The sequence below is a fragment of the Psychroserpens sp. genome (genome assembly GCF_047633235.1).
Lineage (GTDB): Bacteria > Bacteroidota > Bacteroidia > Flavobacteriales > Flavobacteriaceae > Psychroserpens.
In genome coordinates this window covers 1-57671 of sequence record NZ_JBLIET010000013.1, presented here as the reverse complement: position 1 = coordinate 57671, position 57671 = coordinate 1, and the positions used below count along the sequence as shown (strand labels likewise).

Genomic DNA, 57671 nt, shown 5'->3' with positions numbered 1-57671 from the left:
TTTGATTTATCTAAATACAGCGCAAATCAATTTAGCTTCGGAGCCTTTTATAAAGATATATTTACGAAGTTTCATATTTAGAAACTGGGCTTAAAAAGTATTGATTTAAAATATACCGAGTATGATAGAGATAATACTTTAAGTGCTAATATCATCACTGCAGGGTTTAAATTTGTGATGGATTAGTGCGTTCTCAAGATTTCTTCTTATTATTTTTATTTATTCTGGAATTCAACACTTCTATAAATAACGAAAAAGCAATAGCAAAATAGAGATAGCCCTTTGGTATGGAACCCACTTTATTGCCAAAGAACTCTGTGTTTGATAGATGAGCAGCTTCTGTAATTAGCATAAAACCTATTAAAATTAAGAACGCGAGCCCTAGCATTTGAATACTTGGATTGGTATCAATAAATTTTCTAATTGGATTAGCGAAACCTATCATTATTCCAATAGAAATCACAACCGCAATAATCATTAGCACCAATGTGTAATTATGATTAGGGTGCAAGCCATTGGTTAGTCCTACAGCTGTTAAGATAGAGTCTATTGAAAAAATAAAATCAATAATTAGTATTTGTACTATAGCGTTTGACAATGATTTTATCTTTTTACCTTTTATTTCGTCTTTATCGTGTTCTGGATAGGTTACTTTTTCTCTAATTTCAGACGTGCTTTTGTAGATTAAAAAAAGTCCACCAGCAAATAGAATAATGGCTTGCCAGCTTATGTGGAGTTCAAGCCAGCTTGTTTCTAAATTATAAAAAGGTGTTGATAGGCCTACTAGAAATGATACGAAAAACAATAAGATAATGCGTTGTACCATTGCTAAGAGTAAGCCAATGTTTGTCGCTTTATTTCGTTGGTGCTCGGGCAGCTTGTTTGCAGCAATAGAAATAAAAATAATATTATCGATACCTAAGATGATTTCTAAAAACGTCAATGTTAATAATGCCATTATAGCATCACTGGTGACTAGAAAATCTAACATATTATTTTATTTTTTTTGCGCTTCCTTTCTCAACACGCTTCTTTTTATAAGGATCTTTTACTGCTAATTGGTATTCAAATGTGTACGAGTCTTTAGCCGTAGTAAGGATTTTAATATGAATCGCTTTTTCTTCGTTTTTGTTTCTAGGATTTATTTTCTTCTGAATAAACTCACAATCATTAATCCATCGTATGGAAGCAGAATCTATTTTGTTTTCAAAAAAATCAATATTTAAAGTCTCTGTACGAACAAAACTTCCTGTTTTTTCAATACCATCAACAACGTATTCAAATTCAAAAGTGCCTGTTTTAAAGTCAGAGCAATTCCTTTCTGTTTGAAAACAACTTAAACATAAAAGGGATAAGAGAAGAAGTAGACTTTTTTGCATTTTTACAATTTTCAACAAAATTACAAAACAGATTGTGATTAATGTGAGTAACGTATTTGAAAATTTTTATAAATTTAATATGATTCCTCAAAATTTTTAAATGTACCATCTTTATAAAAAATAACAATACGTTCAATTGTTTTGTCTTCAGATATAAGAGTACTCGAAATTTGTGAGGTGGATTTTAGATTTGAAGTAGGACTATTTTTTTCTTCGGAAACTTTGAGTTTCTGATTCTGATTTGGTAGAGCTGGAAATTTTCCTTTACCGTTCATCAGCCAATACAATTCAACTTCAGGAAATGAAGAAAGCACCTTTAAAACAAAATCTAAACTTGGCTTGTTTCTGCCTGATAATATGTGCGAAATACTAGAGCGCTGAACACTTATTTTTTCGGCAAATGAAGATGCTGATTCGCCGTAGAAATCTATAACTTTTTGGAGTCGTTTTGTAAATTCTTCGTTGTTTATCATTGTAAACTATAAAGTTTAATATTGTAACGTTACAAATGTAAACATATTACTCTTGATTCTCTAATAGAACTAAGACTATTGTGTTTTTAATTAAATATAAGGTTTATATATGTATAGTTAATGTTCTGAATAAATGATATTTAAATTAAAAAAAATTATATCTTATGTTATTTAAAATTATTAATCGCATTTGGTGATGGTTTTGTGAATTTTTGATCTCTGTTAAGTGAAATATTTAGAACAATACGTGTTTACAATTGTAAAACATCAAATGTTTATATTTGTATTTGATATACCAAAAGAATGGAAAATAAAACACTGAAAACACTATTTGAAATACATAAAGAATTATCCCTTTTTGGGCGATATATTCATAGTCAAAACATAGCTCCTCTTCTTGATAAATTGAAAGATAAAATGCGCGTAATCGAAGTTGGTGCTTCTGTAAATGGACTGCCAATTCATAGTATTACTTTTGGCTCTGGCGAAAAAAAAATATTAATGTGGTCCCAAATGCACGGTAATGAAAGCACAACAACGAAGGCTGTTTTTGATATGCTTAATATTTTTTTAGAAGAAAATCATGAGATGGAGCATATTTTAGCGAGTTGTTCAATTTGCATAATTCCGATACTTAATCCAGATGGTGCTGAATTATATACACGGCTTAATGCAAATAAAATTGATTTAAATAGAGATGCTCAGGATTTGTCGCAACCAGAAAGTATTGTCTTGCGTAAGGTTTTTGAGGATTTTGCACCAGACTTTTGCTATAATCTACATGGTCAACGCACGATTTTTAGTGCTGGAAATACTAATAAATCTGCTACAGTGTCATTTTTATCGCCTTCCCAAAATCCTGAACGAACAATAACAACAACGAGAAAGAAGGCTATGGAGGTTATTTCTGTTATGAATGTAAATCTTCAGCAGCACATAGAAAATCAAGTTGGCATATATGACGATATCTTTAATGTCAATTGCGTAGGAGATGCGTTTCAGGCTTCTAATGTCCCTACGATGCTGTTTGAGGCAGGACATTACGCAAATGACTATTATAGGGAGCGCACTAGAGAGTTTATCTTTCAATCTCTAATAGTCTCTTTAGATTATATAGCTTCACATACAATTACGGGTGATTATTGTGGCGCTTATTTTAACATACCTCAAAACGAAAAACGATTCTATGATATTATAATTAGAAATGTAAAAGGTGGCGACGTAGCGCTACAATATTTTGAGTCTTTAGTAGATAGCGTCCTGGTTTTTGTGCCGAAAATTGAGAGAATTTCAGATTTGAGTGGTTTTTTTGGGCATAAAGAGATTGATGCTAATGGTTCTGGTGCTTTTGGAGAGAGTTATGCGACTTTAAAAGTGGGTGACGAAATCGATTTCGTAATGATAAATGATGAAAAATTCTCATTTAAAGTGTAAAATAATTGGTTTTATATGCGATATCATTAAAGAAAATGCATTATTTTTGCTTAAAATTTAACAAAAAGTAAAAATGGCAAAATTCAAATTAGATGAAGTAGATCATCAAATTTTAGACATGTTAATTGATAATACAAGAATTCCTTTTACTGATATTGCTAAAAAATTAGTGATTTCTGCAGGAACTGTTCATGTTAGAGTAAAGAAAATGGAAGAGGCAGGGATTATTCGTGGGTCCTCGCTGACTTTAGATTATTTGAAACTTGGCTATTCATTTATTGCTTATGTTGGTGTGTTTTTGAATAACACCTCTCAGACAAAATTTGTTTTAGAGCGTATTCAAGAGATTCCATATGTAACCGTTGCGCATATTACTACTGGTAAATTTAATATTTTCTGCAAAGTAAGAGCAAGAAACACATCTCATGCTAAAGATATTATTTTCATGTTAGATGATATTGATGGAATTTATAGAACAGAGACTATGATTAGTCTTGAGGAGAGTATTAATGATAAAAAGCGTTTAATGCATACCATTTTTAACGAATTATAATGCGTTAAGTATTTATAAAATCAGCTCTTCATTACCTTTGTATTGAAGGGTTTTTTATTACTTTTATTTTAAAGAGTTTAGCTATGACAAAAGAAGATTTATCTATAAATGAGTACAATCCTTATTACCAGCAGTATATTCAAAAAGCAGGAGATGTATCAATTTCAGTAGGCTTAAAAGATAATGGGGATGCAACTGTTCTTTTTTTGGAGTCAATTCCTGAAGAAAAATTAGAATCCCGCTATCAGGAAGGGAAGTGGACGATAAAAGAAATTATTCAACACCTTATTGATACAGAGCGCGTGTTTGCTTACAGGGCATTGTGTATTGCGAGAAAGGATAAAACATTGTTTCCTGGTTATGATCAAGACGCATACGTTGTATCATGTGAAGCCAATAAGAGATCTATGTCTAGTTTAATGAATGAATATAAGACTGTTAGATTAGCAAGTATTATTATGTTTGAGAGTTTTTCTTATGGTATGCTTACGCGAATTGGTGTTGCTAGTAATAGTCATTTGTCACCTCGTGCTGTCGCTTTTATTACTATTGGTCATGAAAATCATCATTGCGAAATAATTAAAGAACGTTATTTGTAAAAAAAAAAGCTACTTCAAACGAAGTGGCTTTTTTTTGATTTCTTTTTTAGCTATAAATTAGAATCGATATCTCACACCTAATGCGATATCAAAATCTAAATCATCTCTAAAATCACCAAATCCAAATTCTGGTCTAGCATCAAGAGATAACTGTAAAGGGAAATCGAAATTATATTCTATCCCAATATTACCTGCAGCAAATAAAAATGTTTCACTGTCATCATTGTTATCATTGAAAGGTCTGTCAAAGCTATAAGATCCTATTCCACCACCAACGCCGGCGTACCAATTAAAGTCGCCTTCAAGTACCCAAACCCATTGGTAAATCCCAGCAAGTTTAAAACCATCATATCCATTTCCGCTTCTAAGCCCAAGATCAATTTCTACCCGATTATTATCTCTAAGTCCTCTTTGGTAAGAAATCTCAGCGCCAAAACCATCACTATCGCCTAATCTTAAACCGATGGCATTTTCTGATATGTCTTGAGCATTTACTGTTGTAAAGCACGTTAAAGCTAATACGACTAAAAATAATTTTTTCATAAAATTTGAGTTTATATTGGTATTAATTACTAAAAAGACCTCTATATAGGTCAATTGTTACAGTTTCATATTAACTTAGCAAATATAACGCCAAAATAGCTGTTTTATTATGTTTATTTTTAGCTTTATAAGAACACTTATGTCTCTATGATTAGCACTTCAGAACTTCATGCTTTGGCCTCTCAAATAGAAGGCGAATTATATTTTGATGACTTAATGAAAACACTTTACGCTACAGACGCGTCTGTATATCGTATGTTGCCATTAGCGGTTGCTTTACCAAAAAACAGTAAGGATATTATAGCTCTTATTAATTTTGCTAAGCATTATAATACCTCGTTAATTCCGAGAACTGCTGGCACCTCGCTTGCGGGACAATGTGTGGGAGAAGGTATAGTTGTTGATGTCTCTAAGTATTTTAATAAGATTCTTAATATTAGCGAGAAGGAGCAGACTGTTACTGTGCAGCCAGGAGTTGTAAGGGATGAGTTAAACAGGTATTTGAGACCTTTTGGGTTGTTTTTTGGTCCTAACACATCAACGTCAAATAGATGTATGATTGGTGGTATGGTTGGAAATAATTCCTCTGGTTCAACATCTATTAAATATGGCGTAACACGAGATAAAGTTTTAGAGTTACAGACCATATTGAGTGATGGAAGTTGTGTTGTTTTTAAAGATTTAACTTCGGAAGAGTTTGATCAAAAACAAACATTAAACACTTTAGAAGGTGATATTTACCGAACGGTAAAATTTGAATTATCATCTAGAGAGGTTCAAAAACAAATAGAGTCCAACTTCCCTAAGCCTGAAATACATCGCAGAAACACAGGATATGCAATAGATGAATTGATTAAAACCGAAGTGTTTTCTGATTCGTATTTAGGTATAACAGAGAAAAAAAAACCATTTAATTTTTGTAAGCTTTTGTCAGGAAGCGAAGGCACGTTGGCATTCACAACACAAATCACATTAAAATTAGACGTCTTACCTCCAGTAAATAGTGTAATGGTTGCTGCGCATTTTGATGCGATTGATAAGTGCATGGATGCTGTAACTATTGTGATGAAGCATAATCTTTTTGCTTGTGAAATGATGGATAAAATCATTTTAGATCTTACAAAGCATAATAAAACACAGCAAGAGAATAGGAAATTTATTAAGGGAGATCCAAAAGCAGTTTTAATTTGTGAGCTTAGAGAGGATGCTCTTAAAACATTAGATGAGAAATCTCAGGAGTTAGTTAACGCTTTAGAAAATTCAGGATTGAGTTACGCAAACCCTCTGCTTAAGGGCGATGATGTAGATAAAGCAAATGAGTTACGGAAAGCAGGACTAGGTTTATTAGGTAATATGATTGGGGATGAAAAGGCTGCCGCATGTATTGAAGATACAGCAGTTGCACTTGATGATTTATCTAGTTATATCAAGGATTTTTCAAAATTAATGGAAACCTATAATCAGAAACCAGTGTATTATGCGCACGCTGGAGCTGGAGAGTTGCATTTGCGTCCGATTTTAAATTTAAAAAAGAAAAAGGATGTTGAATTATTTAGAAGTATTACAACAGATGTAGCGCATTTAGTGAAGCGTTATCAGGGCTCTATGAGCGGAGAGCATGGAGATGGTATTGTTCGTGCAGAGTTTATTCCTTTGATGATTGGAGATGAAAATTATAATATTTTAAAACGAATTAAATCTGTTTTTGATCCACAAAATATATTTAATCCAGGAAAGATTGTCAATGCCTATCCAATGGATAAGTCATTGCGTTATGAGATCAACAGGATAGAACCAGAAATAGAAACCTTTTTAGATTTTTCGTCGTCTAAGGGGATTCTTCGAGAAGCTGAGAAATGTAACGGTTCTGGGGACTGTAGAAAGTTACCTGAGTTTGGAGGAACAATGTGTCCTAGTTATCGGGCGACTCGAAACGAGAAAGACACAACTAGAGCAAGAGCAAATGCTTTGCGTGAGTTTTTGACACATTCTGAAAAACCAAATAAGTTTAATCAGAAAGAGTTAAAAGATGTTTTTGACTTGTGTTTGAGTTGTAAGGCGTGTGCTAGCGAATGTCCAAGTAGTGTAGATGTCGCAAGTTTAAAAGCAGAGTTTCAATACCAATATCAGAGAGCAAATGGCGTCAGTTTGCGCACAAAATTGTTTGCTTATAACAATCAACTCAATGGTCTCGGAAGTCTATTTCCTAGGGTGACGAATTTTGTGTTTTCAAACAAATGGACCTCTTTTTTATTAAAAAAAATGGCTGGAGTTGCTCTAGAAAGGTCACTTCCTTTAATTTCAAATAAAAGTTTAAGTAATGTTATTCAAGTATCTAAAAATAAAATAGATACTATAAAATATATTAAAGAAATTTATCTCTTTAATGATGAATTCACCAATCACTTAGATACATCAATAGGTATAGATGCCATAGACCTTTTAAAAGCCTTAAATTATAAAGTAACGCTTGTCGAACATTCCGAATCTGGACGTTCATTTTTATCAAAGGGGTTGTTAGAACAAGCTAAAGAATTTGCAAATAAAAACGTATCTATTTTTAAAGATTTAGTCTCAGAAAGCACACCATTAATAGGCATAGAGCCTTCGGCAATTTTAACTTTTAAAGATGAATACTTGAGGTTGGTAGATGATAAGACTTCCGCAGAAAAAATAGCAAAGCATACGTATTTGATAGAAGAATTTATTCAAAATGAAATAGAATTAGGTCATATCAATTCAGCACAATTCACTTCCGAAGAAAAAACAATAAAATTTCATGGACATTGTCATCAAAAGGCATTGTTAAATCAGTCGTCAAGTTTTACGGTATTAAATCTGCCAAAAAATTACAAAGTAACTATTATTCCCAGTGGTTGTTGTGGTATGGCTGGAAGTTTTGGTTATGAAAAAGAACATTATGATGTGAGTATGCGAATTGGCGAGCAGACCTTGTTTCCGGTAGTTCGAAAAGCTAATGATGATGTTCTAATTTCAGCAAATGGGACGAGTTGCAGGCATCAAATTAAAGATGGCACGCAACGTGAAGCTTTACATCCCATTACTATTCTTAGGCGATCACTTATTTAGAGGTTTAGTTGTCTTCTTTTTTTGTTCTATTATAGTAATAGCTGCAATTAAATCTTTAACTTCCATCTCTTTTACATCTTGATCTGCATAAAATGCTCTTAATTTATCAGTATTGTAAGTATAGAGTTTCCAGCGCTTAAACTGATATTCTAGGGCTGTAAAGTTTTCTACCCAATCACCAGAGTTTAGATACGTGGTTTTGCCATGTTTGTTTTCTATGGTGATCATTTTTGGTTGATGTATATGTCCGCAAATAACATAGTCATAACCCTTTTCGATAGCTAAATCTGTAACGACTTTTTCAAAATCATTTATATATTTTATGGCACCTTTGACACTGTTTTTTATTTTCTTGGATAGCGAGTATCTTTCTTTCCCCATTTTTTCTAAGCACCAATTAATGAATTGATTAAGAAGAATGAGCAAATCGTAGCCATAACCGCCTAATTTTGCTAACCATTTAGCATTTTGAATAGACACGTCAAAAATGTCACCATGAAAAACCCAAGCACTTTTTCCATCAAGTTTTAATATAGCTTTATCAACAATTGATATATTGCCTATAGAAGTATCACTAAATTTTCTTAGCATTTCATCATGATTACCAGTGACATAAATGATTTCAACTCCATCTGCAGCCATATCCATGATTTTTTTAATAACTCTTAAATGTGACTTGGGGAAATACCGTTTTTTAAATTGCCAGATATCAATAATGTCGCCATTTAAAATGAGTTGTTTTGGGGAGATGCTGCTGAGATACGTTAATAATTGTTTCGCATGACATCCATAAGTCCCTAGATGCACGTCAGAAATAACAACAACTTCTACTTTACGCTTCGTTTTCAAGATGTACTATTAATTTATAATACAAAGAAATTAATTTGATTTTTAATGAAAGAATTTCCGTAATTAACAAACAATCAGCAAATTGTTAACTAATTGTTACGTGATTTCACTTTGGAAATAGGACGCTTTATGGGATTCTGTTTTTGTTTCTCTATTTTTACAAGTACTTTAGCGTAAAATCTTAGTTTATGGCAGGAAATTCCTTCGGAAATATTTTTAAACTCACCACATTTGGTGAGTCTCATGGTGTAGCAATTGGTGGGATAATTGATGGCTGTCCTCCAGGAATACAACTAGATTTTGATGCCATTCAAAATGAAATGAATAGACGTAAACCTGGACAATCTAATATTGTTACGCAGCGAAAAGAGCCAGATACTGTTGAGTTTTTATCAGGAATTTTTGAAGGTCAAACCACAGGCACTCCCATTGGTTTTGTAATTAAGAATACCAACCAAAAGTCAAAAGACTATTCACACATAAAGGATGTTTATCGACCAAGCCATGCAGATTATACTTATGAGAAAAAGTATGGTGTGCGTGATTATAGAGGAGGTGGACGGAGTTCTGCACGTGAAACTGCGTCGAGAGTTGTTGCTGGAGCGATTGCTAAGCAGTTTTTGAGTTCGATACAAATTAATGCGTATACATCATCTGTAGGAGACATATTTCTAGAGAAACCGTATCAAGAGTTAGACTTTTCTAAGACTGAAAGTAATGCTGTTCGTTGTCCAGATGACGCAACTGCAGAACAAATGATTACCAAAATTAAAGAAATTAAAAAAGAAGGTAACACCATTGGAGGTACAGTAACTTGTGTATTGCAAAATGTGCCTATAGGATTAGGTGAACCAGTATTTGATAAACTCCATGCAGAATTAGGAAAAGCAATGCTCTCTATAAATGCAGTTAAAGGTTTTGAATATGGCAGCGGATTTTGTGGTTCTCGAATGAAAGGAACTGAGCATAACGATTTATTCAATGAAGATGGTACAACGAAAACTAATCTGTCTGGAGGTATCCAAGGCGGTATTAGTAATGGGATGGATATCTATTTTAGAGTAGCGTTTAAGCCCGTTGCAACTGTGATTCAAAAGCAAGATACGCTAAATAGTTCTGGTGATATTATAGAAATGCAAGGTAAGGGCCGTCATGATCCTTGTGTTGTACCAAGAGCAATACCAATTGTAGAAGCCATGGCAGCATTGGTTATTGCAGATTTTTATTTACTTAATAAAATGTACAATTAATTCCTGCGAAGGCAGGAATCTCCTAATAAAACGAAGCGTTGACTTAGCAATACAAGAATACAGAAAAACGTAAATAGGAACCGCTAACAGATAGCGAAATTTTTATATTTATTTTTTTCCTAGTTCAGGTCATAAGAGTCGATTTTGAGAATGATGAGCTTAATAAAGTTGAATATGCTCAATTTATTCAATATGTGTTTTAAAAAAAGTTGGAGCACGCAGGAGTAGTAGGACGATACGGTAAAATTTTATATTTCGTACTAATAGTTATTATTTAGTTCATTATTGAAAATTATAGATAGAATAAAAGATTATAAATCTTAAAATATATATGAAAAAACTAGCATTACACTGGAAAATTTTAATTGGAATGACTCTAGGTGTCATGTGGGCATTAGTATCAAGCTCAATGGGATGGAGTCAATTTACAATCAATTGGATTGATCCTTTTGGAACCATTTTTATCAATCTTTTAAAATTAATTGCAGTTCCTTTAGTTTTGTTTTCTATTATAAGCGGTGTTGCTAATATTGGTGATCCAGCAAGTTTAGGTCGCATGGGCGGAAAGACGCTTGGTATTTATTTAGTAACTACGGTTATGGCGATTTCATTGGGACTATTACTCGTAAATGTCGTGAAACCAGGGAAGCTTATTGATGAGCAAAGTAGAATTGATAATCGAATTAGCTATGAAATCTGGGCTGATTCCCAAGGCTATGAAATTAAGGATGGTATAAATTATCTTCAAGATCCAGCGTTTTTTAAGCGTGCACAAGAAATTTCGAAATTATCTAATAGTGAGCTCAAGGAAGCTGCAGTAGCAGATAAAATGGAAAGTGTGAACAATAAAAAAGATAGCACACCTTTACAACCTTTAGTGGATATAGTACCTAGTAATTTTTTCTATTCATTATCTAGTAACGGTCTAATGCTTCAAATTATATTTTTTGCAGTGTTCTTTGGTGTTTGTTTACTTTTTATTCCTTCAGAGAAGTCTAAACCTGTTCTAAATCTTGTTGACGGAGTTAATGAAGTTTTTTTAAAAATGGTAGATGTTGTGATGCAAGCTGCTCCGTTTTTCGTTTTCGCATTGTTGGCAGGAGTAGTTTCTAAAATGGCAGGAGACGATATTGGTAAGGTCGTAGAAATTTTCAAAGGGTTGAGTTGGTACTCACTTACCGTTTTGGCAGGATTATTATTAATGATTTTTGTAATTTATCCAGTCATCTTAAAGCTGTTTGTTAAAAAAATCCCGTACTCTGGGTTTTTTAAGTCAATGGGGCCAGCGCAGACATTGGCGTTTTCAACATCTAGTAGCGCCGCAACGCTTCCTGTGACCATGGAGTGTGTGGAGCAAAATTTAGGTGTCAACAAGAAAGTAAGTAGTTTTGTGCTTCCAATTGGAGCTACGGTTAATATGGATGGAACAAGTTTATACCAAGCTATAGCTGTTATTTTTCTTGCCCAAATGCACATGATTGATCTTACAATTGCACAACAAGTTACTGTTGTCTTAACTGCAACTCTTGCGTCTATAGGCTCTGCAGCTGTTCCAAGCGCAGGTTTAGTTATGCTTATTATTGTTTTGGATTCTGTTGGGTTAAATCCAGCCTGGATTGCTATAATATTTCCAGTAGATAGAATATTGGACATGTTTAGAACCGTTGTGAATGTAACTGGAGATGCAACAGTATGTTCAATAATTGCTGATGGTGAGGGTATGTTAGATTATAAAGAGGATACTAATCCTACTGAAACTTTTGATTTAGATTCATAATCTGTTTTAGAAACTGTCAATTATTCTTTTTAAATTTATAGAAATCAATAAAAAATAACCGACTATGAATGTTTGTTTTATAATGTATCCTTGGGAAGACATTGATCCCGAAAATGATACAAGTTTAGCTTTAATCAAAGAATGTGTTAAACGAGGTCATGGTGTTGCCATGTGTACGCCGGCTAACTTGACTATTAGAGACAGTGTAACTAATGCATTTTGCATGTTTATTAGTAGTATGGATAAAGTCCCTAAAACCTTAAAAGCATTTTATAATAAAGTAAAGCTTAGAGAGGAAATGTTACCACTTGCTGGTTTTGACTCCATTTTCTTTAGAGCAAATCCACCTTTAGACCCAATTATGTTGAATTTTTTGGATTCTGTAAAAGATGATGTATTTATTATAAACTCTCTTCAAGGGATGCGAGAAGCAAATAATAAGCTGTATACAGCTGCTTTTGGAGATGCACACAGTAATATTATTCCAAACACACATGTGTCCAAAAATAAAGAGTATTTAGTGCAGCAAATAAGAGAGTCTAAGGCAGATAAAATGATATTAAAACCATTAAATGGTTTTGGAGGTTCGGGTGTGATTTTAATAGAAAAATCTGCTATGAACAATATCAAGTCTTTGTTAGATTTTTATATCACTAGTGGTGATGGCTCATCTAATTATGTGATACTTCAAGATTATATAGAAGGTGCAGATGAAGGAGATGTTAGAATTTTATTGCTTAATGGAGAACCTGTAGGAGCAATGAAACGCGTTCCAGGAAAAGATGATCATCGTTCTAATTTAAGTGCAGGAGGATCGATACAAAAACACACATTAACTAAAGTAGAAAAAGCACTTTGTAAACAAATTGGACCTAAGTTGGTGAAAGACGGACTTTACTTTGTAGGTATTGATGTTATTGGAGGGAAATTGGTTGAAGTTAATGTCATGTCACCAGGAGGAATCACTTACATTAATAAAGTATATAAATCTAAAGTGAGAGTAGAAGAACATGTGATTGACTTTTTAGAAAGTAAAGTAGAGGATCAAATGCAAGCTTTTGATAGACGTACACGATTGCGTAAAACAGTTCAGGATGCTTAATGATTATTCTCAGGCCGTTAGTGTAAGCTGGCTTCATGAAAACATTGATAATGAAAAGCTAATTGTTTTGGATGCAACGATTATAAAAGTATCAGATTCTACTATTCTTTCTTCGGAAGATTGGATTCCCAAGACTCGGCATTTTGACTTACAGGGTAGATTTAGTGATTTAGAAGCTGAATTTCCAACAACCTTGCCTCGAGAGGAACAATTTGAGAGAGAAGCTAGAGCTTTAGGTATTAATCAAGATTCTATTATTGTTGTTTATGATTCTAAAGGTATTTACTCTAGTGCTAGAGTATGGTGGCTGTTTAGAGCTTTTGGGTTTGAAAACATCGCTGTTTTAGATGGCGGACTTCCAGAATGGAAACTATTAAATTATAACACAGTAACGTCATTAAAGGATCCAAATTGGATTGTTGGAGACTTTTCGGCGGTATACAAACCACAAAAGATATGTTTTTTCAATGATATTTCTAAAATATCAACGGATAAAGAATGTTTGATTTTAGATGCGCGATCTACTGACCGTTTTAAAGGCATGGTGCCAGAGCCAAGATTAGGATTACGACGTGGAACTATTCCAAATTCTCAAAATTTACCCTATACAAACTTGCTCAACGGGAATTGTCTAAAATCTAAGGAAGACTTAAAATCCATTTTTAATACTTTTAATATAGAAAATAAATCACTAACTTTTTCCTGTGGTTCTGGAATTACAGCTTGTGTTTTAGCATTGGCTGCAGATATTTTAGGCTTTAAAAAATTATCTGTTTATGATGGCTCATGGACAGAATATGGGACACTAACAACATAACTATGGTAAACAAGAACTGGACAAAGCAAGAATTGGTAGCTTACATTTTATTATATGTAGCGCATTCTGATTTAAAAGAAACAAGACAAGAGCATGAGTATATTTTGTCTCGTGTCAACTTAGAAACTTATAATCATATTAAACGAGAGTTTGATGGTGACAATGATTACCAGAGTATTACAAAAATAGTGAGCGCTGTAAATTCATCAGAATCTTATAAGAGTAATCCAGACGAGTTATTTGCTGATATCAAACTTATGGCTTTTGCAGACGGGAAAATGGATCAAATGGAACATGCGATTTATAATAGTTTGAAAAAGATATTAAGTTAATAGTATGGAGCGCTTATCAATAAAGGAAATCATTTTTAAAATTCAGAATGAAGAGCTTTTTCATGCAGTAGCGGATGATTACTCATTAACTATTAAGATTGATGCTTATGTTCATTATGCTTGTGCAGCAGTGCACGACGGACATCAATTTAGAAAAGAACTTTGGGACAATTGTATTCATACGGAATATGAACGTTGGTATGAAGAAGATCCTGAAACGAAAAATATGGTCATTTCTCACCCTATAGTTCTCGCTGGTTGCGATTCTCGATTTGAGTATGATTTAAATCGTGATCCTGAAAATGCAGTTTTTGAAACAGCGTGGGGTAAAGCCTTGTGGCGTGGGCCACTTTCCGAAGAAAGTAATAAAAAAAGTCTAGAGAAACATGCGAATTTCTATAAAGTAACGCATGCCTTAATTTTAAAACTTGAAGAAAAATTTGGTGTTGTAGTTGTGTATGATATACATAGTTACAATTGGAAACGTTGGGATAGGGAAGTGCCAACATGGAATTTAGGTACATCTAACGTTGATAACAATAGATTTGGTGATGATATTGAAACATGGCGCCAAAGTTTGTCTCAACTAAAATTCCCGAAGAAGATCAAATCAACAGCATTAGTAAATGACACCTTTCAAGGCAATGGATATTTCTTGAAATATATTACTCACAACTTTAAAAACACATTAATTTTGGCAACTGAAATTGCAAAGGTGTATTGTGATGAATATGATTATATTATTTATCCAGAAGTTGTTGCTGCAGTTGAGCAGCAGCTAAAAATAAGATTACCTGAACACGCCTTCAATTTTTATAATAAGCACGTTAAATAATGTCCCAAATTACAAGTACAGAAGAATATCAAGAGTTGTTCGATATTGATGCTAATCTTAATAGATTGGTTAAGAAAATTGAAGTATTAAATTATATTAATCCTTTAAATATTGAGAGAGAAAAAAAGCAGTTCTTCTCCTCCAAATACACATATAATCCTGATTTTAAGTATCCTAAATTAAAATTTAATGGCTATAAATTACAGCGTTTATTTTTTTCTCAACGTTTAGAGCGTATTGAGGATGACGATATTAGACAGTTGTATGAAGATGTCATTTACGAATATTCTGCTTTAATTGAGTGTCTTGGAACGATTAACCAAGGCAGAAAATTTTATTTCAATAGCTTAAAGAGTTTTGGTACACCAACAGAAAAGGAGATAGATAATGCTAAGTTTATTTTACGTTTTGATGATAGTGATTTTGATGAAGAAATGGTGCCAACGTACACTGCTGCTGAGGCGGTAGATTATTTTAATACATATTCAAAGCGCTATGATTTTAAATATAACATAAAGCTATCTACAAATTTATCTGCAGCTGCGATGGTGTTGAATAACATACAAACATTGGTGCTACGTAAAAATCATAAATTCAGTAAAAATCAATTGAAAGTGTTGACCAATCACGAGATAGGAGTGCACATGGTTACGACGTTTAATGGTTTAGCGCAACCTTTAAAAATATTTTCAAATGGATTTCCTAATAACGTGGAAACTCAGGAAGGCTTGGCTGTATATTCAGAATATATGTCTGGATGCCTAACGATGGAGCGCTTAAAGGAATTAGCCTTTAGAGTTATCGCTGTAGATACATTAAATAAAGGTTATAGTTTTGCCGATACTTTTGATTTGCTGTTTAGTCAATATAAACTCAATAGGGACAAAGCTTTTGCGATTACTTTACGTGTACATAGAGGAGGAGGCTTTACCAAAGATCATCAATATTTGTGCGGTATAAACAAGGTTTATAAGTATGCTCAAAATGGTGGGGATTTGGATGTTTTACTTACGGGGAAAGTAACATTAGATTATAAGGATACAATTGAGAAGTTACAACATTTAGGTTTAGCAATACCTTCTAAATATTATACAGACTCTTATTTGTCTAATGATAATTCTAATAAAAATTTGGACTTTATATTAAAGAGTTTAAAATAAGAAAGCCTTAAAACTCAAGTATTCTAATCAGACGTTTTACGTCTGAGACTCATTTGTTGTTAGACTAATGCAACAAACGAGAACTTAATATATTCCTAACTAACAGAAGTTGGGCTCAAGTTAAATATATTGCTTTAAGGCTTTCGCTTATTTAATTCACGAATTTACGCGTTTGTATCTAGGATATTTAAGTGAATATGAAAATTTATAGTTTTTTTTAACATTTGTATCGAGTTTTAGTGTCCCTTTTAGAATTCCTTTTTTATCATCATAGTTTGAGGTCCCAGTTTCTGTGTCGTCGATTTTAATATCTTTATTCTAGCTTATCGGTATGCGATCATATAAAACTAAATCAATTGCAGATGATTTATTGTTTTTCAATTCTATCTCATAGTGTTTTGAAATAATTTTATTACTTCCAATAAACGCATTCTTTTTGTAGTCTTTAAGTTGCGTTCGTTTGAGGATAACATTAAGATCAACACCCTAATGAAATTGTTAACTTTTCGGTGGTACTCTGTGGGTTGCTATTAGTCTTGAGTAACTACCTTCAAAATATACGTTAGCTTCTGTAGGTAAGAGGTTATATTGTTCCCCGTTTTCAATTTCCGCAGTTAAATATACATTTTCATTTAATACAGGAGCAGCGAAGTAGGAGTAGGTTGCAGGCACTTCGTGATTTTCAATTTCTATAACCGTAAAGTCGCCATTTGATGTGAAATCCTCTTTTTTTGTTGAAATGAGAATTACGCCTCCAGCACCACGATTGCCATATAAACGTATGGCCTTGGTGTCTTTTAAAATTGAAATATTTGCAATTTCATTCTTATTAAGATTTAGAATTTTTTCTTCGGAAACAGGAACACCGTCAATAATGTAAAGTGGTTCAATATCTCTATGTAATGAATTTCTACCACATATTATTACACCTGCGTTTTGAGCAGATTGTCCATTTGCGTCTAATATGGACGCCTGCCACTTGATCTTATAATAATTTATCTATACTTATAGTTGAAATAGCACCAGTGGTTTTACTATTGTAATGACTACTGCTATATCCTGTAATAACAACAGTTTCTAATTCATTTAAATCTTTCAACATCGTTACATTCATAATACTAGCGTGAATTGGTAAGATTTCACTTTGCATTCCAACAAATGAATATTGTAAATCTTTACCACCTTCGGTTTTTAAAGAATAGTTACCGTCAAAATCAGATTGGGTGTCATTGCTTGTTCCTTTTTCAATGATGCTAACTCTTGGAAGTGGCAAACCCTCGCTTGAGGATGTAATCACTCCAGATATCGTTTTAACTAAAGAGTTATATTTATAGTGATAACTTTTAATAGCTCTATTGCTATCGTAATTACTGTATTTACTTATAAAATTCAAATATTTAGGAGCAACGTTTGGCTTGGCATTGTTCGTGTTTGGATCGTCTCGTAGACAGTGTTAATTTTATATCGTTCCAATCGGTACCTGTGTTTTGATAGACCTGTGCTTTATACGATAATTGCAAAGGTTCGTTGATTTTATCGGCTTTAATATCATATATAGGAAACCAACCAGCCTCGCTAACGTTGCATTTTATGATTAAATTTAAGTCTGTTGTAATCTTTGTGTTTAGCCTAATTTTAATTTCTCCAGTTTGGACTTTTTAGTCTACGTTAAGCTCCTTTAATTGTTTTCTTAAATCGGAAACCTGATCACTGATATCATTTTTGATATTAGTAGCATCTTGGATTCTCTCTTTAATCTCAGTTATTCGTGTTCTAAAATATGTCGAAAATTTTTGAAGCTTCTCTAGGCCTACAACCTCTGTTGTGTTGCCGAGAGTTCTATTTTGTTGTATAAGTTAAAGCTCCTCGTTATAACCTGTAATGACATTGTCTTGAGACTTACAGTTGTTGTTGTTTAATTCTTCCATTTGTTTTTGGATAGTCGCCGCCACCTCTTCAGATTTATCTTATTTTGACAAATAGTTAATTCCGAAATTAATAAACAGAATAGTCGCGCTTTTGAGTCCAGAAATTTGTATGCTGCTTTCTTGGATATTTGGAGAAAGTTTATGGAATACAAACTCTATTGTACCTTTTGATAGCCTGATAGTTGCTATTCTCTCAATTTGTGCTCCACTTAAGTAAACAGGGACTTCTTTAAGGGTTGAAGCTGTATTTACAATAGGGTTTTTTGTATGACTTTGCAAAGCAAAATGTGGATAGGAATAAAAGGATTATAGTGAAATTTCTCATTATAGTTGGTTTTAAGTTTAATGTAAAACTATTGTAGAGTCGATAAGATTAAAACTAGTTATGAGTAAAGCTTTGCTTTGAATTAGGGGAACCTATAGTCTGGGTGAGTCTTAAATAAAAATGAGATAACATAGGTATCTCATAGATGTTTTTTACACGTCGCGCTTATTGAACATTTTTTTTCGGTTCTATACCGATGTTTTTGTTTGACAAGTAAGATATAATGTAAATTTACGTTATAAATAATGTGCTATTAATCAAAATATTGTTAGATAATCCCTCTTGATTAAAAATTATTTTATAATTAAATTTAGTTTAATTAGTTGTTAATTATTGAAGTCCTTTTTTCCCGAAAGGACTTTTTTTTGTTTAATAATTATAAAAATTTAGATTTTAACTCTTGTGTAGGAATCATACACGATTCTTTTTTACCATACCAATTATAGCGATTTTTTGCAATAAAATCATACACCCAATCTCTAATAAATGTTGGGACAATAAAAAAGATAGTCATTAAGTTTAAAGGAAAATTAAGATGTTTAGCTATTTTTAAGGCGGCTGAAGATTTTACTGATAATCCGTTAGTATTCGAATAGAGTAAAATAGAGTCTGTTTTTTTAGTATCTATTTTATAAGATTTTATAACTGTTTGACCAACATCACTCTCTAAAGGCGCAAACATAAATAGATTTTTTTCATCATATTTAATTACATATTGAATGGATGAATTGCAAAGATTGCAAACACCATCAAAAAGAATTAATTGTTTATTTTTTGGTAAGGACTCTATCACATCGTAAAGATAAGACAACCCGTTATAACGTGTTTAAAAATTAAGTTAAAACAATTATAATTATAGGAATAGCAACTAGAGCTCGCAATTGATTATTTTTTTACAGCTTCAACCAATTCTAGTTGATCCATACTTACATTGGTCGTAAATATCCCATAGTTGACAACTGCTTTATTTTTTTCTATTTTATCAATAGTTCCAACAGCACGACCATCGTGCATTCTTACTCTATCTCCAATTTTAAGAATAGGTTTAGGCTTTTCTACTGGTTTAGCTTTTTCTTTAGCCGTTTTTTTATTTTTGCGAATAATAGCAACTTTTTGTTCTGCTTCTTTTTTGACTTGCGTCTCCTTAACCTTTTCTACTCTTTTTTGTTTGGCGGAAACTTTCTTACGTTTAGAATTTTCAATTTGAACTAATTTAAAGAGTTCTGCTAATAATTCACGTTTCTTATTGTCGTCAAAATATCTCTCTGAAATATCATTTACTTTTTGGCCTAAATAGATGAGACGCTGATTAGAATCGTATAACTCTTGAAAACTCTCTAGCTTCTTTTGAACCTTAGCATTTACTTCTTCTAGCTTATCTGCTTCATATTGTTTTTTCTTTTCGTTTTCTTTAAGAGAACGCTCTGTTTTTTCGAGTTTACTTCGTTCTTTTTGAAGTTTTGCTATGGTCGCGTCAAATCTCACCTTACCACGTTCTATTTTCTTTTTGGCACGATTGACGAGGCTATATGGGATTCCGTTTTTTTGTGCGACTTCAAAAGTAAATGAACTACCTGCTTGACCTAGTGCCAATTTAAACATAGGCTCCAAACTTTTTTCATCAAACATCATATTTGCGTTTTGCATATATGGTAATTCGTTGGCTAAAACTTTAAGATTGGAATAGTGGGTTGTTATGATGCCATAGGCTTCCCGATGATAAAATTCTTCAAGAAAGGTTTCAGCTAAAGCACCTCCAAGTTCTGGGTCACTTCCAGTACCAAATTCATCTATTAAGAACAGTGTATTTTGGTTGCATTTCCGAAGAAAAAAGTTCATCTGTTTTAATCGATAACTATATGTGCTTAAATGATTTTCAATAGATTGATTGTCTCCAATATCACTTATGATACGGTCAAAAAGGCAAATATTACTTTTCTCATGAACAGGGATTAACATACCGCTTTGTAACATTACCTGCATCAATCCTATGGTTTTAAGCGTGATACTTTTTCCTCCTGCGTTAGGTCCAGATATAACAATAATTCTATTCTCTGGATGTAACACAATAGATTGAGAATAGGTTTTCTTTCCTTCTGCTTTATTAGATAAATAGAGCAAAGGATGATAAGCATCTTGAGCGCTATATATTTTTTCGTCGTTAATTGTAGGTAGAATTCCATTAATAGATTGTGCATGTTTTGCTTTGGCATAGATGACATCTAATTTTAATAGAAACTCTTGGTATCTATTCAATAGAGAAACATAAGGGCGTATATACTCTGTTAAATTTCTTAAGATGTTATCTACTTCTTCGCCTTCGTCAAACTCCAAATTATTGAGTTCTCGCGCATATTGAAAGGTTTGTTCTGGTTGGATATAAACGATGCTACCCGTTCTACTGCCACCCATAATACTTCCTTTAACTTTGCGCCTATACATAGCTTTAACAGCGAGTACACGTTTGTTTTCAACAACAGATTCTCTTATGTCATCGAGGTAATCAAGATTGTGATATTGAGTAAGTGCTGCATTAAAACTGATATTAATTTTCCCTCTAATTGAGTTTATAGATTGACGTAATTTATACAATGCATCTGTAGCATTGTCCTTAATATCTCCAAAACGATCTATGATAGCATCAATTTCTGTTACAACATGGGCAATAACTTCTAGCTTTGCAGATGATGCATATAATGATGGATAATATTCTTCAAACTTTTTTAAGAACTTGAGTATATCGCTTATTGTAAGCGTGATAGATGCAATTTTTTTGAAACTCTTAGTATCTAAATAAGAATTTTCGATTTTTAAAAGCTTAATTTCTTGCGTGATCGGTTCAAATCCATGATTAGGAATCCTATTGTCATTATAAAAAGAGGATACAAATTCATTAGTGTAATCTAGAGATTGGAGAACATTTTCTTTCGTTGTTAGTGGTTTGATTTCTAATGATTCAACGCGCCCTAAATCTGTAATACATAAATCTGATACTTGCTTTAAAACAGATTTGAATTCTATGTCTTGTAATGTTTTTTCGTGAATATTAATCATTAATAGCGTCCTCTAATAGTTAAGGATTGCAAAGATAACTATTAATGATTTATTAATAAAATGTTTAATCTAATTAGTATTTATCGTCTCATACGTTTACCATTATCATCAATATAATGGCACACACAATCCTTACCATAAAGACGATACTTGTGTAGTAAAATTTTCCAATTACTTTTTAATTTGCCTTCAATAAAAGCATAATTTGTACACGACATGCAATTTACACTAATTGAAGGATTTGTAGAATATATACAATGCCACCAGTTTTTTGGATTAAATAACATTTCTCCGCGACCTAGAACTGCATAATATATATCTGCATTTTGAATTAATGGGTGTTTCTCCCTGTCATAGTTGTCAAAATCTATTTCACTCAGTTCTAATTCAGGTTCAGATTTTTTACTGAGATGCATGTATTTTGTTTCCTTTAGAAATAGAAGTTTATTGTTTCAATTAGTTTCTTTAAATTAATCGAGAGGTTGTTTTTTATCGTTTCCAAATCTTATATCAAACTGGTTCTTGTTACAGGTTTGTTTTTCATAGTATAATTATTAAGAAATACAGTCATGATTTATTTGGTCTATTGTTTCAAGGTTAAGTTTGTGAAATATACTTTGTATTCCTTTTCTTAATTGTTGTGACATTTTGGTGTAATTTAGATTATATTGAAACACTTATAAACAGGAACAAAATATATCTCAAATTACAAATTTATGACATATTTTATATTTCAGATAACAAGAATGTTTTTTAGATAAGATGAAGATATATATACCCCAAAGTTGGAAGAACGAACTAAAATATGACATTCAAAAATCCTACTTTAAAGATCTAACCACGTTTGTAAAACAAGAGTATAACTCTGCCAAATGTTTTCCACCAGAACAGAATATATTCTCGGCCTTTACCTTGTGTACTTTTGATGCTGTTAAAGTTGTTATCATTGGGCAAGATCCTTACCACGGAGAAGGACAAGCTAATGGTTTATGTTTTTCTGTGGCAGATAAGGTTAAACACCCACCATCATTGAAGAATATATTTATAGAAATGGAAGCTGATCTAGAGATTCCATATCCAATATCTGGAAATTTGGAATATTTGGCAAAGCAAGGTGTTTTACTGTTAAATGCAACATTAACAGTAAGGGCACATCAAGCTGGTAGTCATCAAAATAAAGGATGGGAACAGTTTACCGATACAGTAATAGACAAAATAAGTAAAGAGAAAAAAGAGGTTATATTTTTACTTTGGGGGGGATTTGCAAAAAAGAAGATTAAATTAATTGATCAAACAAAACATACAGTGTTCACCTCAGGACATCCATCACCATTAAGTGCTAATAGAGGTTTTTGGTTTGGAAATAAACATTTTAGCAAAACAAATACGGTGTTAAAATCAAAAAACAAAAAAGAAATTATTTGGTAAAAATTAACTTCCAGTAGGAGCTAAATGACTGGTTGTAAGCCTTTCTGTTCTAATTTCTTTAGTATTGGTTTTAATAAGAGTAGGTTCTGTCTGAGAAACTTTTTTGGTGATTTTATTACAACTAAATATTAAAAGCATAAAATTTAGTGCAACTAATATAGAAAGGGTTAGAGTTATTGTTATAGTCATCTGTAATCAATTTTGTTAAGTTGTTTGAAGTATTTGGTGTCACAAATGTAATAAAATTTTGATAAATAGAAAGTTATAGAAAATAACAGGTACATATACCCACATTTAATAAGTGCCTTTTCTGTAAATAAAACAATGTAAAAGACTTTTTTCCTACCTCTAAATTGTCATAATTGCTTAACTAATTTATCGTAGCTTACCTTTTTTGGAATGATGTCTAAGTATAACAACTTATCTTGGATAGTATTTATCATACTTTCATCTATGACCTTTTGTGACCATTCAGTAAGAGATAACCATTCTTGAACGTCTTCTAATTTTTGATCGTATCTATTAGCGATTGTTTTATCAATGCTCGGGATGTTTTTAAATTCTTCTGTCGTGTTATTAATGATGTTTAAAATCGTTTTCACAGCTTCTAAATTAGACTCCAAAAAGGCTTCTCTCACAGCTATTACGAAACAAGGCCACGGTGAAGGGCAATTGTCAATGCGTCTAAAAACACCCTCATCGACTATTGGTTTGGTGGTGAATTTTTCCCACATAAAATAATCTGCATCACCATTTGTTAATCCTTCGATTGCACCATCAAGATTTTTAATAACCTCAAAGTTTAGATCCTTTTCTATATTCCATTGGTGATTTTCGGCATTTATATAAGCCATTAAATGAGAGCCAGAGCCATATCTACTAATAGCTGCTCTAGTACCCTTTAAATCTTCTACGGTTTTAAATTTAGAGTCGTGAGCAACATGGATTCCCCAAATTAATGGAGATTGCACAAAAGTTTGTACTATTTTACTTGGATTACCATCAATAATATCTTTAATCACACCTTCAGTAAGAATAACGGCCATATCAATTTCACCTTCGCGTAATGCCTTATTCATTGCACCAGTGCCACTAAAATAATTTTTCCAACGTAAATTAATACCTTCATCCTTATATTCTCCATTTTTAAGGGTCATATACCATGCAAGATTAAAATGTTCAGGAACACCTCCAATATTTATTTGTTTCAATGTATTTGTCTTAAAATTAACCTTAGTCTACTATTTTGTCTAAAGTGTATTTGATGAGCGTATCAACGATTCCTTTAGGATCATCACTAAACTCTCCAGTTGCTCTATTGGCTATAATTGCATTCATAGAGACAGAATTATGTCCTAATAAGTTAGAAATCCCGTAGATTCCAGCGGTTTCCATTTCGAGATTTGTAATAGTCTTACCTTCATAATTAAAATTTGCAAGCTTATCATTTAACCCATTGTCTTGAATTGCTAATCTTAGAATTCGGCCTTGTGGTCCATAAAACCCTACGTTAGTTGCAGTAAAACCGATTACAGTTTGATCACTAGATAGTTTTTTTAATAAACGATCACTACATTTTACAACATAAGGATCAGATTTTTTGTCAAACCAGTTCGTTTGTGCCTTTATTGCTTCGGAAATTTTAAAATACTGCACATGCTCGCTGTCATAAAAATGCAACAAGCTATCAAAACCTGCGGCATATTCACTAATTAAAAATGAATCAATAGGAATTTCTTTTTGAATAGAGCCTGATGTACCAATTCTAATAATGTCTAAAGAGGTCAATTTTGATTTTATTTCTCTTTTTTCTAAATCAATATTCACTAAAGCATCCAATTCATTGAATACTATATCAATATTATCTGTCCCTATTCCTGTTGAAATTACAGTTATCTTTTTTCTTTTATAAGTCCCTGTTTGGGTATGAAATTCTCGTTTATGTGTTGTGAAATCAACACTGTCAAAATGCTTGGTCACACTGCTAACACGATCAGGATCACCTACCGTAATAATTGTAGTTGCAAGATGTTCTGGAAGTAAATTTAAGTGATAAACACTACCGTCTGGATTCAATATTAACTCAGATGCTTTAATTGGCATATACCATAGTTTTAATGAGTTTGTTTTGTTTTTTATCAAATTTATAATCTAAACTTCTTACACCTCCAAAACAAATAGTGTTATTCATTTCAGTTTGATAATTATGTTGATGTTCAAGAGCTAAATGCCCTTTTCTATTTAATAATAATAAATGTTCTGTTTCAGTAAAAAATAAGTATAATAGGTTTACAACACGTTCTAACTGTAAGTCTCCATATCCGTAATAACCTTGATAATGAAGCGCATAGCCTACTAAATGATGTCTCGAAGTGATTGTGTTTTCTTTGACAAGTTTAAGAATATTATATTCTAAAGTGCTTAGTCCACTGCGAACATCTGAAAAACGTTTAATATGAGCTTTTAAACAGTTACTCATATATTTAAATGAAGAGGATCTAGTAATTAGAGGCAACAAAAGGTTATGATCATTACCGCAATAAATCTTCCAAACTTTTGTTGCTAGTGATATGTCATCAACATTAAGTTTTACTCTATCTTCATAATGAGAATGCAATTGCTCCGGATTTAATTGCGCTAATCCTTTAAGATCTTTTTCACCTTCAACGCGACCGCTGCACACCAAATACATAGGGATATAAATTCCTTTTTGGACTAATAAACTTATTACAGCGACCATATTTATATGACAGAATAAATCATATTCAAACCATAAAGTAACGTCATTAAAGTCACCAATATTATCTAGTTTTTGAAGCTCCGTTGCTATTTCTTCTTGATTTAAAGTAATATCGTAAAATGACTTGAAAAAAACGGTTCTATCGTCTAAAAATTCTTTGGAAGCTACGTTTTCTAGTGTGGGACCAACACAGAGCGTTTCTTGCCAAGTGATTACATTCGCATCTGTTACAACGTTTAATTTAAGCAAGTAATCGGTTAGAGAATTTCCGTTTGTGATATGTAATGTTTTAGAACTCATCCACCAACACGTTTTACATTAAAACCTTTATCCTTTAAAATCTGCATGATTTTATCTCTATAATCACCTTGAATGATGATTTTATCATCTTTAAAACTTCCTCCAACACTTAATTGTTGCTTTAGTTCTTTAGCCAATTTCTTGAAATCTTCTATAGCTCCAGTATAGCCCTCGAGAATTGTGATAGGCTTTCCTTTTCGCTTTTCATATTTGCAAATTATAGGGTCGTCTTGTAACCAGATACTTTTTTCTTTCGAAATTTTTTCTTCGGAAACATCTGCTTCCACATGTTCTGGAAAGAGGTTTTTTAATTGATCTTGTAAATCCATTTTTTCAGTCTTCAGTCTTCAGTCTTCAGTCTTCAGTTTTCAGTAGTGCTTTTGAGTAAAACTTTTGACTGAATAAGCACAACTGCTCACTACTTCTTTAATCCAAGTTCAATTAAACGTTCATTTAAAAATTCTCCAGCAGTAATATCCTCAAATTGCTTTGGATTTTCATCATCAATACAACTGTCTAAAACGTCTAATTTCATTTCGCTTATTGGATGCATAAAAAATGGAATCGAGTAACGCGATGTTCCCCAAAGTTCTCTTTGCGGATTTACAACGCGATGAATTGTTGATTTTAGTTTGTTATTGGTGTGTCTAGATAACATATCACCAACATTGATCATTACTTCATTCGGCTCTGCTATTGCATCGATCCATTCTCCATCGTTGTTCTGTACTTGTAGACCACGACCTTGAGCACCCATTAATAATGTGATTAAATTAATATCTCCATGAGCGGCAGCACGAACTGCATTTTCTGGTTCCTCTAAAATAGGAGGATAATGAATAGGTCTTAATATAGAGTTACCATTATGGATATAATTATCAAAATAAGTTTCTTCTAAATTTAAGTATAAAGCTAAAGCTCTTAGCACATATTTTGCTGTTTTCTCTAACATTTGGTAAGTCTCCTTTCCAATTTTATTAAATTCTGAAAGCTCCTTAACCTCTACATTTTCAGGATATTCCTTAGCACGTTCTATATCATCTTCTACATATTGTCCAAAATGCCAAAACTCCTTTAAATCGCCTTCTTTTTTGCCTTTAGCACTTTCTTTTCCGAAGGAAATATAACCGCGTTGACCGCCAATATCTTCAATTTCATAACTGCGTTTTGTGTCTACAGGTAGTTCAAAAAAACTCTTAACTTCTTTATATAAATTATCAACGAGTTGATCATCTAAAAAATGACCTTTCAATGCTACGAAACCAATTTCTTCGTAAGCCTTGCCAATTTCATCAATAAATTTTTGTTTTCTATTTGCATCTCCAGAAATAAAATCCTGAAGGTTTACACTTGGTATTCTGTTCATTGTATAATTGATTTATTTGCGCTTCAATATAACAAAAATAAGGAAAATAGTACTAAAATCACTGATTTCAATTCTACTTAAAAAAAACCGCCATAGGCTTTTTAAAACTCAATTTTTATTTACATTTGATATACTAACGAAATAACTCAAATAATGTTGACCTCCACTAAGAGTTTAATTACCTACGACAAGAAAAATCTAGATGATAAAACGCTTTTAAGTCTTTATAAAAACATGCTTAAACCTCGCATGATAGAAGAGAAAATGCTCATTCTATTGCGTCAAGGTAAAATATCAAAATGGTTCTCAGGTATCGGACAAGAAGCGATTTCTGTAGGGGTCACTATGGCCATGCAAAAAGACGAATATATTTTACCGATGCATAGAAATTTAGGTGTTTTTACAACACGAGAGATTCCTTTATATCGTTTGTTTAGTCAATGGCAAGGAAAAGCTAATGGGTTTACAAAAGGTCGCGATCGTTCGTTTCATTTCGGTAGTCAGGAGTTTAATCTCATTGGAATGATTTCACATTTAGGTCCGCAATTAGGTGTTGCAGATGGTATCGCCCTAGCGAGTTTATTAAAAAACAAAAAGACTGTCACTGCTGTTTTTACAGGAGAAGGCGGAACGAGTGAAGGGGATTTTCATGAAGCATTGAACGTGGCTTCTGTTTGGCAATTGCCGGTGTTATTCTGTATTGAAAATAATGGCTACGGATTATCAACACCAACAAGTGAACAATATAATTGTAAAGATTTAGCAGATAGAGGTAAAGGTTACGGAATAGAATCTTTTATTCTCGATGGAAATAATATACTAGAAGTGTATGCTACTATTAAAAAATTAGCTGAAAGCATTCGTAAACATCCAAGACCAATTTTAATTGAATTTAAAACCTTTAGAATGAGAGGTCATGAAGAGGCAAGTGGTACAAAATATGTTCCCGAAAAATTAATGAAAGAGTGGTCTAAAAAAGACCCTGTTGATAATTTTAGAGCGTATTTGATGGAGAATCGTTTACTCAATGAAAAAGAAGATCAAGGTTTTAGAGAAGTGATACTTGACGAAATTAATGAGCATTTACAACTGGCCTATGATGAGGATGATATTATTGCTGATGAGGCAACAGAGTTAAATGATGTATATAAACCGTTTCAGTATACAGAATCAACACCAAGCACAAAAACTGAGGAGTTACGATTAATAGATGCTATTTCTCAAGGCTTAAAACAATCTATGGAAAAACATAATGATTTGGTCATTATGGGACAAGACGTCGCAGAGTATGGAGGTGTTTTTAAAATCACCGAAGGTTTTGTCGAAGCGTTTGGGAAAGAACGAGTAAGAAATACGCCAATTTGTGAATCTGCAATCGTAGAAGCAGCAATGGGATTATCAATTGCAGGTGTAAAATCGATAGTTGAAATGCAGTTTGCAGATTTTGTAACGTCTGGTTTTAATCCAGTCGTTAATTATTTAGCAAAATCTCATTACCGTTGGGGTCAAGAAGCAGATGTTGTGATAAGAATGCCATGTGGTGGCGGTGTTGCTGCAGGACCATTTCATTCTCAAACTAATGAAGCTTGGTTTACAAAGACACCAGGTTTAAAAGTAGTATATCCAGCGTTTCCTTATGATGCCAAAGGGTTATTAGCAACTGCTATTGAAGATCCAAATCCAGTCTTATTTTTTGAGCATAAAGCTTTGTATAGACGTATTCGTCAAGAGGTACCCATCAATTATTTTACGATTCCTTTAGGAAAGGCAGCTTTGCTTAAAGAAGGAAACGACGTGACCATCATAACGTATGGCGCAGGAGTACATTGGGCTTTAGAAACTTTGGATAATAATCCAGATATTTCTGCCGATCTTATAGATTTAAGAAGTTTACAACCGCTAGATAAAGATGCTATTTTTGAATCGGTAAAGAAAACAAGCAGAGCCATCATTTTACAAGAAGATTCTCTTTTTGGAGGTATTGCTAGTGATATTTCTTCATTAATAATGGAACACTGTTTTGAGCAATTAGATGCACCTGTAAAACGTGTGGCTAGTATGGAAACACCAATTCCTTTCATAGAACAATTGGAAGAGCAGTATATGGCTAAGGGAGGTTTTGAACAGGCTTTGAAGCAGTTGTTGGCTTATTAAACTAGATTGATTACAGTCATGAAAACAAAACATTTTATATTATTAATTATTTTTTTCTTCGGAAATATTTATTTGAATAAAGCTTTTTCTCAAGAAGAAAATTTGAAAGATGTAGAATTTAAAATAATAGCAGAAGGAACAGATTCACCAATCCCTAATTTACAAATAGCGTAGTTTACTGATATTGATTATTTAATAGTTTCGTTTAAATACTTTAATCTAATAGAATTATTAAAAGTGCATAGCGCAAAACAATGAACCCAAACAAAAACTCAAACAAATCCTTTCAATTCGCAATCCTTACTATTGTGTGTTTTGGGATGTGTATTGTGTTTCAAGTGCTCGCTGTGCGTGATAACATTTCCGAAGACACTTATACCTATGTCAGTAGCTTTTTTGTGTCTTTGGTTTTTGTAGCAGCAATAGCGAGTTTTGTATTTAGCATAAAAGGGTTAAAAGAGCCAATTTCAGTAAAAAAAATAATTGGATTATCGGTGAATGCTCTTCTAATTCTGTTGTTAATAGCTGTTATTGTTGCTAACGTGATAAATTTTTAAAAGCACATTTTTTTTAAGATTGCGTGTTAGCCAAAGCCTGAACGTCATCAAGAACTCTTAATAAATTCCCACTCCAAAGCATTTCGATTTCGGTTTCGGTGTATCCACGCTTAACCAATTCTAAGGTTACATTAAAGGTTTCTGAAGCATCACTCCAGCCTTCAACACCTCCGCCACCGTCAAAATCACTACTAATTCCAACATGTTTAATTCCGATCTTTTTAACCAGATAATCAATATGGTCTACAAAATCTGATACATTTACTTTAGCAGGAAACTCAGTCATTTTAGTCGCTTTTTCATCAGCTAGTGTTATGATTTCACCTCGAATATCATAGAAGGCTTCTTTATCTTCATCAGATAATATTATCATGTCTCCCCAATCATACCATGTTGTTCCTAATGATGCAGCAACATCTTCTCGAATTGATTTTATAGCGTCATTTCTGGCATCGTTTTTTTCAGTATTAATATAGGTTTGAAATGCGACAGTTTGCACGACACCACCATTGTCTTTCATCCATTCTAATTGTTCATCATCCAAATTTCTGCTATGATTACATAGGGCTCTAGCCGAAGAGTGCGATGCAATAATTGGCGCTTTACTCAGTTCTATCATCTGTTTCATTGACTCTTTTGAAGGATGGGACACGTCTATCATCATACCTAAACGGTTCATTTCTTTAACCACGTCTTTTCCTAAATCACTTAATCCATTATGAAGCCAAACATCGTCTTCTTCACCAGTATTACTATCACATAATTGACTATGACCATTGTGAGATAATGACATATAACGTGCGCCAAGATTATAAAATTTCTCTACATTAGAGATGTCTGTTCCTACAGGATAACCATTTTCTATCCCTATCATCGCCACTTTTTTACCGCTTTTTGAGATGCGACGCACATCCTCAGAGTTTAAAGCCAATTCAATTTGGTGTGGAGCAATATCTTCGACTAATTTATGAATGGCATCAAACTTAGACATGGCATTTTTGTATGCTTTTTCATAGCCCTCATTGGTTAGCGTATCTTGCCCAGTGTATACAATAAACCAAGCAACATCTAGTCCTCCAAGTTTCATTTTTGGTAAATTAACCTGAGATTCTAAGTTTTGAGTATAATTGATAGAATCTGTAAAATTTTTTATATTTATATCACAATGTGTATCCAAAGTGATCACACGCTTATGAATACCTTTAGCCCGCTCTATAAGAGCTATAGAATCATTATTTGATGTATCATTGTTTGATTTAGTATCATTTTTACAAGAGGTAGCCATAATTAAAATGAATAAGAAAAAAAAGATAGATTTCATAAAAGTTAGATTTCGTTTTGATTGTGAATTTACAAAATCTTATATTTAATATATGAATTCAAGGACTACAAATATATGTTTTGCAATATTCATACTAGGTTTCGTTGTTTTTAGTTGCCAGAAAACAGAACGAAATCCTTATGAATGGAAAACAATTAAGGTGACTGCTACTGCTTTTAATTCTCTAGAATATCAAACGAGTTCTAATCCGCATATAACAGCTTTTGGTGATAGTCTAAAATCAGGACTAAAATACATTGCAGTCTCTAGAGATTTACTAAAAAACGGACTAGGCCATAATACCTTGGTGAAAGTTGAGGGCTTGGATGGTACGTATTTGGTCAAAGATAAAATGAACAAGAGATTTAGAAATAAGATTGACGTTTACATGGGCACTGATGTTAAGTCGGCAAATAAATGGGGTAGACGCAAAGTTAACATCAGTTATAGAATTGAAATTAAGATCGAAAAGGATTCGATTTAATCCCAATAATTTTAGTCCTTAATTTCTGCTTCAGACAAAATAAAGGGATACGCTTTTTTTACCGTTTGTAGTTCTTCTATAGTCAGTTTATGAGATGGTTTTTTTAAAGTAGTTGTTGCATAATCACTTCGTAATTCATAATAGGCTTTAGTTATTTCATCTTGTACTTTAATATAGAAATCATATGACGTTTCTTGACTGTTTGCTAAAGAGACTACCGCTTTTTTAGGGTTGTCAGATAGATTCTTATTTTTTAAACCCACACAATAATCACAAGAGCCATCACCATTATTATTTAAGAATACTTTTGTAATGTCTTTAAGTTCGTCGATAGAAATAGACTCATTTTCTACGAGTAATTCGTCTTTAGCATTGATTTTGACTTCTAGAATGTTACGTTGACTAATTGGGGCACCTGTACAATTTGTATTTGGTGCACACGGAGGCGGTAATTTTCTATTAATCCCTTTATCATCCGGTATAACAGCTGTTACTAAAAAAAAAATAAGGAGTAAAAATGCGATGTCTGCCATGGATCCAGCATTGACTTCTGGGTAATCTCGTCTTGAACTTTTCATAATAGTGAGTGTTTATATCCCAAATACTTTTCAGCACGAAAGATGGTTAATAATAGAATTCCAAACTCAAAAACAATACCACAAAATAGTATAAACGCAAAAAGACCAGCATACTAAATGTTTGCTGGTCTTTTTGGATTATGTATTGAAATGAATTTCAATACAGATTTTGATTGGTGACTAATTTACTTTTACTGATTACGTAACGTGTCTAAATCGTCGCTAGTTGTGTGTGATGTGTTGATAATTCTAGTTAATACCCTCATGGTAGATTGATTTTTAGATTGAAAAATTGAAATAGATTTATGATCTATAGCGTCTTTTTTGGTTCCAAGTAAAAATTCGTGTTTCGATTGATCTACTTGTTAATTGATTACTGTTTAGTGTTCTCATGATTTTTAATTTTTTGATACCGAAATAAGTTCAGTACAGATTGATAAATGATTGATGTCTATTTAGTCGTTATAGATAATTATCTATAACGTCTCTTTTTATTCCAAGTATAAATTCTTGATTCAGTTATTGTACTTGTTATTTGATTCCTGTTTAAAGTTCTCATACTAATTGGTTTTAATACTAAAATTAATTTAGCATATATGATTGATGTTATACTTACAAGACGATGGATAAGTAGATTTGTTACAGTACTATGCATTACAGAGTACTTATTTAACAAATTTTAACACAAATAGGGGCATATTTCTTTTCAATTGTTGTGAACATTATGCCTTGATAACCTTGTAATAACGTAATTTTGTGAGAATTTTTTTTTCAGAAGCTATTAATTGTATGTCCGAAAGTCTCCAAGTATCGTCAAAAAAAGAAACGAAAAAGCGTCTCTATGACTATCAAATTGCCGATTTAAAGCGCATTTTTGAAGTATTTGATGCGGCACCCAATAATTATAACTTATTATATCAATTGCCGACAGGTGGCGGTAAAACCGTTATTTTTTCTGAAATAGTTAGACAATATATAAAAAAGCACAAAAAGAAGGTTGTTATTTTAACGCATCGTATAGAGTTGTGCAAGCAAACGTCTAAGGTTTTAAATAATTTTGGCGTCAATAACAAAATCATCAATAGTAAAGTAAAGGAGTTACCAGACCAAGATCAGTACAAATGTTTTGTGGCAATGGTAGAAACGCTTAATAATCGGCTTAATGACGGAAAGTTAAATCTTGAGGATATTGGTTTAGTAATTATTGATGAAGCGCATTATAACTCATTTAGAAAGTTATTTGGGTTTTTCGAAAACTGCTTTATATTAGGGGTTACTGCAACACCTTTGAGTAGTAATATTAAGCTACCCATGAAAGACAATTACAAAGAATTAATTGTTGGTGATAATATTTCGACCTTAATAAAAAATGGTTTTTTAGCATCTGCGGAAATATACAACTACGATGTATCGCTTAATTCATTAAAGATTGGTATTAACGGAGATTATACCGTAAAATCTTCTGAAGCATTATATACGAATTCAGCAATGCAAGGCAAATTATTATTTGCCTATGAGGAACTCTGTAAAGGAAAAAAAACGCTTATATTTAATAACGGGATTAACACCTCTAAAGAAGTCTACTATACATTTCAACGTGCTGGATATGACGTACGACATTTGGATAATACATGCAACAAACAAGAACGCAAGGATATTTTAAAATGGTTTAAAAATACACCAGGCGGAATTTTATCGTCTGTAAGTATTTTAACTACAGGTTTTGATGAGCCTTCTGTAGAATCTATAATCCTAAATCGTGCTACGCGATCACTGACGCTATATTTTCAGATGATTGGAAGAGGGTCAAGGGTTCGTGGTGATAAAAACACATTTAAAGTTATAGATTTAGGAAATAATGCAATTCGATTCGGGCCGTGGAGTCAGCCGGTAGATTGGCAACATATTTTTAAGAATCCAGATTTTTACTTAGAGAATCTTCGTCATGACGAAGACATTGAACGTGAATTTGTATACGCAATGCCAGACTCACTTAAAAAACGTTTTAAGAAAAATCCAAATGATGATTTTGATATTAAAGTAGAGTATAAAAAGGTCACTCGAGAAGGTAAAAAGTCAATGCAAGCTATAGAAAATAGTATTGCTCAACACTCTAAACTTGTTATTGCAAATAGTGAAGATGTATTTGAAGCTAGAGCACTTTCTAAGCTATTACACGATGATATTTGTTACCGCATCAAACAGTATTGTTATTGTATCATGAACAGCACTAAAAATTATAAGGAGTGGTTGTTAGAGGAGTATACCCGAAAACTTCGTTTGAGTTTCAACGGAAAGTTTTAACGTATTATTTAAATAATAAAGCTTTAAACACGTTACTTTTGAAACTAGGTATAGTTTTTGAATTGACCATGTCAAACTATTTTAATGATGAAACACAAGATCATCCTATTACTTTTTTCTTTTTTCGCGTTGCAAACCTTTGGGCAACCAGACAACAGTGAAAAAAAATCAATAAAAATTCCCGCAAAAGAAACAGAAAAAAAGGATACGACTTCTGTAAAACTAGATATCAAGCCTAACTCTAAAATAGGTATTACCCAAATCAAAAAAAATATTTCAGGGATTACTATTCCTAACGAAAGTAACGTTTCAATAACGAAGCCTAAGAAAGAATTTTCTATGATTGATGACAACGGATTACTAAATCCTGGAGAAATGTTTGAGAAACGTTTTAATAAAGTCGCAGTAGAACAAGGACTCAAAATTGAGACTATGGCAGATGTCTTTCTAGGCGAAATAAGAAGTAATGGCGCCTTTGTTAGAATTGTTTGTCGAGATCATGAATTTCCAGATGGAGATATAGTTCAAGTTAAAGTAAATGATGATATTATTATTCCAAGATTAGTTTTAACAGGAGGCTATAAAGGGTTTAATGTGAATTTAAGTGTAGGTAGTAATAAAATTGAATTTCTCGCTTTGAATCAAGGGGACTCTGGACCTAATACTGCAGAGTTTATTGTCTATGATGATAACGGGAATTTAGTGTCTTCAAAAAAATGGAATCTTCTTACAGGTGTGAAAGCCACAGTAATGGTTCTTAAAGATGCCAATCCAATTACTGAAAAAATTCCAAAACAAAATTAAAGGTTTTCTAAATCTCTAGACAGGCTATTAAATAGTTTTGCTTTTGCTTTCAAATATTTATTTTGAAGTTCTATAGCTTTCAATTGGTTATCAATTAAACTCTTCTCTCTAGAATTAATTAGAAATAACGAGCTTTCACCAAAACTAAATTTGCGTTCTTCAGCATTAAGCATTGTTGCATAATCTTTAACAATATCTTCTATAAGATCATTTTGAGTTTCAAAAGATTCTAATTCTCTATAAATTGCTAATACTTTATTTTGGATCGTAATTTTAGCATTACTAATATCAAAACGTGCATCTTGAAGTTTAAACTTAGCGAGTCTTAAATCACCGCGTTCTTTTCGAAGAAAAAGTGGAAAGGCAATACTAAACCCACCTTTATATTGATTCGTATTAAACGATCGTGCAATATCTGCCTCTTGGGTTAAAAAATTATACTGTATGTCTATCTTAGGAAGTAATTTGTTAGCTTTCAGTTGCTTGTCAACTTCTAAGCCTTGAAATTTATAATTTAGAGAGCGTAGTTTTGGGTGGTTTTCTAAAACAAAAGCGACAAGCGGTACTCCTGAAATCTCCAACACGTCATCAACAGAGTCTTCAATAAAAGCATCGGGAATGACGTTGGGTTGCAATTCTATAGGAATCTCATCATTAAGCCACAAATAGGTTGACAATTCTAATGTCGCTTTCATTACTTTTACTCTAGCTTGTTCTAAGCCTAGCGTTCTATTTTTTACTGTAATTCCCGCTTCAATAGAGTCAATTGCTGCTTTATCACCATTCTCTGCACTTAATTTAACGCCTTTAAATCTGATTTTTGAATTCTCTAAAAACTGCTCGTAAATTCTAGTTTCGTTATAAGCTTGTAGCCAATTAAAGTAGGCGAGAGAAGCGTCAAATAATATTTGATTGACAAGGATTTCTCGATCTGCAACGGTTTGCTCTCTAAAAAACTTGGCTTTTCTTAAATCCGCCATGCGCTGATTAATAAAGAAACCTTGCCCTAAGGATGCCGAAATTCCTGCACTATACAATCCGTCATTAGGAACATCTGCCTGCGGATTTAAAAAAACACCCTCATTTTGCTCAAAGTTTCCTTTAAGCTCAATGCCATACCAAGTTGGGACTTTAAATGTCGCATTTAATTGGTCAAAATATTCTATATTTTTAAACTTTTTACGTTCGTTATCTACTTCAATATTAGGGTCAAATGCACCACGAGCTTTCATCAAATTTGCTTGACCAATTTGTATTGTCAATTCTGCTTGCTTAGCTATGGGGTGAAATTTTTTCACATATCCTAAATACTCACTAAAACTTAACGTTATTGAATCCTGTGTTTGCGCAAATGACAACGACGTGATAAATACAACGATTAATGTTATATATGTATTCATTTTTATTGATCTTTTTTGGTTGTAGTGCCATCTTCTGGCTGATAATAATTTGGTGGAAATCCGTTAAGGTTTCTCCATAATTCAAACCATATTGGCACATCTTCCAAAAGTGCAATTGTTTTTGCGCCAGAGCCCACTCGTATTGCTTCAGGCCATTCATGATCTGTTTCATCTGGTGCTAATAGGATTCTAAATTTCCCGTTTTCACTAATAAAATTTTCTATGGCAACGACTTTTGCGCCATACGTTCCGTAGGAAACATTAGGCCAGCCACTAAAAATAATTGCAGGCCAGCCATCAAACTGAACACGTACTTTTTCATTGAGATGAATAAGAGGTAAATCTATAGGATTAACAAAGGTTTCTACAGCTAAATCGTAATCTGAAGGCATAATACCAACTAAACGTTGACCTTCTTTAAAGGTCTCTCCAATACCGCCTATTATAGCTTTATTGATGTAACCATTTTGTGGTGCTTTGATGTAGTACATATCATTGCGAATTTCATAGCTTGTAAAGTCACTTTCTAACTTTGTGACTTGAGCTTCGGCATCAAAACCGTTAGACTCTGCTGTAAATTTATCACTTTGTGCTTTTGATATTTTCTCTGCATATTCCGCTCTCACTCGATTAATCTCAACTTTAGCATTAATCACTTCATTTTTAGCAACTAAAAATTTATTCTCTTGTGATATACGTTTAGCTTGTTTCTCTTGAAATTTTGAACGCTTTTCTTCTAATTCTGTTAAAGATTTTAAATCTTCGTCATACAGATTTTGTATGGCTCCAATTTGTCTTTCAGCAATACTTAAATCAATTATGACTGCTACCAAATCATTACTATCGCTTTGTACTTTTAATTTAGATTGTAATAATTTATTTTCAGCTTGCTCTAATTTTAATTGACGCTCTCTGCTTAATGCACCTATTTGGTTATTAAGCGCATTAACTTTAAATCCATAGGAATTCACAGAGGCCTCTTTTGCTTTTATTTGTTGACCTGTTCTATTCACAAGATCAGGATCAAAGTATTCGTTTTTCACTTCGGAAATGAATAATATCGTATCTCCCTTCTTTACAAAATCACCTTCTCTAACATGCCATTTTTCTATTCGTCCTGGAATAGGGGATTGTATGGTTTGTGGTCTTTGATCTGGTGTTAATGTTGTCACTCTGCCGCGACTATTTATGTTTTGCGTCCAAGGTAAAAACATAGTTATAAAAACAACTATAGCAAAGGCCTTTAAGAAACGATTAAAATGCTTAAAATGCCTTTTATGAAATACTTTTTGTGCTGATTTATATTTTGATAAATCAATTTTTGTATTTAATTTATTATTTGAAATGTTTAACATAATCTTAAAGGTTTGATACTATTTTACCTTGTTCTAAATTCACAATTCTTGTACAATTCGTTTTCCAATCCATATTGTAGCTCACTACAACTAAAGACCAAGGATTGTTTTTATGTGTCAAAAATTCCATAATACTTTTAGCTTCTAATTTTTCAAACTGATCTAAAGGATCTTTAAGTAATAATAATTTAGGTTTTTTAAGTATGCTTCTTGCTAATATTATTTTTTTAGATACCGTAGAAGACAGTCTTTTGCCTTCGGGAGATAGTATAGTGTTCAAACCTTTGGCTTGAGATTTTACAAAATTCACCAGTTTTATTTTTTCTAAAACATAATCAATTTCGTCATCAGTAATAGTTAGATTTCCAAAGGTTAAGTTCTCTCTAATAGTACCTTCAAAAGGGGATTCCTCTGGCAAGGATTGTCCAATAAGTGCTCTGTAATTATTTAATTTAATACCTTGTATTGCAACTTCATTAACATAAATCACACCAGAAGTAGGTTGGTTTATACCAGCTATTAATTTTAATAATGTTGTTTTTCCGGAGCCATGAGATCCATGAATCATAATGCGATCTTGAGCGTCAATTTTTAAGGATATGCCATTAATTATTGGTCTCATTATATTAGGAACTTTGTAACTCAAATCCTCGAGTTCTACTTTAAACGGCTTTGTTTCATTTATGCTTCCGCCATCTTGTGATTCTAATTCTTTATCAACGACTTGTCCTAGTTTTTCAATAGATGTTAAAACATCATAAAATGATTCTAGACCTAAGATTAATTTTTCAACAGAATTAATAACCAAAAGTATAATAATTTCCGCAGCTACAAATTGACCAATGTTCATTTCTTGACTCAATACTAGAAAACCACCAATAACCAACAATCCTGCTGTTACTAAGATTTTGAAACCTATGAGTTTAATAAATTGTTGCACTAAGACTCTAAAATGACTTTCACGAGCATCAAGATAATTAGATACAAGCTCATCATTTTTTTGAAGGGCTAAATTGGTTCTGCCAGACAATTTAAAGCTTAAGATAGATCTTGCGACCTCTTGAATCCAGTGCGCTACTTTATATTTTTGCTTTGACTCATCTAAACTAGTATCTAAACCCTTTTGAGCAGAATATTTGAATACGATGTAAATTAAAAGGATGAGCAAAATTCCATAGATAATAAAAAATGGGTGATATAAAGAAAGGAGCATCAATCCAAAAATGATTTGCAGCAGAGCAGCAGGAAAATCAATTAATATTTTTGATAATCCTTTTTGTACCGTTAGTGTGTCAAAAAAACGGTTTGCTAATTCTGGTGGATAATAATTACGTAATTCGCTCATTTTCATCTTAGGAAATCGATAAGTAAATTCAAAAGATGATCTTGTAAATATTTTTTGCTGAACATTCTCAATAATACGCATTTGCATGAGTTGAAGTACACCAACAAATGCAACTCCAATCGTTACTAAAATAACGAGTACGATCCAAGAACTACTTATTTGAGCACCTTGGATAAGATTGATAATTGCTTGAATACCTAAAGGAAGTGATAAGTTCACTACGCCTGCAAAAATGGCATAATAAAACACCTGTCTGATGTCTTTTCTATCTAATTTTAAAAGCCCAACTAGGCGTTGCCAAGAAGTTAAAATTGTTTTCGTCATTAGTTGTTGTTTAAGGCATTAGAAACTAAATGTTTAAAATAATCTGAAGGTTGCGTCTGCTCATCACAATCTGTTAATGACTTGAAATGATCTATCAAGAAATGTTGATGAAGTGCGCCTTCAATAACAGTACTAGCTAGGCTATGTGGATATTTATACGAAGCATCTACCTCAATAATCAAATCATGTAATCGGCTTACCAAGCGTTTATAAATTGAAAAATAACCATCCTTATTTTCATCGTCAACTTCTTTGGTTAAATACGATTTAGAATATTCATTGATAACAACACGACTTAAAATGACTTCATCTATGTGATAAAATGTTGAATCAGACTCAATAGTTCTCGTTAAAATATTAATAGCTTTTTCTAGTTTTACATTAGCATCAGATATATTTATGATAGAAAAAACCAACTGATATTCTAGCCAAGCCCAATACCAAGATGTTAAATAAAGTAGGAGTTTATGTTTGCTGTCAAAATATCTATAAATTGAGCTTTCATTAGATCCAATAATGGTTCCTAGTTTTTTAAATGTGAAGCTATCAAAACCAATTTCATTAATAAGTTTGATACTATGCTCAATAATACGTTTGCCTAAATCTGAAGATTGAGGGTCTTTTAAATAGATCTTATAATTGATATCAATTTTAAGGTTTGATAGTAAATTGTTCATGTCAAAATTATTTACACGCAAATATAATAGTAAGACTATTAAAAAAAAATATTTTAACGTTTGTTAACTATATTATTTAATGATTTTGATAAATTCACAGATATAGCGTATCTTTGACAAACAAATTTTTAAACACTACATTTAAAAACAACACAGAATATAAAGAATGGCAAAGTCGCAACAGACATTTAGTAAAAGTGAAAAAGAAAAGAAACGCTTAAAAAAGCGTGAGGATAAGCGTAAAAAGATGGATGCGCGTAAGAATGAGAAAGATGAAAATGGAGGAGCAGGTAGCATCCCATTTGCTTACGTCGATCAGTTTGGGAATCTAACAGATACTCCACCAGATCCAGCTGACAAAGTTAAAGTAAAGGCAAAAAACATCGTTCTAGGTGTGCCTAAGAAAGAAGATATCGAAGAAGAAGAATACGATCCAATTAGAAAAGGAAAAGTATCTTTCTTTGATCACTCCAAAGGTTTTGGTTTCATTATTGATACTGATGACCAAGAAAAATACTTTTGTCACGTTAGTGGTTTAATAGACGAGATAAACGAAAACGACAAAGTACAGTTTGAATTAGAGAAAGGGAATCGCGGAATGAATGCGGTTCGTGTGAAAGTAATTTAAATGCTGTATTAAACATATGTTTACATATATGTAATTAATATTACAAAAAGTCAAGATTGATAATTTTCAATGTTGACTTTTTTTATACAATAGCTTCTAATTCTGTAACGGTTCCCATTTTTAAACCGTCTAAAGTGATTTTTCCAATCCGAATCCTCACTAATCGCAAGGTTGGAAAACCAACCGCAGCAGTCATTTTTCTGACTTGTCTAAATTTACCTTCATTAATCGTTAATGAGATCCACGTAGTTCTTCCATGGCGTTCGTCACGAATTTTTTTAGCACGCTCCGGGAAATCTGGAATAGATTGTAATTTAAAAGCTGTGCAAGGTTTCGTGAGATAGGTTTCGCTTTGGTGACTAATTTCAATACCGTTTTGTAATAGAATTATAGCCTCTGGTGTAATTTCACCATCTACTTGTACATAATACTCTTTATCAGTTTTTGAGCTGGTAATTTCATAACTCACCTTACCATTTGTTGTGACTAAGAGTAGACCCTCTGAGTCTTTGTCTAGCCTACCAATCGCCATCGCGCCTTCTGGAAAATCATGTAATTCTCCTAAAAATTTCTTGTTTATTTCATGTTTGGCATTGGTTTGAAACTGACTCAAATACCCATAAGGTTTAAAGAGTTTGAAATGATGATGCTCCATACTAGTTCCCGCCTTTTAAGATAGAATAAACCAATTCCTTAGTGAGTTTTCTGTCTTTTGCTTTTTCTCTAATTGTATCAAATGTCATCTTGAAATCACAACCTGTTTTATAATGACTGCAACCATAAGCTGTTTTGCCTTTAATAATGTTTCCTTTGCTACATTTCGGGCAATTAATCGCATCTGATTTTTGTGCTTGTTTATTGTCTTCGGAAATTTTAGTCTTTCCTTTTTTCGCTTCTAAAACCAGTTTAAAGCTATCATCAAAACGCAACAAACCTTCGGTAGTTCCCGTTTCCGAAGTAAAACCCTTTAAATTTACGGTTGATCCTTTTTGTAATAGTCTGATGAATTGCTTTTCAGATATTTTTTTTCCAAAGTTTTCAAAAGGCAACACAAAATGACATCCAGTTTTAAAGGCGCTACAACCATAAGCCGATTTCCCTTTTAAAATAGATCCTTTTTTACATTTAGGGCACATTTCCGATGTAATACCAGTAGTAACTTTAGTTTTAGTTTGTCGTTGCTTTACAACTGTAGCTTGTGATATATTGGCACGCTTGGTTTCACTACGAACTTCATAGACCAATTCATCTACCATTTTTTTCATATTCTTTATGAAGAGACTTGCGCTATATTTACCTTTTTCTATGTCTTTAAGTTGTTTTTCCCAACGACCTGTAAGCTCAGCAGATTTCAATAATTCACTCTGTATTGTATCAATTAGCGCAATACCTGTAACGGTGGGAATGAGTTGCTTTTTGTTGCGCTTAATGTACTGACGCTTAAATAAGGTTTCTATTATATTTGCTCGTGTTGACGGTCTCCCAATTCCGTTTTCTTTCATTAAATCTCTGAGTTCGTCATCATCAACTTGCTTGCCTGCAGTTTCCATTGCACGTAGGAGTGAGGCTTCTGTAAATTGATTTGGTGGTTTCGTTTGTTTCTCCAAAAACGAAGGTTGGTGAGGTCCTTTTTCATTTGCTATAAATGTGGGTAAGGTATCTTTATCAAAAGCATTTGATGATAGCGACTTTCCGAATTTAAAAACAACTTTCCAACCGTTTTTTAAAATCTCTTTCCCAGTGGTTTTAAAATTGACATCTGCAGCTTTTCCAATAACAGTTGTATTTGAAACATCGCAATCTGGATAGAAAACAGCTATAAAGCGTTTGACGATAATATCATAAACCTGCTGTTGGTTGTATTGCAGGTTGATCTCCATTCCTGTTGGGATAATGGCATGGTGATCGGTTACTTTTTTGTCATTAAATACTTTGGCCGATTTCTTTATTTTTTTACCTAAAAGAGGTTGTGTTAACTCCGCATAACTTGTGAGTTTAGCAAGAATACCTTGAACTTTAGGATAGACATCATTTGGTAAAAACGTGGTATCAACTCTTGGGTAGGTTACTGCTTTTTGCTCGTATAATTTCTGAACAATTTTTAGAGTTTCATCTGCAGAAAACCCGAACTTTGTATTACAATACACTTGTAAACCTGTAAGATCAAAAAGTTTTGGAGCGTATTCTTTTCCCTTCTTTTTTGTGGTAGAAACTATCTCAAAATCATCTTCTTTAACTTTATTAGCTAGAATTGCTCCATCTTCCATCTTGAGAAAACGACCGTCTTCATAAGTAAATAGGGTATCACGATACATGGTTTGTAATTCCCAATACGGTTGAGGCTTAAAGTTTTCAATGTCTTTAAAACGGCTGACAACCATCGCCAATGTTGGTGTTTGTACACGACCAACCGAAAGCACTTGCTTATAACCACCGTGTTTCACAGTGTATAAACGCGTTGCATTCATGCCTAAAAGCCAATCGCCAATTGCACGAGAATAGCCTGCATAGTAGAGGTTGTCGTAATCTTTAGAATCCTTGAGATTATTAAAACCTTCTTTAATAGCTTCTGTTGTTAAGGAAGAAATCCAAAGGCGTTGTACCTTTCCTTTGTAATTAGCTTGATCTAAAACCCAACGCTGTATGAGTTCTCCTTCTGTTCCAGCATCACCACAATTGATGACCAAATCAGCCTTATCAAACAGTGATTTGACAATTTTGAACTGCTTTTGAATTCCGGAATTATTAGTGACTTTAATCTTAAACTTTTCTGGAAGCATCGGTAAATTATTAAGATCCCAACTTTTCCAATACGGTCTGTAGTCGCTGGGTTCCATAAGTGTGCATAGGTGACCAAAGGTATAGGTCACTGCATAGCCGTTGCCTTCATAGTAGCCGTCACGTTTTGTGGTGGCACCAAGAACTTGCGCGATTTCTCGAGCTACGCTAGGTTTTTCGGCAATGCAGACTTTCATTTATGCAATAAATTTTGACTTATAAATAGTACTGCAAAATAGTAAATTACAGGTGTTTTTTTAGTGAGAATTGTTGCGAGTTATTAACGGTTTTTAGATTATGCAAGGTCTTAATAATTAATTACATACGTGTTTCTATCACATTACTCTTCTAGTCGATTGTATTTCTTTAAGATTTTAATCAGTAATTCATGCGGTAGAGCATATACCTTATTTTGGTTAATGCCTTCCATAGTCTCAGCTGCTATCATGGCATTGATAATTGCTTCTTCAACGACTTGAACAGTTGCCTCAAAAACCGGCATTAGTAGATCGTTGGGCATTGATTGTACGGTTGTTGTTTCATCTCTATTAAAGGCATTTTCATTAGCTGTAGAGAAGGCTAAAAAAATATCTCCTGAACCATTGCTTCCTCGTCCGCCTACAATGCCGACTCCTAGAGGAATTCTTTGTGCAATTCTTTTTAGTTGATGGGGTAAAAGGGGTACATCTGTTGCTATAATTACTATAATAGATCCATCTCCTTCTTGTCTTCTTGATTTTGGTGGCGCATTAAATTCATAATTCAAGCTGTCTTTTAATTCAATTCCAATGGGAACACCTGCGATTGATAAGTTTCTTTTGGCCCCAAAATTAGATTGAACAATAGCTCCAACAGTATAGGTTGAATCTTTTATTTTAAAAACTCTTGAAGACGTTCCTGTACCTCCTTTATAGCCTAAGCACATCATTCCTGTCCCTCCACCAACATTTCCTTCGGCAATTTTACCACTCGTTGAATTTTCTATGGCTTCTAAAACGTGTTCTTCTTTAACATGAAAACCATAGATATCATTAAGGAAGCCATCATAAGTTTCGGCAACTACAGGATAAGTGTACCACCAATCTTCTCCACTATACCAGTCTGTATCTACGTACCATTTTAATACTGCATCTCTAACAACTCCAACACTATTAGTGTTCGTAATCATAATGGGCGTTTCTAAAAAACCAGATTCTGTAACCCAAGTCGTACCGGTCATTTCTCCATTGCCATTAAGACTATACCAGTTGGCATAAACTGGGCTAAATTTTTTGGCTTTTCCTCTCGGAAATATGGCAGTAACTCCAGTTCTAATAGGTCCTTTGCCAACTGTATTTTCTCCTGTTCCTGAAATAATAGTACTGTATCCTACTTCAACGTCTTTAACATCTGTAATAGCATTGAATTCTCCTGTTGTACCAACAAAGGGAATACCCAAGTCTCTAGCTCGTGGTTTTTGTGCGTAAGACTGTGAGAAAATGAGTAGTACTATAAAAATTACAGATATTCTTTTCATGGTAGTTGTTTTTTAATGATTTAAAACTAATTTACGTATAGTTAGTTACGTTGGCTAGGTCTAAATTAGCAAAAGAAAACGAGTCTTAGGAAAATCTGTATGATTTTACGAGCATGCATAGACATAACAATTTACTCTCCATTTTTTAATTTCGTGCTGGCTCTTAGTCTTTTATCCAAATTTCACTCTTAAAGAACATTATATTTCCGAGTAATGCGCCAAAGGCGAGTAAGACATAAATAGGCGATTTTGGAATACACAAATAAGTATCCTTAATATCAATGTTTAAGCAATTTATTGGCTGAGATTCGGACATTGAATTAAACAATAAAAGAGCTAATATTAAATATTATAATTCACACGAGTATTGAATAAAATAGAGTGTTGTTCATATATTAGCTTATGAACCTATAAACATCATGTAAGATGTGTGTTCTGTCCAGTAGATGTTTCGTATTACTATATCTTGTAGTACTCAAAACTTTTAACAATCAATTCGTTATCCACTAAGCAATCAATTTTAGGTTTCCCGATGCCGTCTAGTAATACAAAATTGATATTCCCATGCTCGTTTTTCTTATCGTATTTCAGCAAGTCAATGATTGCGTCATAATCTGATGAGTTAATCGTCACAGGTTTATAGATGCTTTTTATAGCTTTAGTAATGTATTCTAGATCTTGTTTTGGTAGGTTTAGAATTTCCGCAGAAATAAAACATTCTAAGATCATCCCAATAGCAATAGCTTCTCCATGTAATAATTCTTCCTTTTCGGGATGACTTAAAAAATAAGATTCTATAGCATGACCTAAAGTGTGACCAAAATTAAGATGTTTGCGCTCGTTTTGCTCCAATGGGTCTTTGGTAACGACGGTTTTCTTGATTTCTATAGACTCGTGAATTAGTTCGTCTAGATCGTTGAGTGTGAGTTTGGATAAATCAATCAGTTTATCAAAATAGTTTTTATCGACGATGAGACCGTGTTTTAGCATTTCAGCTAAACCAGATTTCATTTGATTTTGAGGTAGCGTATCCAAATAAGAGGTGTCAATGATGACCATATCACCTGAGCTTATTACACCAACTTGGTTTTTTATAGCACCAAGATCTACACCAGTTTTTCCGCCAACAGATGCGTCAACCATCGCCAATAATGAGGTTGGGATATTAATGTATTTGATACCTCTTTTAAAGGTACAAGCGACGAAGCCTCCAAGATCTGTTACGACACCACCACCAAGATTAAGTATAAGACTTTTACGGTCTGCACCTAAATCTGACAACGCATTCCAAACACCAACACAAGTGTCTATAGTTTTGTTTTGCTCGCCAGCATCAATCTCTATAATTTCTATGATGATTTTAGTTTGTAATTGTGCCATGAATTTAGCCAAACAATTGTCATGTGTATTGGTGTCTACTAAAATAAAAATTTTAGAGAACTTGTTGTGTTCTAAATAGTTATTAAGCTCTGTGTATGCTTTTGTATTAAAATGAACGGTGTATGTTTTGGTTGCAATCGAATTCATGCTGAAAATTAGCAACTTTTAATAACATATTACCTACTGAATAATATATTTTTGCAATATATTTTTAATGTATGAATACAACCACACTTTTTGATGATACTAATGTCGCTTTTGCACTCAAAACCGATTCACAGTTACAACGTGCTTATTTCTTATTTAAGATGATTTCTTATCAACCATTGGTGAGAATAGGTGCTGCAGCTACAAATTTTGCACTGAAGGCAAACTTACCAGTTGAGGGATTGATACGCGCTACGGTTTTTGATCACTTTTGTGGAGGAGTGAATGAGGAAGATTGTGGACCTATTATTGATATTATGTTTACGAAAGGCGTAAGTTCTGTTTTGGATTACTCGGTAGAAGGGAAGGAAGAGGAATCTGCATTTGACGACTGTAGAGATAAAATTCTAAAGATTATTAGGTTTGCAGATGAAAAAGAAGCAATGCCAATTGTTGTTTTTAAACCAACGGGTTTTGGACGTTTTCATTTGTATCAAAAAATAGGGGAAGGAAACGTTTTGACTATCGATGAGCAGAAGGAATGGGATAGAGTTGTGGCCCGTTTTGATAGCGTGTGTAAGCTTGCAAAAGAGAACGATATTGAAGTTTTAATTGATGGCGAAGAAAGTTGGATGCAAGATGCTGCAGACAATCTTTGTGAAGAGATGATGCGTAAATACAATACGACAAAGCCTATTGTTTATAATACCTTACAGACTTATCGTTGGGACAGATTAGACTATTTGAAGTCGCTTCATGAGCGTGCCAAGGCAGGTAGCTTTAAAATTGGTTTTAAAATCGTACGTGGTGCTTACATGGAAAAAGAGCGTAATAGGGCAGAAAAGATGGGATATAAATCACCTATTTGTGATAATAAACAAGTTACAGATGAGAATTTTGATGCGTGTATGACGTACATATTAAATAATTTAAATGACATTTCCCTTTTTATAGGCACCCATAACGAACAGAGTTGTTATCTCGCTATGAAAATGATGGCAGATATGGGAATTGAGAAAACAGATAATAATGTTTGGTTTGGACAGCTCTATGGGATGAGTGATAATATAAGCTTCAATCTTGCAGCGCAAGGTTATAACGTTGCTAAATATGTCCCTTTTGGCCCTGTAAAGGATGTGATGCCTTACTTGATTAGACGAGCAGAAGAAAACACGTCTGTCGCAGGACAAACCAGTAGAGAACTAAATCTCATAAAACAGGAAAACAGACGACGCAAATAATAGGTATAAAAAAATCCGCAAAGTTAACATTACGGATTTCTATTTAAGTGTTTCTAATTTTTGAATGGGTTATACCATTTTTTCTTACGTCCTGGATTGTTTCCATAGCCATAACCATAGCCTTTTTTTGTAATGCTACTATTTAAAAGTGTAACCATATTATGTAGACGCTTTTCTTCATACATGGTTTGTGCAATGTGTAATTGGCGCTTGTCAATATTATTAGCGCTAACGACATAAACAAACATATCTGCATGATCACTTATAATAAGCGTATCTGTTACTAAACCAACAGCAGCAGTATCAACGATGATGTAATCGTAGTTCTTTTTTATATTTTCAAAAAGATAATTTATCCGATCACTCATTAGTAATTCGGCAGGATTTGGTGGTATTGTTCCCGAAGGTATGACATCTAAGAATTCATTATCAGGTGCTTTTATAGTAACATCTTTAATAGAAAGACTTTTGTCTGAGATAAAATCTGTAAGTCCGTTTTTTGGCGATATTTTCAAATAATCGTTAACTTTAGGTACACGTATATCTGTTTCTACAAGTAATACTTTTTTTCCTGAAAACGAAAATGAACTAGCTAGGTTGGTTGATGTATGTGATTTGCCTTCTTGAGCTACTGTGGATGTCACAAAAATAGTTTTACAAGGACTATCATTTTTTTGAAGCATAAAATTAATATTACTTCTAATGATTCTAAAGGCTTCTGCTTTTGGAGAGTAATCTACTTTTTTTACGACTTGAAGTTTACTTTCCCCTTTAGGAATATCTCCAATAAACGGAGCTTTAATAAAGCGTTGCACATCTTCTTTAGTGTGTACTTTATTATCAACTAAATCCCTTACATAAATAAGTGCAACAGGAATAAAAAGTCCTATGAGCATAGCAGCCAGATAAATGATTTGTTTATTTGGCGAAATAGGATTATCATTTGTGTAGGCAAGATCTATGACTTTTGCGTTAGCAGAAGACATACCCAATGTAATGGCGGTCTCTTCGCGCTTTTCTAATAAATACAGATACAATGATTCTTTAATATCTTGCTGACGCTTGATGTCTCTAAACTGTCTTTCTTTAGTAGGAGCAGAGTAAATTTGACCACGAATTATAGAATTCTCTCTATTTAAATTATCAAGTGTAATTTGATTAGTAGATATAATGTTTTCTATACTTTGATTAAGATTAACTTTTAGAGCATCAATCTGATTGTTCAAATTAACTACGGTTGGATTTTTTTCACTTGAATTTTTTAGAATTTGATCACGTCTTAACACCAATTCGTTATAACTCTTTGTGATTTGTGAGACATTACTATCGGTAATACCAACGTCTGCGGGCAATAAATCAGTATCACTTTCATTGTTATTAATATGATCACTCATATATTGAGCCAACTGTAATTGATTACTAGTTTGGCTTATTTTAGATCCAGTTTCGCGCTCGCTTTCTAAAAAGATATTAGATTGTGATCCTAAAGCAGTAAGTCTATTGTTTTTTTGAAGGTTTTCTGCAGTAAAATCAACTTGTTCTAATTCATTAGATACAACGTTTAATCGATTGGTTATAAAATCGGAAGTAATTTGAACAATTTTCTCTTTATCTTTTATAACATCTTCATTATATTTTTCAATGACTTTATTGAGTATGAGACGTGCTTTTTCCTTTATACTCTCGTTAAGCGATAATTTTATGACGTTTGATTTTTCTGTAGTACTAATTTTTATGCTAGAAAGATAAGATTCAACAACGCTGTGAACCGGACTCATATTAAGTTCAATAAAAGAACCAGGACTTGATCCATATGTACCTATATTTGGTGTTATAACGAATTCTCCGAATGATAAACTTACTTTATCACCAAAACTATATGTTGTTGTTTCACCTTCATCAAATTCTAAAAAGTTATGTGTATCTACATTTGATAACTCATATTTTTGAGCGGACACAATTTGAATAAACAGTGATTTGTTGATGTTTTCAATTATAGAATCATTCATGAAAAAATTAATATTCACTGGCGGATTTGAATAAATCTCCGCTTTTTTGACCATACCAGTCACATAACATCGTGTATTTAACTTAAGATCTTTTACCACCTCTGTAATAATAGATCTTGATTTAATAATTTCTATTTCGTCTATGACGTTTGGTAGAGGGCTTCCAAAACCACCATTTTGTAGTGAAGAAATTTCAGATAAACTTCGTGAGTTCTCGTCTTCTTTTAATTTTATAGTAGCATTTGCTTGGTATAGAAAGGTACTGTACCTAATCTTTACAAAAGCAATAGCCATAGCAATTAACAAACAAACTAGAATGATTTTCCATTTTGAGACGTATAACTCCATTAAATTTATAATGGTATCTTTATTTTTAAGTGGGCTTTGCGACATGATGAGTTTTAAACTTTATTAGTTTCTAAATAAAAAGATTGCGGCAATTGTAGCTAGAGTTGATACTGCAGAGATTAATAAACCTGTATTTGGATTATAGGTTGATGTTTTAATTCTTGCGCTGTTCGGTTCAACATAAATAAGGTCATTTTGGGACAAATAATAAACGGGAGAGTTGACCACATTAATTGAGGTTAAATCATATTTTGCATATTTCTTTTTTCCATCAATTTCACGAACTAAAAATACATTATTTCTTTTTCCATAAATTGTTAAATCTCCTGCTAAACCCAAGGCTTGTGTTAGAGATATACGTTCACCTTGAACCGTATAAGCACCAGGTCTATTGACTTCACCTAAAACAGTTATAGTGAAATTTATAAGACGTATATTAACAATAAATTCTTTAACATATATACCAATTTTTTCTTTAAGCATAGAAGTTGCTTCTTGCCTTGAAAGACCACCCATTTTAATGGTTCCAATTACAGGGAATTCAATATTGCCTTGTACATCTATAAGATAAGTTTGCCTTAACATTGTAGGCTGGTTCAGAGCACCACCAGCAGTGTTGTATGCTACAGCGGGAAGGTTAAATGCAGCTATAGACGCAATGTTTTCAGCAGAGACATCTATAGTTAATATATCATTTGGTTTATATTGTATTTCAGAATTATTGTCTAACTGACTTAGATTTTGATTTGTTACAGGTTCATCCTGAAAGTATACCAAGTCTTTTCTAGAACCACATGATGATAATAGTATCATGCAGTAAAAAATAATTAGTGATTTAGATAGGTCTTTTAAATATTGATGTGTCATATTTAGTTTGATTTGGTTGTATTTATTTTTTAGAGTCTAAGACTTCGTATTTAGAGTTGTTAGAAATATATTCTGGAATAATATCCTTAATTAAGGCTACTATTTCTAGATTTTGTGATTTTGAACTTACCGTGCACAAATTAGATATTTTATCACTAATACTCAGTACGTCAATCTGTTTTGTTCTGGCTATCATGATTTTTTCGTGATATGTAGGTCTCGTGTTTTCACCATCTGCTAATAACTCTTCGTATATTTTTTCTCCGGGTCTTAAGCCGCAAATTTGAATATCAATATCTTCTGGAAATCTTAGTCCAGATAGTATAATCATGTTTTTAGCCAAATCATATATTTTTACAGATTCACCCATGTCAAATACAAATATTTCTCCACCGTGACCCATGGTTGCAGCTTCTAGTACAAGTTGACATGCTTCGGATATGGTCATAAAATAACGCGTAATGTCTTTATGAGTTACGGTTAATGGACCACCATTGTCAATTTGTCTTTTGAATAATGGAATTACAGAACCATTTGACCCTAATACATTTCCAAAACGTGTTGTTATAAACTTTGTTTTACCCTCTCCTTGTAAACAATTTACATACAGTTCTGCAATGCGCTTAGTTGCGCCCATTACATTAGTTGGGTTAACGGCCTTATCTGTAGAAATTAGAACAAATTTATCTACACCATGCTTTACAGATAAACTTGCCATATGACGAGTTCCACTAATATTAACACTTACGGCTTCAAAAGGATTATTTTCCATTAATGGAACATGCTTATAAGCCGCCGCATGAAAAACTATATTAGGTTTGTATTGTTGAAAAAGTTTCTCCATTCGTCTAAAATCTCTTATATCTGAGACTATAGCAATAAAGTTTTTTACACCATTTTGAAAAAATTCCTGCTGTAATTCATATAGAGGTGACTCTGCGGTATCAACAAGTATTAACTTCTTGTAATTAAAACCTGTAGTTTTTCTAGCAATTTCACTACCTATAGAACCTGCAGCACCAGTAATTAGAATAACTTGGTTGTCATATTCATGTAAAAGGGCAGGATTGACAATAGAAATTGGATCTCTGCCTAAAAGATCTTCTATATTAACTTCTTTAATTTGACCAACACTTAAATCGCCATCTATCCAATTTTGGACAGGAGGGACTATTTTGACTTTTAGGCCGAGTTCAAAAAGGAATCCTGATATTTGAAGCAATCTTGCGGAGTCAATATTTTGAACTGAAATAATAACCTCTTCAATACTATATTTATTAATAAGGTCAAGTGTTACGTTATCTAGGCTATAAACTGTTAATGTGTTTATTTTTTTTCCAACTTTTTTTTCGTTGTCATCAATAAAGCCGATAACTTTATGGCTATTTGTAGGGTCGTTCGATATCGCGTCATACGTTATCATTCCTGCATTTCCCGCTCCAAATATTAATACTCGTTTTTGAGTTTTAATATCTTGCATTAATTTATTATAAACAGATTTTATAAAGAGCTTAGATCCAACTAAGAAAAGAATATTAAGTAGTAAATGAATATATATTATAGAACCAGAGATATTAAAAATAGTTTCATAGTTCAATCTTCTACTAAAAAAAGTAGATATAATAAGAATCGTAGCCAGAATATTAACACCAATGATAATATTGATTACATCTTTAAAACCTGTAAATCGAACAACACCTTTATATGAACCAACGACAATAAAACTGATTAGTGCAGCTAAAAACACAAATGGAATTTGCTTAAACATAATAATTAAATCGAAGTCAATGATGAAATTATAACGTATGATATAAGCAGCCATAAACGTAAAAGCCACAATGCTTAAATCAAAAAGCATTACTACCCACTTTGAGGCATATTTACTTGATATGTCTTGAAGTAATTTTTTAATCATGCTCTAAAATACGTTTTTATTGCAGATGTTACTCTATTTAATTCATTCTCAGTTAAGTTAGAACCACTAGGCAAACATAAGCCTTTTTCAAACAAATTATCTGAAACACCATTAAGATATTGAGGTGCGTCCTTAAAAATGGGTTGTTGATGCAACGGCTTCCAAAGCGGTCTAGTTTCGATATTCAATGCCTCCAAACTTGTTCTAATTCCTTCTCTAATTTCTGCGGAAGGTGTAAGCATACAAGACAACCAGCGATTAGAAAAATAACCATCTGGCTCGTCAATAAATTGTAATTCGTTGATGTTCTTGAAACTCTCTTTATAATGATTGTAGTTTCCTCTTCTAGCAGATACGCGATCATCAAGAACTTCCATTTGTCCTCTGCCTATGCCGGCTAAAACGTTTGATAATCTGTAATTATATCCAATTGAAGAATGTAAATATTCGACCGCTTGATCTCTAGCCTGAGTTGCTAGAAAAACAGCTTTCTCTTTCAGTTTAATATCTTTAGAAACTAAAGCACCACCTCCAGACGTTGTGATAATCTTATTGCCATTAAATGATAATACTGAGAGATCTCCAAACGTACCACATTTTATAGATTTGTAAGAGCTTCCTAAAGCTTCTGCGCTATCTTCTAATACAGGGATATTGTAAGCCTTAGCAATATTATGAATTTCATCAACTTTATATGGCATTCCATAAAGGTGAACAGAAATTATAGCTTTTGGTTTTTTTCCTTTACTAATGCGATCTTTAATTGCTATTTCCAATTGTTCTGGACAAATATTCCAAGTATCTTTTTCACTATCAATAAAAACAGGAGTAGCACCTTGATATGCTATAGGGTTAGCCGATGCTGAAAATGTTTTACTTTGACAAATGACCTCATCTCCTAAACCAACATCTAACAAAATAAGACCTAAATGAATAGCAGCAGTACCTGAGCTCAGAGCGGCAACGTGTGTACCTTGGCTTAGGTAGTTTTGTATGTCGAACTCAAAACCATTAACATGTGGGCCCAAAGGAGCGATCCAGTTCGTTTCAAAAGCATTGGTTACATAAGATTGTTCCTTTCCACCCATATGAGGGGATGACAACCAGATTTTTGATTCCATAATCAAAGTATTAAGTAAGTTTATTACTTTACAATTATTATCGTTAAGTGAGGGGTTTGGATTCGGATTTTATCTGACTCAATTTAAAATTATAGGTGAATCGATACAAATTATGCATAAATATGCATCAATACCATGAGACCAACCAAATAAACACGATAAAAAACAATTTTTGACGTTGTTTTTAATTGTCTTGAGAAGGAGTAAAACCTAATTCACAACTTTACTTATTTGATTTTGCTTGATAGTCCAGTCATTGTTTCACTTTGAAAACCATACGTTTTGTTTAATTTCTTATAGGTTTTAAAGATGTTTTCAAGGTTTTCAAAGTTTTTATCCATGTTAACTCCAAAATTATGTGGATGCCACCAAAGATGATAGGTCTCATTGTGCTTAGCAGCATGCTTCATGGCCTTTTTTATTCTTCTTAGTTTAAGAGGTTCAAGAAATTTGAGTTTCGTATTGTATGGTCTTAAAAAACGACTTGAAGGTATGTTGCATATAATACTATTCTTGTTAATTTCTTTAATGTTATAAGTATTACTACCTGTCAAGCTGAAATAGGCATCTAAAGGCTTTAATAATCTAATAATAAGTAGATTGCGATATTTTTTTGTGCTATGAATATTGTAAATAAATGACTTCTCTTTTCCTCTAAAACTAGTAATTCCATGTTTTTTGCAGGCTTCTAAATAAGGCTTGTCAAAATTTTGATCTGGATTTATTTGATTTTTAGGAAACACAATGCTCTTGATGTCTATGTCTAATGTTTTTGCAATATCGACAGAAGCCTTTATGTCGTCATCAAATTGCTCAAATGTTTGCCCGTGAGCATGACAATAAAAATGGGAAAATGTGTGTGTTCCTATTTCGTGATTTCCATTATTTTTTATCTCTTTAATTTTAGAAAGTGCATAATGAAAGGGGTCGTCATTTTCGTTATGACCTATATGCTCTAGTAGAGTGTAGGGATTAACGTTTTCAATTTTATATGTTGGTTTGTTTTTTGGGATATAACGAAACAAATCGACTTTGTCTTTAGCAAATAAAAATCCAACTGTAGAAAAAGTTAGACGTATGTTGTACGTGTCACTTAACTCTATAAGTCTGTCAACAACCTTACTTACATTAATAAGGTTCTCTCTATAGTCATCAACGGTTTTTTTATCAAAAACTCCCCAATGAATTTCGTAATCTAACGATATAATAAAATGACCGTTCACAGGCAGCTATGATTTATAAAGATTGATATTAAAAAACGGATTATCTTTTTTGTCTTTTACCATTGTCGTCATAGTAATGGCAAACACAGTTTTTCCCATAAAGTCCTAAACTATGTAATTGTCGTTTAGCTACTTCAGAAGATTTCATTCTAAAATGATCTATACCCGTATGACCAAAATTATTTGAACTAATAGAAATATCGATTCCATAAACACAGTGCCACCAATTTTTTGGAATAAACAACATACTATGGGGCTCTAATAAGGCATATTTGACTTTCACGTCTTTAAATGTTTTGTGATTGTTTTCATCAAAATCTTCCATAGAAACAGCACAAAGCTTAGAGCCTGGTTCATATTTATCACTTAATGGCATTTTTGAATTTTGATCTGGAGACACTAAAAACACTAACTTTTTCCCATAAACTTGAGCGAGTATATTATCGTTTAACCTATCTGTGTGCCATCCTGTAATAGTTCCCGGTGGACCAATCCAAAACGATGTAGAATTGTACTTTTTGTATTTTGAGACTAAAGAAAAATCAACATCATTAGCCAATTCTGGAAATAATTTTAGCAATGATAAATTTGAGAGGTAAGCGTTAGACTTATTAATTTTATAATCTTTAATTTCTTGTATATAGCTTAAAAAATCTCCAAATTCCCAATTGGTAGTTCCTTGACGTATGTTTCCTTTTGATATAAATGCTTGTTTATCTTTTCCTATTTTTTCAAAGAAGTCTAAATCCCATTTCGTCTTTGCTGGCCAATTCTCCATCATTTCTGTCATGACTACAGGAGAATTACTCTTTGTGTAGGTATTATGAAAATTTTGATGCGTAATCGTATCAATTTCCTTAATCTCCTCTACAGGATTATTTAGTATGTCTTGAACGTAAGATCGTATTGTATTGTGCATGACTAATTTTTGGTAAAATAAATTATAAAATTTTAAATAAAACTAGATTATATTTTAATTTAGGTAATTGGATGATTTTTTTAGTTAAAGTGTTCTAATATGCCATGTTTTTAGCGTAATATATTATTTGAAATCAATTTCTGTAGCGTTGTTGGTTCCTCGAATAATAAATTTTTGAGTATTCAATTCTTTGTATACTTTGATATTATTAAAACTTTCTGGATTAGTAAACAAGAAGCTATAAACATGATTTAAAATATATACATAATTATCATTCTTTAAATCTACTAATTTAAAGTCCTCTGGAATTATGATCTCAGATAACTGTATGGTTTCAAAATTGAAGTGATTCTCTTTTTTTAGTTTTTGACCTTTAATTTTGTATAGCAACTTTCTGTATGAATGATTCACGTTCTTTTTTCTTAAAAAAGATTTTAAATTAAAAAAATATTTGATCGTCTTTGCCGTCAAAACAGCTTTTACAGATTTTTTATCATACAATAAGTGATAGTTAAAATCATATTTGGTATTACCCCAAATTTCTTTGTAATCAAAATATCCTTTTGAAAAGTCTGAAAATCTATAGTTATGCTCAAAACACCAATCAATAAGTTTCAAAACAGATAACTTGCCAATGCTAAATTTGTAATAATTTGCATCAAATACTGTTATAGCTTTAAATAATGTGTTTTCAGAATGATAGTTTAAATTAATTCCTATTGGGATTCCGTCATTATAAATAACTAAAAATGATGCTTGGTTAGTTTTTATAAGAGGCAAAATTACATCTTTATAAAATTGCCGTTTTTTATTTTTCAAATGATGGTAATCTGTGTGTTTACCTTTAAACCTTGCATGTAATAATTTATAGAAATGCTCGAAAATGAATTCATATTGATCATCAGATACTTCACCATATATAAATTCATAAGAAATATCAAA

Annotated in this window: 54 protein-coding genes and 1 pseudogene; 20 read left to right on the top strand and 35 right to left on the bottom strand. The window is 32.6% G+C overall.

Going from position 1 to position 57671, the window contains the following annotated elements:
- Window positions 1-193 precede the first annotated feature (193 nt).
- From ACJAZK_RS06200 to ACJAZK_RS06190, 3 genes are all read right to left on the bottom strand, one after another.
- The gene (locus ACJAZK_RS06200) at window positions 194-991 is read right to left on the bottom strand and encodes a TerC family protein (protein WP_415223133.1); all 798 of its coding nucleotides are present in this window, start codon (window positions 989-991) and stop codon (window positions 194-196) included.
- 1 nt (window position 992) lies between these two features.
- The gene (locus ACJAZK_RS06195; RefSeq protein ID WP_415223132.1) at window positions 993-1379 is read right to left on the bottom strand and encodes a hypothetical protein; all 387 of its coding nucleotides are present in this window, start codon (window positions 1377-1379) and stop codon (window positions 993-995) included.
- Between the two features lie 74 nt (window positions 1380-1453).
- Entirely contained in the window at window positions 1454-1852 is a 399-nt protein-coding gene (locus ACJAZK_RS06190; protein ID WP_415223131.1) for a helix-turn-helix domain-containing protein, read from the bottom strand.
- A 303-nt stretch (window positions 1853-2155) separates the two neighbouring features.
- On the opposite strand from ACJAZK_RS06190, the gene ACJAZK_RS06185 reads away from it, so the two are divergent.
- The 3 genes from ACJAZK_RS06185 (at window position 2156) to ACJAZK_RS06175 (ending at window position 4438) form a co-directional block, all read left to right on the top strand.
- Window positions 2156-3286, top strand: coding sequence for a M14 family zinc carboxypeptidase (locus ACJAZK_RS06185; RefSeq protein ID WP_415223130.1), 1131 nt, complete (start codon window positions 2156-2158; stop codon window positions 3284-3286).
- Between the two features lie 73 nt (window positions 3287-3359).
- Window positions 3360-3839, top strand: a complete 480-nt coding sequence (locus ACJAZK_RS06180; RefSeq protein WP_415223129.1) for an Lrp/AsnC family transcriptional regulator — start codon at window positions 3360-3362, stop codon at window positions 3837-3839.
- Between the two features lie 83 nt (window positions 3840-3922).
- A complete protein-coding gene (locus ACJAZK_RS06175) occupies window positions 3923-4438 on the top strand; it encodes a DinB family protein (RefSeq protein ID WP_415223128.1) in 516 nt (171 codons plus the stop codon).
- A 57-nt stretch (window positions 4439-4495) separates the two neighbouring features.
- Here ACJAZK_RS06175 and ACJAZK_RS06170 read toward each other — a convergent pair whose 3' ends face one another.
- Window positions 4496-4981: a hypothetical protein gene (locus ACJAZK_RS06170; protein ID WP_415223127.1), complete on the bottom strand. Its 486-nt coding sequence runs from the start codon at window positions 4979-4981 to the stop codon at window positions 4496-4498.
- A 147-nt stretch (window positions 4982-5128) separates the two neighbouring features.
- On the opposite strand from ACJAZK_RS06170, the gene ACJAZK_RS06165 reads away from it, so the two are divergent.
- A complete protein-coding gene (locus ACJAZK_RS06165; RefSeq protein WP_415223126.1) occupies window positions 5129-8071 on the top strand; it encodes an FAD-binding and (Fe-S)-binding domain-containing protein in 2943 nt (980 codons plus the stop codon).
- Here the strand turns inward: ACJAZK_RS06165 and ACJAZK_RS06160 are convergent.
- The gene (locus tag ACJAZK_RS06160) at window positions 8060-8920 is read right to left on the bottom strand and encodes a UDP-2,3-diacylglucosamine diphosphatase (protein ID WP_415223125.1); all 861 of its coding nucleotides are present in this window, start codon (window positions 8918-8920) and stop codon (window positions 8060-8062) included. The two genes, ACJAZK_RS06165 and ACJAZK_RS06160, sit on opposite strands and share 12 nt — an antisense overlap.
- A 188-nt stretch (window positions 8921-9108) precedes the next feature.
- On the opposite strand from ACJAZK_RS06160, the gene aroC reads away from it, so the two are divergent.
- The 7 genes from aroC to ACJAZK_RS06125 all read left to right on the top strand — a co-directional run bounded on the left by aroC (window position 9109) and on the right by ACJAZK_RS06125 (window position 16193).
- Complete coding sequence (aroC, locus tag ACJAZK_RS06155; RefSeq protein WP_415223124.1) at window positions 9109-10170, top strand: chorismate synthase; 1062 nt, start codon at window positions 9109-9111, stop codon at window positions 10168-10170.
- Window positions 10171-10501: 331 nt separating this feature from the next.
- Window positions 10502-11947: a dicarboxylate/amino acid:cation symporter gene (locus ACJAZK_RS06150; RefSeq protein ID WP_415223123.1), complete on the top strand. Its 1446-nt coding sequence runs from the start codon at window positions 10502-10504 to the stop codon at window positions 11945-11947.
- Between the two features lie 64 nt (window positions 11948-12011).
- Window positions 12012-13049 (top strand): glutathione synthase, encoded by a 1038-nt coding sequence (gene gshB, locus ACJAZK_RS06145; protein ID WP_415223122.1) that lies wholly within the window; start codon window positions 12012-12014, stop codon window positions 13047-13049.
- Window positions 13042-13866: a sulfurtransferase gene (locus ACJAZK_RS06140; protein ID WP_415223121.1), complete on the top strand. Its 825-nt coding sequence runs from the start codon at window positions 13042-13044 to the stop codon at window positions 13864-13866. Before gshB ends, ACJAZK_RS06140 begins: the two co-directional genes overlap by 8 nt.
- A 2-nt stretch (window positions 13867-13868) precedes the next feature.
- The gene (locus ACJAZK_RS06135) at window positions 13869-14198 is read left to right on the top strand and encodes a hypothetical protein (protein ID WP_415223120.1); all 330 of its coding nucleotides are present in this window, start codon (window positions 13869-13871) and stop codon (window positions 14196-14198) included.
- Between the two features lie 4 nt (window positions 14199-14202).
- Window positions 14203-15033 (top strand): N-formylglutamate amidohydrolase, encoded by an 831-nt coding sequence (locus tag ACJAZK_RS06130; RefSeq protein ID WP_415223119.1) that lies wholly within the window; start codon window positions 14203-14205, stop codon window positions 15031-15033.
- Entirely contained in the window at window positions 15033-16193 is a 1161-nt protein-coding gene (locus tag ACJAZK_RS06125) for a flavohemoglobin expression-modulating QEGLA motif protein (protein WP_415223118.1), read from the top strand. Before ACJAZK_RS06130 ends, ACJAZK_RS06125 begins: the two co-directional genes overlap by 1 nt.
- Window positions 16194-16511: 318 nt before the next feature.
- Here ACJAZK_RS06125 and ACJAZK_RS06120 read toward each other — a convergent pair.
- The 8 genes and pseudogenes from ACJAZK_RS06120 to ACJAZK_RS06085 all read right to left on the bottom strand — a co-directional run.
- Window positions 16512-16667 (bottom strand): annotated as a pseudogene (locus ACJAZK_RS06120) (hypothetical protein); the annotation flags it as partial.
- Between the two features lie 24 nt (window positions 16668-16691).
- Entirely contained in the window at window positions 16692-17114 is a 423-nt protein-coding gene (locus tag ACJAZK_RS06115; protein WP_415223146.1) for a hypothetical protein, read from the bottom strand.
- A gap of 64 nt (window positions 17115-17178) precedes the next feature.
- Window positions 17179-17586, bottom strand: coding sequence for a carboxypeptidase-like regulatory domain-containing protein (locus ACJAZK_RS06110; protein ID WP_415223117.1), 408 nt, complete (start codon window positions 17584-17586; stop codon window positions 17179-17181).
- Window positions 17587-17590: 4 nt separating this feature from the next.
- Complete coding sequence (locus ACJAZK_RS06105; RefSeq protein ID WP_415223145.1) at window positions 17591-17785, bottom strand: DUF4139 domain-containing protein; 195 nt, start codon at window positions 17783-17785, stop codon at window positions 17591-17593.
- A 375-nt stretch (window positions 17786-18160) separates the two neighbouring features.
- On the bottom strand, window positions 18161-18400 hold the full coding sequence (locus ACJAZK_RS06100) for a DUF4140 domain-containing protein (protein WP_415223116.1): 240 nt from the start codon (window positions 18398-18400) through the stop codon (window positions 18161-18163).
- 422 nt (window positions 18401-18822) lie between these two features.
- Window positions 18823-19257 carry a thiol-disulfide oxidoreductase DCC family protein gene (locus ACJAZK_RS06095; protein ID WP_415223115.1) on the bottom strand — a complete coding sequence of 145 codons (435 nt, stop codon included), beginning with the start codon at window positions 19255-19257 and terminating at the stop codon, window positions 18823-18825.
- A gap of 74 nt (window positions 19258-19331) precedes the next feature.
- Entirely contained in the window at window positions 19332-21500 is a 2169-nt protein-coding gene (locus tag ACJAZK_RS06090) for an endonuclease MutS2 (RefSeq protein ID WP_415223114.1), read from the bottom strand.
- Window positions 21501-21580: 80 nt separating this feature from the next.
- Window positions 21581-21916 carry a cupin-like domain-containing protein gene (locus ACJAZK_RS06085; RefSeq protein ID WP_415223113.1) on the bottom strand — a complete coding sequence of 112 codons (336 nt, stop codon included), beginning with the start codon at window positions 21914-21916 and terminating at the stop codon, window positions 21581-21583.
- Window positions 21917-22262: 346 nt separating this feature from the next.
- Here ACJAZK_RS06085 and ACJAZK_RS06080 point away from each other — a divergent pair, with 346 nt between their 5' ends.
- Window positions 22263-22928: a uracil-DNA glycosylase gene (locus ACJAZK_RS06080; protein WP_415223112.1), complete on the top strand. Its 666-nt coding sequence runs from the start codon at window positions 22263-22265 to the stop codon at window positions 22926-22928.
- A 356-nt stretch (window positions 22929-23284) separates the two neighbouring features.
- Here ACJAZK_RS06080 and ACJAZK_RS06075 read toward each other — a convergent pair whose 3' ends face one another.
- The 5 genes from ACJAZK_RS06075 to ACJAZK_RS06055 form a co-directional block, all read right to left on the bottom strand.
- The gene (locus ACJAZK_RS06075; RefSeq protein ID WP_415223111.1) at window positions 23285-24139 is read right to left on the bottom strand and encodes a substrate-binding domain-containing protein; all 855 of its coding nucleotides are present in this window, start codon (window positions 24137-24139) and stop codon (window positions 23285-23287) included.
- A gap of 22 nt (window positions 24140-24161) precedes the next feature.
- Window positions 24162-25031, bottom strand: coding sequence for a nucleoside phosphorylase (locus ACJAZK_RS06070; RefSeq protein WP_415223110.1), 870 nt, complete (start codon window positions 25029-25031; stop codon window positions 24162-24164).
- Window positions 25021-25968, bottom strand: a complete 948-nt coding sequence (locus tag ACJAZK_RS06065) for a DUF1835 domain-containing protein (RefSeq protein ID WP_415223109.1) — start codon at window positions 25966-25968, stop codon at window positions 25021-25023. The genes ACJAZK_RS06070 and ACJAZK_RS06065 overlap by 11 nt, the downstream gene beginning before the upstream one ends.
- Window positions 25965-26297, bottom strand: coding sequence for a translation initiation factor (locus ACJAZK_RS06060; RefSeq protein WP_415223108.1), 333 nt, complete (start codon window positions 26295-26297; stop codon window positions 25965-25967). The genes ACJAZK_RS06065 and ACJAZK_RS06060 overlap by 4 nt, the downstream gene beginning before the upstream one ends.
- Window positions 26298-26386: 89 nt before the next feature.
- Complete coding sequence (locus ACJAZK_RS06055) at window positions 26387-27334, bottom strand: isopenicillin N synthase family dioxygenase (RefSeq protein ID WP_415223107.1); 948 nt, start codon at window positions 27332-27334, stop codon at window positions 26387-26389.
- Window positions 27335-27487: 153 nt separating this feature from the next.
- On the opposite strand from ACJAZK_RS06055, the gene ACJAZK_RS06050 reads away from it, so the two are divergent.
- The 3 genes from ACJAZK_RS06050 (at window position 27488) to ACJAZK_RS06040 (ending at window position 30045) form a co-directional block, all read left to right on the top strand.
- Complete coding sequence (locus ACJAZK_RS06050; RefSeq protein WP_415223106.1) at window positions 27488-29488, top strand: thiamine pyrophosphate-dependent enzyme; 2001 nt, start codon at window positions 27488-27490, stop codon at window positions 29486-29488.
- An 18-nt stretch (window positions 29489-29506) separates the two neighbouring features.
- Entirely contained in the window at window positions 29507-29662 is a 156-nt protein-coding gene (locus ACJAZK_RS06045) for a hypothetical protein (protein ID WP_415223105.1), read from the top strand.
- An 80-nt stretch (window positions 29663-29742) separates the two neighbouring features.
- Complete coding sequence (locus tag ACJAZK_RS06040; protein ID WP_415223104.1) at window positions 29743-30045, top strand: hypothetical protein; 303 nt, start codon at window positions 29743-29745, stop codon at window positions 30043-30045.
- 13 nt (window positions 30046-30058) lie between these two features.
- Here the strand turns inward: ACJAZK_RS06040 and ACJAZK_RS06035 are convergent, their stop codons facing one another.
- On the bottom strand, window positions 30059-31366 hold the full coding sequence (locus ACJAZK_RS06035) for a dipeptidase (protein ID WP_415223103.1): 1308 nt from the start codon (window positions 31364-31366) through the stop codon (window positions 30059-30061).
- 52 nt (window positions 31367-31418) lie between these two features.
- On the opposite strand from ACJAZK_RS06035, the gene ACJAZK_RS06030 reads away from it, so the two are divergent.
- Window positions 31419-31850 (top strand): 3D domain-containing protein, encoded by a 432-nt coding sequence (locus tag ACJAZK_RS06030; RefSeq protein WP_415223102.1) that lies wholly within the window; start codon window positions 31419-31421, stop codon window positions 31848-31850.
- Window positions 31851-31861: 11 nt separating this feature from the next.
- On the opposite strand, the gene ACJAZK_RS06025 is transcribed toward ACJAZK_RS06030, so the two are convergent.
- A complete protein-coding gene (locus ACJAZK_RS06025; RefSeq protein WP_415223101.1) occupies window positions 31862-32428 on the bottom strand; it encodes an ExbD/TolR family protein in 567 nt (188 codons plus the stop codon).
- Between the two features lie 789 nt (window positions 32429-33217).
- Here ACJAZK_RS06025 and ACJAZK_RS06020 point away from each other — a divergent pair.
- Both ACJAZK_RS06020 and ACJAZK_RS06015 read left to right on the top strand, forming a co-directional pair.
- Window positions 33218-34732 carry a DEAD/DEAH box helicase gene (locus ACJAZK_RS06020; protein ID WP_415223100.1) on the top strand — a complete coding sequence of 505 codons (1515 nt, stop codon included), beginning with the start codon at window positions 33218-33220 and terminating at the stop codon, window positions 34730-34732.
- An 84-nt stretch (window positions 34733-34816) separates the two neighbouring features.
- Complete coding sequence (locus ACJAZK_RS06015) at window positions 34817-35536, top strand: hypothetical protein (RefSeq protein WP_415223099.1); 720 nt, start codon at window positions 34817-34819, stop codon at window positions 35534-35536.
- Here ACJAZK_RS06015 and ACJAZK_RS06010 read toward each other — a convergent pair.
- Genes ACJAZK_RS06010 through ACJAZK_RS05995 form a run of 4 tightly spaced genes read right to left on the bottom strand, consistent with a single transcriptional unit; the run spans window position 35533 to window position 40637 of the window.
- Window positions 35533-36936, bottom strand: a complete 1404-nt coding sequence (locus ACJAZK_RS06010; protein WP_415223098.1) for a TolC family protein — start codon at window positions 36934-36936, stop codon at window positions 35533-35535. The two genes, ACJAZK_RS06015 and ACJAZK_RS06010, sit on opposite strands and share 4 nt — an antisense overlap.
- A gap of 2 nt (window positions 36937-36938) precedes the next feature.
- Window positions 36939-38291 (bottom strand): HlyD family secretion protein, encoded by a 1353-nt coding sequence (locus tag ACJAZK_RS06005; protein WP_415223097.1) that lies wholly within the window; start codon window positions 38289-38291, stop codon window positions 36939-36941.
- A gap of 4 nt (window positions 38292-38295) precedes the next feature.
- Window positions 38296-39960: a peptidase domain-containing ABC transporter gene (locus ACJAZK_RS06000; RefSeq protein ID WP_415223096.1), complete on the bottom strand. Its 1665-nt coding sequence runs from the start codon at window positions 39958-39960 to the stop codon at window positions 38296-38298.
- On the bottom strand, window positions 39960-40637 hold the full coding sequence (locus ACJAZK_RS05995; RefSeq protein ID WP_415223095.1) for a TetR/AcrR family transcriptional regulator: 678 nt from the start codon (window positions 40635-40637) through the stop codon (window positions 39960-39962). Before ACJAZK_RS05995 ends, ACJAZK_RS06000 begins: the two co-directional genes overlap by 1 nt.
- A gap of 166 nt (window positions 40638-40803) precedes the next feature.
- On the opposite strand from ACJAZK_RS05995, the gene ACJAZK_RS05990 reads away from it, so the two are divergent.
- Entirely contained in the window at window positions 40804-41265 is a 462-nt protein-coding gene (locus tag ACJAZK_RS05990) for a cold-shock protein (protein WP_028870999.1), read from the top strand.
- An 82-nt stretch (window positions 41266-41347) separates the two neighbouring features.
- On the opposite strand, the gene ACJAZK_RS05985 is transcribed toward ACJAZK_RS05990, so the two are convergent.
- The 4 genes from ACJAZK_RS05985 to aroB form a co-directional block, all read right to left on the bottom strand.
- Window positions 41348-41920: a pseudouridine synthase gene (locus ACJAZK_RS05985; protein WP_415223094.1), complete on the bottom strand. Its 573-nt coding sequence runs from the start codon at window positions 41918-41920 to the stop codon at window positions 41348-41350.
- A 1-nt stretch (window position 41921) separates the two neighbouring features.
- Complete coding sequence (locus ACJAZK_RS05980) at window positions 41922-44240, bottom strand: DNA topoisomerase 3 (protein WP_415223093.1); 2319 nt, start codon at window positions 44238-44240, stop codon at window positions 41922-41924.
- Window positions 44241-44383: 143 nt separating this feature from the next.
- The gene (locus tag ACJAZK_RS05975) at window positions 44384-45559 is read right to left on the bottom strand and encodes a P1 family peptidase (protein WP_415223092.1); all 1176 of its coding nucleotides are present in this window, start codon (window positions 45557-45559) and stop codon (window positions 44384-44386) included.
- Window positions 45560-46018: 459 nt separating this feature from the next.
- Window positions 46019-47086 carry a 3-dehydroquinate synthase gene (gene aroB, locus ACJAZK_RS05970; protein ID WP_415223091.1) on the bottom strand — a complete coding sequence of 356 codons (1068 nt, stop codon included), beginning with the start codon at window positions 47084-47086 and terminating at the stop codon, window positions 46019-46021.
- Between the two features lie 71 nt (window positions 47087-47157).
- On the opposite strand from aroB, the gene ACJAZK_RS05965 reads away from it, so the two are divergent.
- Window positions 47158-48327, top strand: coding sequence for a proline dehydrogenase family protein (locus tag ACJAZK_RS05965; RefSeq protein ID WP_415223090.1), 1170 nt, complete (start codon window positions 47158-47160; stop codon window positions 48325-48327).
- Between the two features lie 53 nt (window positions 48328-48380).
- On the opposite strand, the gene ACJAZK_RS05960 is transcribed toward ACJAZK_RS05965, so the two are convergent.
- From ACJAZK_RS05960 to ACJAZK_RS05930, 7 genes are all read right to left on the bottom strand, one after another.
- On the bottom strand, window positions 48381-50729 hold the full coding sequence (locus ACJAZK_RS05960) for a GumC family protein (protein ID WP_415223089.1): 2349 nt from the start codon (window positions 50727-50729) through the stop codon (window positions 48381-48383).
- An 18-nt stretch (window positions 50730-50747) separates the two neighbouring features.
- A complete protein-coding gene (locus ACJAZK_RS05955; RefSeq protein WP_415223088.1) occupies window positions 50748-51497 on the bottom strand; it encodes a polysaccharide biosynthesis/export family protein in 750 nt (249 codons plus the stop codon).
- 76 nt (window positions 51498-51573) lie between these two features.
- Window positions 51574-53466 (bottom strand): polysaccharide biosynthesis protein, encoded by a 1893-nt coding sequence (locus ACJAZK_RS05950; RefSeq protein WP_415223087.1) that lies wholly within the window; start codon window positions 53464-53466, stop codon window positions 51574-51576.
- Complete coding sequence (locus ACJAZK_RS05945) at window positions 53463-54587, bottom strand: DegT/DnrJ/EryC1/StrS family aminotransferase (protein WP_415223086.1); 1125 nt, start codon at window positions 54585-54587, stop codon at window positions 53463-53465. The genes ACJAZK_RS05950 and ACJAZK_RS05945 overlap by 4 nt, the downstream gene beginning before the upstream one ends.
- 227 nt (window positions 54588-54814) lie before the next feature.
- On the bottom strand, window positions 54815-55810 hold the full coding sequence (locus tag ACJAZK_RS05940; protein ID WP_415223085.1) for a polysaccharide deacetylase family protein: 996 nt from the start codon (window positions 55808-55810) through the stop codon (window positions 54815-54817).
- A gap of 40 nt (window positions 55811-55850) precedes the next feature.
- Window positions 55851-56729: a cupin-like domain-containing protein gene (locus ACJAZK_RS05935; RefSeq protein WP_415223084.1), complete on the bottom strand. Its 879-nt coding sequence runs from the start codon at window positions 56727-56729 to the stop codon at window positions 55851-55853.
- A gap of 123 nt (window positions 56730-56852) precedes the next feature.
- Window positions 56853-57671 (bottom strand): GNAT family N-acetyltransferase (locus tag ACJAZK_RS05930; RefSeq protein WP_415223083.1); only part of this gene is annotated, 819 nt, incomplete at its 5' end.

Bases quoted from the DNA above. Each gene is read 5' to 3' on its own strand.
- ACJAZK_RS06200 (WP_415223133.1), bottom strand. From the start codon at position 991: ATGTTAGATTTTCTAGTCACCAGTGATGCTATAATGGCATTATTAACA.
- ACJAZK_RS06195 (WP_415223132.1), bottom strand. From the start codon at position 1,379: ATGCAAAAAAGTCTACTTCTTCTCTTATCCCTTTTATGTTTAAGTTGT.
- ACJAZK_RS06190 (WP_415223131.1), bottom strand. From the start codon at position 1,852: ATGATAAACAACGAAGAATTTACAAAACGACTCCAAAAAGTTATAGAT.
- ACJAZK_RS06185 (WP_415223130.1), top strand. From the start codon at position 2,156: ATGGAAAATAAAACACTGAAAACACTATTTGAAATACATAAAGAATTA.
- ACJAZK_RS06180 (WP_415223129.1), top strand. From the start codon at position 3,360: ATGGCAAAATTCAAATTAGATGAAGTAGATCATCAAATTTTAGACATG.
- ACJAZK_RS06175 (WP_415223128.1), top strand. From the start codon at position 3,923: ATGACAAAAGAAGATTTATCTATAAATGAGTACAATCCTTATTACCAG.
- ACJAZK_RS06170 (WP_415223127.1), bottom strand. From the start codon at position 4,981: ATGAAAAAATTATTTTTAGTCGTATTAGCTTTAACGTGCTTTACAACA.
- ACJAZK_RS06165 (WP_415223126.1), top strand. From the start codon at position 5,129: ATGATTAGCACTTCAGAACTTCATGCTTTGGCCTCTCAAATAGAAGGC.
- aroC (WP_415223124.1), top strand. From the start codon at position 9,109: ATGGCAGGAAATTCCTTCGGAAATATTTTTAAACTCACCACATTTGGT.
- ACJAZK_RS06150 (WP_415223123.1), top strand. From the start codon at position 10,502: ATGAAAAAACTAGCATTACACTGGAAAATTTTAATTGGAATGACTCTA.
- gshB (WP_415223122.1), top strand. From the start codon at position 12,012: ATGAATGTTTGTTTTATAATGTATCCTTGGGAAGACATTGATCCCGAA.
- ACJAZK_RS06140 (WP_415223121.1), top strand. From the start codon at position 13,042: ATGCTTAATGATTATTCTCAGGCCGTTAGTGTAAGCTGGCTTCATGAA.
- ACJAZK_RS06135 (WP_415223120.1), top strand. From the start codon at position 13,869: ATGGTAAACAAGAACTGGACAAAGCAAGAATTGGTAGCTTACATTTTA.
- ACJAZK_RS06130 (WP_415223119.1), top strand. From the start codon at position 14,203: ATGGAGCGCTTATCAATAAAGGAAATCATTTTTAAAATTCAGAATGAA.
- ACJAZK_RS06125 (WP_415223118.1), top strand. From the start codon at position 15,033: ATGTCCCAAATTACAAGTACAGAAGAATATCAAGAGTTGTTCGATATT.
- ACJAZK_RS06090 (WP_415223114.1), bottom strand. From the start codon at position 21,500: ATGATTAATATTCACGAAAAAACATTACAAGACATAGAATTCAAATCT.
- ACJAZK_RS06085 (WP_415223113.1), bottom strand. From the start codon at position 21,916: ATGCATCTCAGTAAAAAATCTGAACCTGAATTAGAACTGAGTGAAATA.
- ACJAZK_RS06080 (WP_415223112.1), top strand. From the start codon at position 22,263: ATGAAGATATATATACCCCAAAGTTGGAAGAACGAACTAAAATATGAC.
- ACJAZK_RS06070 (WP_415223110.1), bottom strand. From the start codon at position 25,031: ATGCCAATTAAAGCATCTGAGTTAATATTGAATCCAGACGGTAGTGTT.
- ACJAZK_RS06065 (WP_415223109.1), bottom strand. From the start codon at position 25,968: ATGAGTTCTAAAACATTACATATCACAAACGGAAATTCTCTAACCGAT.
- ACJAZK_RS06060 (WP_415223108.1), bottom strand. From the start codon at position 26,297: ATGGATTTACAAGATCAATTAAAAAACCTCTTTCCAGAACATGTGGAA.
- ACJAZK_RS06055 (WP_415223107.1), bottom strand. From the start codon at position 27,334: ATGAACAGAATACCAAGTGTAAACCTTCAGGATTTTATTTCTGGAGAT.
- ACJAZK_RS06050 (WP_415223106.1), top strand. From the start codon at position 27,488: ATGTTGACCTCCACTAAGAGTTTAATTACCTACGACAAGAAAAATCTA.
- ACJAZK_RS06045 (WP_415223105.1), top strand. From the start codon at position 29,507: ATGAAAACAAAACATTTTATATTATTAATTATTTTTTTCTTCGGAAAT.
- ACJAZK_RS06040 (WP_415223104.1), top strand. From the start codon at position 29,743: ATGAACCCAAACAAAAACTCAAACAAATCCTTTCAATTCGCAATCCTT.
- ACJAZK_RS06035 (WP_415223103.1), bottom strand. From the start codon at position 31,366: ATGAAATCTATCTTTTTTTTCTTATTCATTTTAATTATGGCTACCTCT.
- ACJAZK_RS06030 (WP_415223102.1), top strand. From the start codon at position 31,419: ATGAATTCAAGGACTACAAATATATGTTTTGCAATATTCATACTAGGT.
- ACJAZK_RS06025 (WP_415223101.1), bottom strand. From the start codon at position 32,428: ATGAAAAGTTCAAGACGAGATTACCCAGAAGTCAATGCTGGATCCATG.
- ACJAZK_RS06020 (WP_415223100.1), top strand. From the start codon at position 33,218: ATGTCCGAAAGTCTCCAAGTATCGTCAAAAAAAGAAACGAAAAAGCGT.
- ACJAZK_RS06015 (WP_415223099.1), top strand. From the start codon at position 34,817: ATGATGAAACACAAGATCATCCTATTACTTTTTTCTTTTTTCGCGTTG.
- ACJAZK_RS06010 (WP_415223098.1), bottom strand. From the start codon at position 36,936: ATGAATACATATATAACATTAATCGTTGTATTTATCACGTCGTTGTCA.
- ACJAZK_RS06005 (WP_415223097.1), bottom strand. From the start codon at position 38,291: ATGTTAAACATTTCAAATAATAAATTAAATACAAAAATTGATTTATCA.
- ACJAZK_RS06000 (WP_415223096.1), bottom strand. From the start codon at position 39,960: ATGACGAAAACAATTTTAACTTCTTGGCAACGCCTAGTTGGGCTTTTA.
- ACJAZK_RS05995 (WP_415223095.1), bottom strand. From the start codon at position 40,637: ATGAACAATTTACTATCAAACCTTAAAATTGATATCAATTATAAGATC.
- ACJAZK_RS05990 (WP_028870999.1), top strand. From the start codon at position 40,804: ATGGCAAAGTCGCAACAGACATTTAGTAAAAGTGAAAAAGAAAAGAAA.
- ACJAZK_RS05985 (WP_415223094.1), bottom strand. From the start codon at position 41,920: ATGGAGCATCATCATTTCAAACTCTTTAAACCTTATGGGTATTTGAGT.
- ACJAZK_RS05980 (WP_415223093.1), bottom strand. From the start codon at position 44,240: ATGAAAGTCTGCATTGCCGAAAAACCTAGCGTAGCTCGAGAAATCGCG.
- ACJAZK_RS05975 (WP_415223092.1), bottom strand. From the start codon at position 45,559: ATGAAAAGAATATCTGTAATTTTTATAGTACTACTCATTTTCTCACAG.
- aroB (WP_415223091.1), bottom strand. From the start codon at position 47,086: ATGAATTCGATTGCAACCAAAACATACACCGTTCATTTTAATACAAAA.
- ACJAZK_RS05965 (WP_415223090.1), top strand. From the start codon at position 47,158: ATGAATACAACCACACTTTTTGATGATACTAATGTCGCTTTTGCACTC.
- ACJAZK_RS05960 (WP_415223089.1), bottom strand. From the start codon at position 50,729: ATGTCGCAAAGCCCACTTAAAAATAAAGATACCATTATAAATTTAATG.
- ACJAZK_RS05955 (WP_415223088.1), bottom strand. From the start codon at position 51,497: ATGATACTATTATCATCATGTGGTTCTAGAAAAGACTTGGTATACTTT.
- ACJAZK_RS05950 (WP_415223087.1), bottom strand. From the start codon at position 53,466: ATGATTAAAAAATTACTTCAAGACATATCAAGTAAATATGCCTCAAAG.
- ACJAZK_RS05945 (WP_415223086.1), bottom strand. From the start codon at position 54,587: ATGGAATCAAAAATCTGGTTGTCATCCCCTCATATGGGTGGAAAGGAA.
- ACJAZK_RS05935 (WP_415223084.1), bottom strand. From the start codon at position 56,729: ATGCACAATACAATACGATCTTACGTTCAAGACATACTAAATAATCCT.